This is a genomic window from Caulobacter sp. (genome assembly GCF_017744445.1).
Classification (GTDB): domain Bacteria; phylum Pseudomonadota; class Alphaproteobacteria; order Caulobacterales; family Caulobacteraceae; genus Caulobacter.
The window spans coordinates 599,391-657,061 of the sequence record NZ_JAGIBH010000001.1 but is presented as its reverse complement, the minus strand read 5'-3'; the positions used below and the strand labels follow the sequence as shown (position 1 = coordinate 657,061).

The window sequence follows — 57,671 nt, the reverse complement described above, 5'->3', positions numbered from 1 at the left end:
CGCCGAAGAAGCGCGTGCGCTCGGCGCTGGCGGCCTCGGCCATGCGGCGGCCTTCCTCGGCGTCCTCCTGCAACCGACGGCGCAGGTCGACCTGCTCGGCCATCGCCAGGCGCAGGCGGATGGTCTCGCCCGCCAGCTTGGACGCCCGCGAGCCATTGCTCATGACCAGCACGAACGTCAGCACCAGCATGTAGGCGGCGTAGAGCGCGGTGGGATCCTGGGTGCGAAGCAAGGCGAACACCGCCGCCGGCAGCAGCGCACAGGCCGAGAAGCTGGTCATGCTGGGCAGATGCACGCCGGTCGTCGGCAGGTTGCCGGCGGCCATGCTGGCGTTGGCGATGACGATGGCCAGCAGGGTCAGCGGCTTCGAGGGCTCATAGGTCATCAGCATCTGCGCCGACCAGCCCAGGCCGTGGATCGCGGCCTGGATCGTCTTCGCCCGTCCCCAGAACGGAAGGGCCTCGGCCGGGCGCGGCTGTCGGTGGAAGGTCCAGAGGAGCGTGACGATGCCGGCCTCGATCAGCAGCATCATGCCCAGCCAGGCCAACAGGTGCGGCCCGCCGTTCACCGGCCAGAGCACCAGGCCCTGCATCAGCACGACGATCGTCACATGCGCGGGGCCCGCATAGATGTTGGTTCCGGGCCGGCCGTAGATTTCGCGCACGCGCTCGTCGTCGACCAGGCGCTTGAGCCGCACCTCGTCGGCGTCGGGCGCGGCCTCGCTCGCCATCAGATGATCCGCAGCTGGTGAGCGCGGCTCACCGCCTCGGCGCGATTGACCACGCCCAGCCGCAGGAAGATCTGGGTCCAGTGATCCTTGACGGTGCGCTCGCTGATGCCGAGCCGGCGCGCGATCTCCTTGTTGGAGCCTCCCTGGGCGGCGAGGTCCAGCACCAGCCGGCGCTTGGGCGACAGCAGCTCGCGCGCGGAGTCGGCCACGGTGTCGAACACCGCCCCGCCATTGAAAAGCTCCCCCAGGGCCTCGACCAGGGCGTCCATGTCCCGCGCCTTGGACAGGCAGGCCAGGCAGCCCAGGTCCTTGACCTGCTGGGCCAGCTCCGGCGTCGGGTCCGAGCACAGCAGCCCTCGCGCCACGGTCGGGAAGCGCTCTCCCACGGCCTTGAGCAGCGCCACGCCGTCGGGGCCCACGAGACGGTAGTCGGTCAGGCAAAGGTCCACGTCGTCGTGACCCGCCAGATAGGCCACAGCCTCGTCATGGTCCGTGACGGCGACGACGGTGAGGTCGGGCATCGCCTCCCCAAGCGCGCGCTGCACACCCGTCCGGTAGAGGGGATGGTCGTCGACGAACAGCAGGCAAGTCATTGGAATGACCAGGACAGGAGATCGCGGGACTTCAAAATCCCACAAATGGAAATCGCCCGCACCCGTACTTCAGTACGGCTGTGGTCGATTGTCGCCGAGCGTAAAAGCACCTGCAAATTCTGTGGGAGCCCCGTCATGCCCAAAGTCCCCGACGCTCTGCTCTCTCCTTCTCATCGCACAGTGGCGGGACGTGTCAAACGCGCCTGGCTGATCGGTTCGACCGCCGTGGCCCTGGCCCTGCCGCTCCAGGCCGGCGCTCAGACGGTGGTTTCGGGACAGGTCGGGATCGGTACGGCCGGCGCGACGACGACCGTCACCCAGACCAGCCAGAACGCCATCATCAACTGGCCCAGCCTGTCGGTGCCCGGCGGCGCGACGCTGCGCTTCGACCAGCCGAACGCGGCGGCGGCGATCCTGAACCGCGTCACCGGCGGCGACATGACCCGCATCCAGGGCAGTCTGGAGGCCAATGGCCGAGTGTTCCTGATCAATCCGAACGGCGTGGTCGTAGGCCCCGGCGGCCGGATCGACACCGCCGGCTTCCTGGCCTCGACCCTGAACCTGACCGACGACGACTTCCTGGCCGGGCGTTTGGCCTTCAGGGGAGACTCGACGGCGGCCATCGAAAATCATGGCGCCATCGCCGCGCGGGCGGGCGACGTGTTCCTCATCGGCCGGCAGGTGTCCAACACCGGTCAGGTCGCCGCGTCCGGCAGGGCCGTGCTGGCGGGTGGGACCGAGGTCCTGCTGGGCGCGGAATCCGATGGCGGCGCGGTGCTGGTGCGTGGGGCCGGCGCCGTCGACGCGGCCGGCGCGATCAGGGCCTCGCAGGCCCAGCTGCGCGCGGCCGGCGGCAATCCCTACGCCCTGGCCGTCAACCTCTCGGGCTTGGTCCAGGCCGGCGACGTCACCGTTGAGGGCGAGACGATCCGGGTCAGCGGCCAGGTCGACGCGTCGGGCGACGCCCGCGGCGGTCGGGTGCGGATCGGCGGCGGCTGGCAGGGCGGCGACGCCGACATCACCAACGCTCACGTGGTCGAGGTCGTTGAGGGCGCCAGGATCACCGCCAGCGCTGAGACGCAAGGAAACGGCGGCCAGGTGGTCGTCTGGTCCGACGACAGCACCGACTATCGCGGCGCGATCCTGGCGCGTGGCGGCGCCCTATCGGGCGACGGCGGCAAGGTAGAGATCTCCGGCAAGGGCCAGCTGGCCTTCGCCGGCCACGTCGACACCACGGCCGCTCAAGGCGCCACGGGCAGCCTGCTGCTGGACCCGGCCACCGTCCGCATCGTCGCCGGCTCGGCGGCGGGGACGGTCTCGGGCGGGACCACGACCAACGGCGCGGCCTCCGAGAGCCTGATCGGCGTCGACTGGCTGACCAGCCAACTGGCCACCACCGCCATCACGGTCAGCACCGCCGGCTCGGGGTCCGGAACCGGCGATATCCGGGTCGAGAGCGGGATCTTCTGGTCGGGGACCAACGCCCTGACCCTGGACGCCACGCGCGACGTCATCCTGGGCAACCACATCGTCAACAGCTCGGCGGGCTCGAGCCTGGTCCTGAAAGCCGGCCGTAGCATCGACTGGTCCGATCTTGGCGGGCCGTCGACGCCAGCGATCGTGGTCAAGTCCCTGACGGCCGAGTTCAAGAACTTCCAGCCCGGCGACTTCGTCCGCTTCAAGGTCGACACCCTGAGGCTGCGCTATGGCGCTGGCAGCACCATCTTGCTCAACGCCGCCAACAACGCCATCGGCAGGGTCACCTTCGAGGCCCAGGCCGGTGGGACGATCGACACCGCCCAGATCACCGACGCCGAAGGCGGCCTGATCCTGGACGGAGCCTTCGTCGGCTCCGCGCGGTTCCCGAGCTTCAGCGCCGAGACGGTGAAGATTGTCGCCGCCGACAGTCTGACCTTCGCCTCCACCTTCACCTTCAACGGCGCCCGCGACGGGGTGGTGTTCGACGTCAAGCGCGGCGGGTTGAGCGTGCTCTCGCCCATGACCGGCTTCGGCAGCACCGGCAACATCCGCATCTACGTCGCCGGCAACAGCGACATCGGCAACCTGACCGGCTTCGTCCAGAAGAGCGGCGTCTATCCGACCGACCTCATCGATCCCAGCGTGTCGAAGGGGATCTACGCCACCAACGTCCCGCTGCCCGGCGCCGTGACGATCCCACCCGACCCGACGCCGCCGGTTTCGCCGCCCCCGGTGTCTCCGCCTCCGGTATCGCCGCCTCCTGTCTCACCGCCGCCGGTGTCCCCGCCTCCCGTGTCGCCACCCCCGGTCTCCCCCCCTCCTGTTTCACCGCCTCCTGTTTCACCGCCCCCGGTGTCGCCGCCTCCCGTTTCACCGCCGCCGGTGTCACCACCGCCACCCGTGTCGCCTCCGCCGGTGTCCCCACCTCCCGTGTCGCCGCCCCCGGTGTCGCCGCCTCCTGTTTCACCGCCGCCGGTGTCACCACCGCCACCCGTGTCACCTCCGCCGCCGGTTACGGGCGGGACCACGACCTATGAGTCCGGCCAGGACCCAGCCTCGCTGACCTCGGTGATCACGATCACCTCGGGCGTGCAGATCATCCCGGCGGTCACGATTTCGGCGACATACATCCCGCCTTTGCCTCCGCCGCCGCCTCCCCCTCCGGAACCGGTCGTGGTCCACGTCCTGACCCAGGACGAATTGAATCTCCTGCTCCAGGGGCAGGGCGGTGGCGGCGGCTCGACCGCCGTCATCACCGGCGACCCGGCGATCTTCGACCCGAACTACAACGCGACCACCGCCGCGCCCAACTATGCCGGCGTCCGCGGCGTGTTCGGCCTGAAGTACGGCATCTCCGGGCCGGAGTTCGACGCCGCCTACGGCATGGGCTGCGAAGTCTTGAAGAAGGCCTGCTCGGGGACCATGGACCCGGATGTCGTGGCCTGGATGGACAGCCGCTACACGCTCGCCTACGGGGAGATCCACGGCATCGCGGCCAAGCGCGTCGCGTTCGAGACCGCCCCGCTGACGCCCCAGGGCTATCCGGTCGCGCTGCAACCTTTGCTGGCGCCCTACCTCAAGGCCATTCCGGCCGGCGTGGCGGCCAACGGCCCGACGTCGCCGGAATACCGCGGCGCGGTGGCCGCCGCCCTGCTGGTCGCCGTCAACGACGTTCTGGCCAAGCCCAAGAGCGCCTGGAACGCCGGCGACTGGGGCTTGATGAACTATGTCGAGGAGTATGTCCGCAACGAGGAGCTGACCACCGCCCGCCAGGTCGCGGCCGACTACGAGGCCTGGCGCGACAAGCAGTTCGAGACGCGCGGCGCCGGCATGACGGTGCTCTACGACTACGGCCCCAATCCCAAGGACCAGGACTTCTACGCTCGCGCCACGATCGGCGTGCCTGTCGGTGGGATCCAGTCGCCGGCGGAACTGGCCAAGGTCTATTCCGGCGTCAACGCCAGCAGCGTGGCCATGCAGCAGGCCTTCAGCCTCGAGGCCGCCATCGGCGGCGGCCTGGTCGTCGGCACGGGGGTCAGCGTGGCGGTGCTGAGCGGCAGCATCGTGCCGTTCGCCACCGCGGCCACGGCGATCGGCAGCACCGCCGCCGCCATCGCGGGCGCCGGAGCGGGCGCCGTCACCGCCGCCGCCGGCATCGTCTTCTCCCTGGTCCTGACTGACATCATCAAGATCCAGGAGACCAATGACGCGGTCTACGGGACAATCGACAAGCGCACCTACGACGGCAAGCCGCTGGGCGACCTGATCAAGCAGGACAACGGCCAGCAACTGCTGCTGATGCACCTCATCAACATGACGAGCGGGGTTTCCTACCGATGAGAAGCCTAGTCCCCCTCGCGGCCGCCGCGATCGGCCTGTGGGCTGGCGCCGCGGCGGCCCAGACCGCCCCCACGCCCGCTCCCGCCCCCGTCCTCACCGGCGTGGTTCTGCTCTCCGAGCCCGGCCAAGTGGTCGCCGCCGGCTGGACGCAGCCTGTCGATCGGGTGGACGTCAGCCGCCTCTCGCCTCCCCTGCGCGCTTCGGTCCAGACGGCGGTCGCGCCGTTCCTCGGCCGTCCCCTGACCGGCGACACGCTCGGCGGCCTGCAGGCGGCGCTCGGCGCGGCCCTGAAGGCCAGCGACCACCCCTTCAGCGCCGCCGTGCTGCCCGGCCAGCAGGCCGCTGGCGGCGTGGTCCAGGTGCTGCTGACGGAAGGCCGGCTCGACAAGGTCAGCGTCAAGGGCGCCAAGGTGTTCGACGCGGCCCAGTACAGCGGCGCGGTCACGGCCAAGCCCGGCCAGCCGATCGACAAGGCCGTGCTGGATCGCGATCTCGCCTGGATCAATCGTAACCCGTTCCGACAGGCCACGGCCGTCGCCGCGCCGGGCGGCCCATTCGGCGCGGTGGACCTAACGATCGAGACGCGGGAGAAGCGGCCCTGGTCGGTCAGCGCCTCGCTGGACGACACCGGCACGGACCTCACCGATCCGCTGCGGGTCGGCCTCTCGGCGACCTGGGGCGACGCCTTCGGGCGCGGCGACATACTTAGCTACCAGCTCTCGGCCAGCCCCGACTTCGACAAGACCGTCGGTCACGCGCTCAGCCTGCAGAGCTTCCTGCCCTGGCGGCACGTGCTGACCGCCTCGGCGTCGTACGCCACCGTGAACGGCGACCTGCCCGCCCCCTTCACCATGGAGGGCTACAACAGCTCAGCCAGCCTGGGCTACCAGGTCCCGCTGCGGAACAACCAGACGATCGAGTTCGCCACCGTGTTCCGGCGCTCGAACAACAACTTCCGCTTCTCGGACTTCCCGATCAGCGACAACACCGCCGACGTGGTCACCTTCGGCGTCGGCTGGACCGGGCAATTCGAGGACGCGCGGGGCGGCACGTCGCTCTCGGCCAACCTGGCGGTCAGCCCCGGCGGCCTGACCGGCGACAGCGACAAGGCCGACTACCAGAAGATCCGCTCCGGCGCCGACGCGCGCTTCGCGGTGCTGCGCCTGAGCCTGGATCGCCAGACGCGCCTGCCGCGCCAGTGGTCGCTGCGCACCAGCCTGCGCGGCCAGCTCGCCAGCAGCGCCCTACTGGGTTCCGAGCAGATGGCCTTCGGCGGCGTCTCCAGCATCCGCGGCTATGACGAAGGCGCCCTCTACGGCGACCAGGGCGCGCTGATGCGCAACGAGCTGTCGCCGCCGCCGATCATGCTCGATGGGAATGGGCGGACCTTCTCGCCCTACCTGTTCTGGGACGCAGGCTGGCTGACCAACCGCTCGCGCCTGGCCGGCGATCCCAAGAGCTTGACCTTGCAAGCGGTTGGGGCCGGTTTCAACCTGACCCTCACCAGCCGGGTCAGCGCCCGCGGCGCCTGGGGCTTCCCGGTCGGCGAGCAGCCCGGCCACCCATCCGGACGCGGTCATTTCGGGCTGGTCGTCACCTTTTAGGCGAGGTTCGCATGAAGCTCATCTGCTACCCCGTGACCGACCGGCCGCCGGAGATCCGGCCAGCCGGCGTGGCGCGGGACTGGATGGACGCGACGCCGCGGAAGTTCGCCTATCGCTGCCTGCCGCTGAACATCGCCAACGCCCAGGGCTGGGAGATCATGTGCCCGGTCGACGTGTCGGCCTACTGGACCGGCGCGCCCGGGCCGGAGGGCGTGGTGGTGCTCTCGGGCGATCCGGCCCACCTGCTGCCGACCGGCCACTTCGGCCACGGCGTCCTGACCTTCCCGATTCCGGCCCTCTTCCGCACCGAGCCCGGCTACGACCTGCACGTCGGCGGCCCCGTCAACGCGCCGCGCGACGGCATCGCGCCGCTGAGCGCGATCGTCGAGACCGACTGGAGCCCCTACACCTTCACCATGAACTGGCGCTTCACCCGGCCCGCGCACGTGGTCAGCTTCCGCAAGGGCGAGCCGATCTGTCACATTTTCCCCGTCGCGCGCGCCACGGCCGAGGCGACGACGCCGGAGTTCCGCGACCTCGACAGCGATCCGACGCTCGCGGCGCTCTACCGGAGCTGGACCGAGAGCCGCCGCCAGTTCAACACCGACCTGCACGCCCAGCAGGAAGCCGCCGTCGCCCAGGGTTGGCAGCGCAGCTACTTCCACGGCCGCCTCCCCGACGGCCAGCCCGCCCCCGCCGACCACCGCACCCGCGTACGGCTGTGTCCGTTTGGAGAGTGATAGCCGTGTAGGCCATCGCGGTCCCAGCACCCGGTTTTGCAGGGAATTGGTCCGCCATTTCCGCGCCTTGGCGAGGCGGTCGATCGCGGAGCCTGTTGGGGGGACGGCGTGGCGGTGAGAGAGGGATTCGAACCCTCGATAGAGTTTCCCCTATACACGCGTTCCAGGCGTGCGCCTTCAACCACTCGGCCACCTCACCAGCGCACTCGGGTCGGGGGTGGTTGAAACCCCCGGCGCGGGAAGGCGCGCAATATACTCAGGCAGCGACTCGTAGCAAGCGCCGTTCCTGCGGCTTATAACCGCCCGCGTGAAATTCCCGGCTCGGAAGGCCCGACATGCTGCCGCAGAAGACTCTCGAAATGCCCACCGCCGATACGGCCCTGCCCGGTCGGGCCCAGCCGGTCCCGACGGCGGAGACGCATTTCATCAATGGTCACGCGCTGAAGGGCCCTTATCCGGACGGCCTGGAGACGACGATCCTGGCCATGGGCTGCTTCTGGGGCGTCGAGCGGGTGTTCTGGCAGATCCCGGGCGTCTACGTCACCGCCGCCGGCTACGCGGCCGGCATCACGCCCAACCCGACCTATGAAGAGGTCTGCACCGGCCGCACGGGCCATACCGAGGTGGTGCTGGTGGTGTTCGATCCGAAGGTCGTCACCTACGAGGCGCTACTGAAGACTTTCTGGGAGAACCACGACCCGACCCAGGGCATGCGCCAGGGCGGCGACATCGGCACCCAGTATCGCTCGGGCCTGTATGTGACGAACGACGCCCAGGCCGCCGCGGCCGTCGAGTCGAAGGAAGCCTACCAGCAGGCGCTGTCGGCCCAGGGCCTGGGCGAGATCACCACCGAGATCGCCGCCGCCGGGCCGTTCTACTTCGCCGAGGACTATCACCAGCAGTACCTGGCCAAGAACCCCGAAGGCTATTGCGGCATCGGCGGCACCGGCGTCGTCTGCCCGATCGGCCTGGGTGTAGGCGCCTGATGACCCCGGAAGCCTTCGACAAGGCGTGCCTGGCCCTGCCGGGCGCGACGCTGTCCATCCAGTGGGGCGACGACCACGTGTTCAAGGTCGGCGGCAAGATGTTCGCCGTCCGGGGCAACGCCGTGCCCAAGGGCGGGATCTCGTTCAAGGCTTCGGACGTGGCGTTCGAGGTGCTGACCGAGACCGGCCGCGCCATCCCCGCGCCGTATCTGGCCCGTGCGAAGTGGGTGCGGTTCGACGACCTGTCGGAACTGGACGAGAGCGAGGTCGCCGACTGGCTGAAAAGCGCCCACGGCCTAATCGCCGCCAAGCTGACCAAGAAGGTGCGGGCGGAGCTGGGGCTATAAAAACTGTCATCCCGGCCAAGCCCGAAGCGCGCCGAGCCGGGACCGCCGGAAGCTCCGAGCCTGTCGCGGTCCCGGGTCTTCGCCCGGGATGACAACTTAAGTTGTCGCCAACCCCTGCAACGCCGTCGTCTCGATCGCCTCCAGCAGGCGCTCGTTGGTCAGGCCGGGCGTGCCCGGCGTCCACTTGGTCAGCCAGATCAGCATGCCGACCAGGAGCTGCACGACCAGAGGCGGCTCACAGGCCACGATGGTGCCGTCGGCCATGCCCTCCTCCAGGAACCGTTCCAGCCGCTTGGCCAGGCGCGCCGTCCAGGCCTCGATGGCTTTGCGCTGGTCGTCGGCCAGGTACGAGCTGTCGCCGAAATAAAGCTGCGGTCCGTTGGTCACCGCGTCGTCCAGCAGCGCCCGCAGGAAGCGCCGCAGCTTGCACAAGCCCGTGCCGCCCTCGGCCTCGACCACGCCTAGAATCGCCTCGAAGCGCTCCAGGGATTGCTGGTGCCCGGCGAAGGCCAGGGCCTGCTTGTTGGGGAAGTAGTAGTAGAGCGCCGCGTCGCGCAGATCGATGGCCGCGCCGATCTCGGTCATGGTCGCGGCGGCGAAACCCTTGGCGTTGATGGTCTCGATGGCGGCGCGCAGGATCGCCTCGCGCTTCTTCACCGACTTCAGGCTCTGCGCCATCGGCCGGGCTTCCTCAGCCAGGGTCCCTGAAAACAGAACCGGGGGATACCCGCCCTTCGACAACCGCGCTCTCCCCTCCGCCGACTCGCCCGATTCTTCCGTCGGGGAACGTCGATATTTCACACTTGTCACGAACGACGCCGTGATCAAACACGTAAATTCTAACTTGCGTTAGAATATCGAGTTCATATTAAAATCAGCGTCAGTTACGTGCGGCATGCAAGGTCGCGCGGGCTGGGGCGGAAACATGACGCAAAGCGTCTTCATCCAAGGCCAAGGTCAACCGACCGCGTTTCGCGGACCGGTCGGTCGGCCAGGATCGCCCTTCCCCTACGTCACAATGGTCGTCCTTCCCCAAAAGAAACCCGCGATTGCTCGAGGCGGGATGGGAAGAAACGCGGCCGATAATAAAGAAAAACAGGGAGTTACTTATGAGAAACGTCCACCTGCTGGGGGTCTCAGCCCTGGCGCTCGCCATCGCCGCTCCGGCCTATGCCCAACAAACCTCGGCGGCCGATAACAACTCGATCTCGGAAATCGTCGTCACCGCCACCAAGCGCGAACAGACCCTGCAGGACGTGCCGATCTCGGTCGCCGTCACCGGTCAGCAGACGATCGAACGCGCCCAGGTCCGCGACCTGATCGACCTGCAGTCGGTCGTCCCGTCGCTGAAGGTCTCGCAGTTCAACGCCACCGGCCAGACGAACTTCGTCATCCGCGGCTTCGGCAACGGCAACGGCAACGACGGCATCGAAAGCTCGGTCGGCGTCTTCATCGACGGCGTCTATCGCAGCCGCTCGGCCGCCGCCCTGGACGACCTTCCGGAAGTCGAGCGCATCGAAGTCCTGCGCGGCCCGCAGTCGACCCTGTTCGGCAAGAACGTGTCGGCCGGCGCCATCAGCATCGTGACCAAGAAGCCGCAGTACGAGTTCGGCGGCAAGATCGAGGGCACCTACGGCAACTACAACACCCGCCAGATCAAGGGCACCATCACGGGTCCGCTCAGCGACACCCTGGCCGTGCGCCTGTCGGGCAGCGTGAACAAGCGCGACGGCTTCTTCACCAACACGACCACCGGCAACGACGTTAACGACCGCGACCGCTGGTCGGCGCGCGCCGACGTGCTGTGGGAGCCGACCGACAAGACCTCGTTCCGCGTCATCGCCGACTACAACAAGATCAACGAGACCTGCTGCGGCGTCACCTCGATCTATAACGGCCCCGCCACCCTGGCGATCGCGGCCGTGCTGAAGAAGCCGATCAGCGACACGACCAAGATCTTCGACCGCGACGTGATCTTCAACACCGACCCGGAAAACAAGCTGTCGGGCAAGGGGATCTCGGGTCAGCTGGACCACGACTTCGGCTTCGCCAAGCTGACGGCGATCACCGCCTATCGCAAGCAGACCAGCTCGTCGTTCCAGGACATCGACTTCACCGGCGCGGACATCTCCAACAACCGCACCGCGAACGCCATCAAGACCTTCACCCAGGAAGTGCGCCTGGCCTCCAGCGGTGACGGCCCGCTGAGCTGGCTGATCGGCGGCTTCTACCAGAACGAAAAGCTGGATACCGGCCGCACCATCACCTACGGCAGCGACGTGCGCGGCTTCGCCGACGCGCTGGGCGGCCCGGTCCCGGCCGCGCTGCTGGGCGCTCTGCCCGCCGCATTGCGCCCGGCCCTGACCGGCCGCTCGAACATCTACGCGCTGGAGTTCCTGCAGAGCCTGGTGACGCCCAGCATCCGTCCGGGCTCGACCTACTTCCAGGCCGGCCAAGGCCTGAACGACTACTACAAGATGAAGCAGGAGTCGTACTCGCTGTTCGGCCAGGTCGACTACGCCGTCACCGACAAGCTGACCCTGACGGGCGGCCTCGCCTACATGAACGACGAGAAGAAGGCCCGCTCGAACGTGGTCATGAACGACCCGTTCTCGGCCCTGAACCTGGGCGCCGTGCCGCAGTTCACGGCCCTGGGCCTGCCGGGCAGCCTGTATAGCGCCCTGGGCGCCCTGCAGTTCTTCTATGGAAACGACCCGACCCACGGTCCGGTCAACTATCCGAACGCCTCGGAGTCGGGCCAGCTGAAGGGCGACAAGGTCACCTATGCCGTGCGTGCGGCCTATGACTTCGGCGCGATCAACGCCTATGTCAGCTACTCCACGGGCTGGAAGGCCGGCGCCTACAACCTGTCGTCGGACAGCCGTCCGCCGAACGCCAACGGCGTGGGCCGCAGCGCTCAGCCGGAAAACGTCGACGTCATCGAACTGGGCGCCAAGGCCAGCTTCCCGGGCGGCTACGCCAACGTCGCGGTGTTCAAGCAGTCGATCAAAGGCTTCCAGTCCAACGCCTTCACGGGCCTGGGCTACAGCCTGGTCAATGCGGGCGAGGAGTCGGTGAAGGGCTTCGAACTCGACAGCGCCTGGCGTCCGGTGCAGTGGCTGAACCTGGCCGCTTCGGTGACCTATCTGGATCCGAAGTACGACAGCTTCACCGGCGCGGCCTGCGTGACCTTCGACACCGTCCGCTGCCCGGTCGACCCGACCACCGGCCGTCGTCCGAACTTCCGCGACCTGACGGGCGACACCCCGGCGGGCATCCCGAAGTGGAACTTCTCGACCTCGGCGACGATCAATCACGACATCGCCGAGAACTGGTCGGGCTATGCCCGCGTGGAATACGACTACAGCAGCAAGGTCCAGCTGACCGAGACGGTGTCGCCGCAACTGGCCAGCTATGACACCAACATCGTCAATGCCAGCCTGGGCGTCATCAACACCGCCCACCAGCTGGAAATCGGCCTGTGGGCGCGTAACCTGACGAACGACGAGAGCCTGATCTCGGCGTTCCCGACCGTGGCCCAGGACGGCAGCTACAGCGGCTATCCGAACGCCCCGCGCACCTACGGTGTGACGGTCCGCAAGAGCTTCTAAGGCTCTCGCGACAGAATAGAGTTGGGGCGGCTCGATCTCGGGCCGCCCTTTCTTTTGCGCCAAGTGGCCTGACCAATTTGGATTGCGTCCTGACCACTAGCCGTGCTTCAACAGCGCCAACAAAAGTGGAGGACGCCATGGGTGCGGTTTTGAAGGTCTTGGCGGGCGCGGCATGCGCGTTCGTGCTGCTGGCGCCATTGGGCGCGCTGGCCTCCTCGCCCACCCTGACCCGGGCCGATAACCGCGACGGCCAGGACCTGTCGGGGACCTGGCATTACTCGGTCGATCCCTATCGCGACGGCTTGGCCGGCTTCCACCGCGGCGCGCCGGGGGCGGGCCATCGGCGTTATGACGATGTCGATGTCGACGCCCTGACCAGGGCCAAGCCCACCGCGCTCTACGAGTACGACATGGACCGGGCGGCGACGGCGACCCTGCCGCAGGGCTGGGTCGGGCATGATCCAAGCCTGCGCTACTACCAGGGCCTGATGTGGTACACGCGCCGTTTCGACACGCCGGCGCTGAAGCCCGGCCAGCGCGCCTTCCTGCGCTTCGAGGCGGTCAACTACACCGCCAAGGTGTTCCTGAACGGCAAGGCGGTCGGCGAGCACGAAGGCGGCTTCACGCCGTTCTCGATCGAGGTCACGGATGCCATCCGGGCCAGCAACAACCAGCTGACGGTGGGTGTGGATTCCACGCCCCAGGCCGACGGCGTGCCGCCGCCCGTCACCGACTGGGAGAACTATGGCGGCATCACCCGCCCGATGCGCCTGGTGATCACGCCCGGCACGTTCATCGACGAGGCCTGGGTGCGCCTTGGCAAGGACGGCAAGATCGCCGCCACCGTGAAGCTGGACGGCGCTCAGGCCGCCAACCAGGAGGTCCATGTCCGCATCGCCGAGCTGGGCCTCGACGTCGCCGGCAAGACCGACGCCAACGGCGCGCTGACCGTCTCGGCCGCCGCGCCCAAGAGCCTGGTCCGCTGGTCGCCCGAGAAGCCCAAGCTGTATGACGTCGTCGTCCAGACCGGCGACGACAAGCTGACCGACCGCGTCGGCTTCCGCACCATCGAGACCCGGGGCCGCGACATCCTGCTGAACGGAAAACCGATCTTCCTGCGCGGCATCTCGGTGCACGAGGAGGAGTTCGGCGACAACCCGGCTCGCACCATCACCGAGGCCGGAGCCCGCGCCCTGCTCAGCGAGGTCAAGGACGGCTTGCACGGCAACTTCGTGCGCCTGGCCCACTATCCGCACAGCGAGGTCACCACCCGCCTGGCCGACGAGATGGGCCTGCTGGTCTGGAGCGAGATCCCCGTCTACTGGCTGGTCGACTTCGGCAACCCGCGCACCCTGAAACTGGCGCGCGACATGCTGGCCGACAACATCCGCCGCGATCGCAACCGCGCCTCGATCGTCATGTGGAGCGTGGCCAACGAGACCCCGGTCGAGGGCCCGCGCAACAGCTTCCTGTACCAGCTGGTCGACGACGTCCGCGCCCTGGACGACAGCCGCCTGGTCACCGCCGCCCTGCTGACCGAACGCAAGACCGTCGACGGCCACCCGCTGACCAGCCTGAACGATCCGCTGGCCGACAAGCTGGATGTGCTGGCGATCAACACCTACAACGGCTGGTACGGCAATGACGCCCTGGACGATGTGCCCAACATCGCCTGGAAACCCACCGACAAGCCGATGGTGTTCTCCGAATTTGGGGCCGACGCCCTGGCCGGCTTCAGCGACCCCGTCCTGATGCGCAAGTTCTCCGAGGACTTCCAGAAGAAGTACTACGAGAAGACCCTGGCCATGGCGGCCAAGATCCCGAGCCTGCGCGGCATGTCGCCCTGGATCCTCAAGGACTTCCGCAGCCCGCGCCGCCAGAACCCGATCTATCAGCAGGGCTGGAACCGCAAGGGCCTGGTCTCGCCGACCGGCCGCCGCAAGCCGGCCTTCTGGGTGCTGCAGCAGTTCTACAAGGACAAGGAAGCCGGGAAGTAACGCCTCCCTTGCCCCGCCCTCTACGACCAAAGTCGCAAGGGGGCGGGCATGCTTTCGGGTAGCGCTCCCATCCCGCGCCCTTTATCCCGACTGACAAGGTGCGCGTGAAGCGACCAGCATACGGGGATGGCATGACGACGCGGCGCGATCTGATGGCGGGCGGCCTGGCCCTGGCGACGACCTTGCTGGCGCCTCGCCCCGGCGCTGCGGCTCCCCTCACCAAAGCCCATGCCCAGCGGGTCAAGGACCTGCTGGCCCGCATGACCCTGGACGAGAAGATCGGCCAGATGCACCAGCCGGCCGGCGGCCGGCAGAAGGCTCTGAACTCCAAGATCGACGCGGCCGCCCTGGACCTGGTCCGCAAGGGCGGCGTCGGTTCGTACCTGCACGTGGCCGGCGCTCAGTTCCTGACCGACCTGCAGAAGGTGGCCGTCGAGGAGTCGCGGCTGAAGATCCCGCTGCTGTTCGCCATCGACGTCGTCCATGGCTACCGCACGCTCTACCCCGTGCCGCTGGCCATGGCCGCGACCTTCGATCCCGACAGCTATCGCGCCTGCGCCCGCATGGCGGCGATCGAGACCAGCGTGGCGGGCCTGCACTGGACCTTCGCCCCGATGGTCGACGTCGCCCGCGACCCGCGCTGGGGCCGGGTGGTCGAGGGCGCGGGCGAGGACGCCTATCTCGGCTCCGTCATGAGCGTGGCCCAGACCGAGGGCTTCCAGACCAAGGACCTGGCCGGCAAGGACACGGTGCTGGCCTGCGTCAAGCACTTCGGGGCCTATGGCGCGGTGGCCGGCGGCCGCGACTACGATAGCGCGGACCTCTCGGAGCGGACGCTGAACGAGGTGATCCTGCCGGCGTTCGAGGCCGGCAAGACCGCCGGCGCGGGCAGCTTCATGACCGCCTTCAACGACATCGGCGGCGTGCCCACCACCGCCAACGCCGCCCTGGTGCGCGGTCACCTGCGCGAGAAGTGGGGCTTTGACGGCATCGTGGTCAGCGACTGGAACGCCATCGCCGAGCTCGTCTCGCACGGCATCGCCGAGACGCCCGCCCAGGCCGCCGCCCTAGCCCTGAAGGCCGGCGTCGACATGGACATGGCCGGCGGCGTCTACGCCACGCACCTGAAGACCGCCGTGGCCGAGGATCCGTCCCTGCTGCCGCTGGTCGACCAGGCCGTGGGCCACATCCTGCTGACCAAGGCGCGCCTGGGTCTGTTCGACGATCCCTACCGCTTCGGCGACGTCGCGCGCGAGAAGACCGTGATGGTCAGCGCCCCGCACCGCGCCATCGCCCGCGACGCGGCCCGCAAGTCGGTGGTGCTGCTGAAGAACGACGGCGCCCTGCTGCCCCTGGCCAAGACCGCCAAGGTCGCCGTGGTCGGGGCCCTGGCCGACGACGCCCGCAGCGCCATCGGCTCGTGGAAGGCGCGCGGTGAGGAGACCGACGCCGTCACCCTGGTCGCGGCGCTGAAGGCCCGCCTACCGGGCGTGACCTTCACCGCTGGTGCGGCCCCGCGCAGCCACGACCTCGCCGGCGTGTCGGCGGCCGTCGCGGCAGCGCAAGCCGCCGACGTCACCCTGCTGGTGGTCGGCGAGGACTTCGACCACAGCGCCGAGTCCCGCAGTCGTTCCGACCTCTCCCTGCCCGGCGGCCAAAAGGCCCTGGCCGACGCGGTGCTGGCGACCGGCAAGCCCGTGGTGCTGATCGTGATGGGCGGCCGTCCACTGGCCATTCCCGACCTGCTGGCTAAGGCTCCGGCCTCGCTGATGACCTGGCTGCTGGGCGTCGAGAGCGGCCCGGCCCTGGCCGATATCCTGCTGGGTGACGCCTCGCCCGGCGGCCGCCTGCCGATGGGCCTGCCGCGCACCGCCGGGGCCCTGCCCGAGACCTACGCCCACTATCCCACCGGCCGCCCCGCCGATCCGGACCTGGCCAAGGACACCGCCCGCTATCACGACGTCGATGTCGGCCCGGTCTATCCGTTCGGCCACGGCCTCGCGTATTCGACCTTCGGCTATTCGGACCTGACGCTGGACAAGAGCCAGATCGGCCCGGATGGCGTGGTCGCCGTCACCGTGGCGGTCACCAACACCGGCAAGGTCTCCGCCGACGAGGTGGTGCAGCTCTACATGCGCGACCCGGTCGCCCTCGTCGCTCGTCCGGTCAAGGAACTGCGCGGCTTCCAGCGCCTGGCGCTGAAGCCGGGCGAGACCAGGCGCGTGACCTTCAAGCTGTCGGCCCGCCAGTGCGCCTTCTGGGAGGCCGGCAAGTGGCGGATCCAGAAGGGCAAGATCGAGCTGATGGTCGGCGCCTCTTCAGACGACATCCGCGCCAAGGCCGCCTTCGCCATCACCTCCGACGGCTGGAGCGACACGCCCGCCGCCGCCCTCCTGACCCCGGTGACCATCGCATGAGTCTCGAAGTCCCCACCGTCCGCCGGGTCACGGCGCGGCTGATGCCGCTGTTCTGCGTGATGTACCTGATCGCCTATATCGATCGGCAGAACGTCTCGTACGCCAAGCTGGAGATGGTTCAGGCCCTGGGCCTGTCCGAGGCCGCCTACGGCCTGGGCGCCAGCCTGTTCTTCATCGGCTACTTCCTGTTCGAGGCGCCGTCCAACCTGATCCTGGCCCGGGTGGGCGCGCGGGTCTGGTTCGCGCGGATCATGTTCACCTGGGGCCTGGTCACGCTGGGCCTGGGCTTCACCCAGAACGCCACGATGTTCTACATCCTGCGCTTCCTGCTGGGGGTGACCGAGGCCGGCTTCTTCCCCGGGGTGCTGTATGTGCTGACCCTGTGGTTCCCGCAGGCCCACCGTGCGCGAATGGTCGGGCTGTTCATGGTCGCCTCGGCGCTCGCCAACGCCGTCGGGGCCATGGTCGGCGGGGCGCTCTTGGACCTGCACGGCCTGGGCGGCCTGGCCGGCTGGCAGTGGGTGTTCCTGGCCACCGGCGCGCCGGCGGTGCTGATGACCCCCTACGTCCTGTGGAAGCTGCCCAACGGTCCCGAGCACGCCCCCTGGCTGGAGCCCGAGCAGAAGGCCTGGTTGGCGGAGACCCTGAAGGCCGAGAACGGCGGGGCCGAGATCAGCCACGCCGGCGCCTGGAAAGCCATCCTGGATCCTCGCGTGCTGCTGCTGGCGGTGCTGTATGTCGGCATGCCGCTGGGGGCCTATGGCCTGAGCTATTGGCTGCCCACGATCGTCAAGGCGTTCGGCGTGTCCAACACCATGAACGGCCTCATCAACATCATCCCCTGGATCCTGGTCGGCGCGGCCCTGTGGTTGGTCCCCCGCCATGCAGCCCGGCGAGGCTTCACCGTCTGGCACATCGCCGGCCCGCCCCTGCTGGCCGCCGTCGCCCTGGTGCTGAGCGTGATCGTGCCCGGGACCTGGGCCAAGTTCGCTTTGCTGTGCATCGCCGCCCCGGCCATCTTCGCCGGTCAGCCGGGCTTCTGGAGCCTGCCGCCGACCTTCCTGACCGGGGCTCGCGCCGCGGCCGGCATCGCGGCGATCAACGCGGTCGGCAACCTGGGCGGCTTCGTCGCTCAGAACGTGGTGCCGATCATCCGCGACCGGACGGGCAGCAACCTGGCGCCGATGCTGTTCCTGGCCGCCTGCCTGACCGTCACCGCCGCCATGGTCTTCGTCGCCTTCCGGGTGCTGAAACCCGTTGTCGGGACGCCGCAAACCCAGGCGGGCTAGGGCTCTGCGCGCGTTTGTCGCAGGAGTGCGACAGAACGGAACGTTGCCTTAAGTCGCAGACTCGACGATGGTCAGATCACTCGGCGCACCCCACCGCGTCCGACACCTTTTTGTGCTAAGCCGGCTGGCCGGGCCCGATGGGCAAGACCAGCCGGTTTATTTTCCCCGGCCATGTCCAAGCCTTCGCTGGCGTCGTCCAGAGCCAAGGCAAAGCTAACCCAATATGGTTTGCACGATTACCTCGTGCACAATTGTTTACTTGTGATGCCTGCGCGCTTCCGCGCCAATGCAAACGATTGTGTTTAAAGCGACCAGACCATGAAAACGATCGCCAACGCCCAGCCCCTGCCCGCCGCCGTCGCGCTGAACATCGACGTTCGCGCCACGCTGATGCGCCGGGTGCTGCCGCTGGGCCTGACCCTGGCCCTGTGGGCCGTGGTCATCCAAAGCCTTCGCCTGGTTTTCTAGGTCGCGAGGAAAGGCTTATCGCCCTTGATCGTCACGCGCTCGACGATCCGCTCCTGGGGCCAGTAGTCCAAGATCGCGTAGTGCTGCGTCGCGCGATTGTCCCAGAACACGATGGCGTTCGGCGTCCAGCGGAAGCGGACCTGATATTCCGGCGCCTTCACCCGATCCAGCAGATCCGCCAGCAGCGCCTTGGCCTCGTCCTCGGGCAAGCCCAGGATCCGGGTCGTGAAGACCTTGTTGACGAACAGGTGCTTGTCGCCGGTCTCCGGGTGCGTGCGCACCACCGGATGGACCATCGGCGGATAGGCCGCCCGCAGCTCCTGCCTCTTGGCCTCGTCGACCCGGTAGCCGTAGCTCTGGATGATGTCGTGCTCGGCCGTCAGGGTCTCCAGCTGGTCCTTCAGCTTCTGCGGCAGATCGGCATAGATGGCGGCCGTGTCGGCGAACAGGGTGTCGCCGCCCAGCGGCGGCATGTGCCGCATGCGCAGCACCCCGCCCATCGAGGGCGCCTCGCGGAAGGTGACGTCGGTGTGCCACTTGTTGGCGGCGCGGACGATCGGGACGATCTCCTCGCGCAGCTTCATGCCGTCGGCGGCCTCGATGTGCAGGATCTCCGGAAAGCCCGGCACGTGGGCGGTGACCGGATGCCCCTCCAGCTCGCCGAAATAGCGCCCGAAGCGGACGTGGTCCTCGTAGGCGATGTCCTGGTCGCGGAAGAACACCACCTTGTGGCGCAGCAGGGCCGCGCGGATGGCCGCGACGATCTCGGGCGTCAGCGGCTGGGTCAGGTCCAGGCCTGAGATCTCGGCCCCCAGGACCGTGCTGACGGGCGTGACGGTCAGGCCGGCATAGTCGACGGCGTCTTTCTCGGAAATCGAAACCGGGGCGTTCATCGGCGTCCTCCCAGGGCTTTTTGAAACCCTACGACTGAACACCGTTCACTCAATTCACAATTTCTACGGCCGGTATTCCCGTTCCTCGTAGTCGAACCAGTCGAAGTCGGCTGGCGCGGCCGTGCCCGCCCCGTCCTGGCAAGCCATGCCGACGAATGCGCCGGTGAAGGCCGGAGCGCCGGGGATGGTCGCTTCGTCCGACAGGATCGAGGCGTCGAACACCTCCGGCAGCCAGGTCCACTCCCGCGCGCCTTGCCGGTAGCCGAAGCGCAGGCGCTCCAGATCGACCTCGACCCGCAACTCGACGGGACCGGCAACCAGCGCGATCGGGGCGGTGAAGCTGTCGGCCGAAGGGCTGTCGGGCGTGCAGGTCATGACCCGCAGGTGCTTGCCGGCTTCATCGTCATGGCTGACGTGCAGATAGTGGAACTTGGCGCCGTTGTAGTAGCAGATCAGCCCAGCGGCCTGCTGGTAGTGTTCCGGCTCGAAGTCCAGCACCGTGGCGGCCGAGTAGCAGTGGGCCTGCTGGCGACGGGCGACCAGCGCCTGGCGGAAGACGCTGCCGACGCTCTCGCGGCCGTACAGGCGCAGGGAGCCCGGCTTGGCGGTCAGACTGAAGATCTCGTCCGGACAGGGCGTCCGCAGCCACTGGAAGTCGATCGGCAGCTCGGAGCTATCGAAATCCGCCCGCACCGGAGCGGCGGGCCAGGCCTGCTCAGGCAGGTCCGGCCCGGGAGTCTCCAGCGTCGGGTCGCCCGAGCCGTCCAGCGTGCGCGGCCAGCCGTCGGCGCCCCACACCAGCTTCTGGATCGCGGTCTCGCGTCCCAGGGTGCAGCGGCCGCGATTGGGTAGCGGACGGCCGCACAGATAGACCGCGTAGGTCTCGCCGTCGGCGGTCTCCACCAGGTCGGCGTGGCCGGCGCGCTGCAAGGCCACATGCGGGCGGTCGCGCGAGGTCAGGACGTAGGTGTCGGGGTGCAGCTCGTACGGTCCGCCAATGCTGCGCGAACGGGCCATGGTCATGGCGTGGCCCCAGCCGGTGCCGCCCTCGGCGGTGACCAGGTAGTACCAGCCATCGCGCTTGTAGAGGTGGGGCGCTTCGGTCAGGCCGATGGACGTGCCCTCGAAGATCACCTTGCGCTCGCCGACCAGCTTGCCCTCGGCGGCGTCGAACTCCTGCAGCACGATGCCGGCGAAGCGGTTCTTGCCCGGGCGGTGATCCCACAGCTGGTTGACGAGCCACTTGCGGCCATCGTCGTCATGGAACAGCGACGGGTCGAAGCCGGAGCTGTTCAGATAGACCGGCTCGGACCATTCCCCATCGATCGTGTCGCAGGTGATCAGGTAGTTGTGGAAGTCGCGCAGGGACGCGCCGGAAGCCCCGCCCACCGTGGTGCGGCCATAGCGCTTCACGTCGGTGAAGATCAGCCAGAACTTGCCGTCGGCATGGCTCAGGCACGGCGCCCAGACGCCGCAACCATCGGGATCGCCGCGCATGTCCAGCTGGCTGGCGCGCACCAGCGGCCGGCTCAGCAGGCGCCAGTTCTTGAGGTCCCGCGAGTGATGGATCTGGACGCCCGGGAACCACTCGAAGGTCGAGACGGCGATGTAGTAGTCGTCACCCACCCGCACGATCGAAGGATCGGGATTGAAGCCGCGCAGGATGGGGTTGCGGATCACGGGCGTACTCATGCGGCAGGAAGCTGACTGACGGGCTCGGCCTTGGGACCAAGGCGGTCCTTGACGAAGGTCCAGAGGATGATGGCGCCCAGGATGTCCAGGACGCCCAGGGCCACGAAGAACGGGTCGTAGCCGATCGTGCTGACCAGCCCGCCGATCAGCAGCGAGAACAGCAGGACGCCCAGATTGCCCATCATGCCGGCCAGGCCCGCCACCGTGGCGACCTCGTCGCGGCGGAACAGGTCCGAGGCCATGGTGATGACGGTGACCGACAAAGTCTGGTGCGCGAAACCGCCCAGGCACAGCAGGGCGATGGCGGCGTAAGGGCTCTCGACCCGGCCGACGAACGCCATGCCGGTCATCATCGCCGCGCCGACCGTCACCGCCCAACGACGGGCGTTGATCAGCGACACGCCGCGCTTCTGCAGGAAGTGGGCGATGATCGGGCCGAACATGCAGCCCAGATCCGCCGCCACGAACGGCAGCCAGGCGAACATGGCGATCTGCTTGAGGTCAAAGCCGCGCGTCTGCGACAGGTACAGTGGCACCCAGAACGACAGCGTCCCCCAGGTGGGATCCGCCAGGAAACGCGGCAGGGCGATGCCCCAGAACTTCTTCTGCTTCAGGATCGAGATCACCGAGGGCTTGGTCCCGGCGTCGGTCAGGTGCGCCTCCTGCCCCGCCGCGATGCGCGCGCGCTCTTCCGGCGTCATCGACGGATGCTGGTCGGGCGAACGGTAGAACGCCAGCCACAGCACCACCCAGACCACGCCGATCGCGCCGGTCAGCACGAAGGCGGCCCGCCAGTTCCAGGTCAGCACGGCCCACACCACCAGCGGCGGCGCCAGCATCGAGCCGATCGACGAGCCGATGTTGAACACCCCGCCGGCGAAGCCGCGCTCCTTGGCCGGGAACCAGGTGGCGACGGTCTTCATGCCCGCCGGCTGGGCCGAGCCCTCGGCCAGGCCCAGCAGGCCGCGCAGGAAAGCGAAGGCCTGCCAGTTGTTGGCCAGGCCGTGGGCCATGGCCACCAGCGACCAGGCGGCAGCGAAGACGGCGAAACCGGTGCGCAGACCCAGGGTGTCCAGCACATAGCCGCAGACCGGCTGCATCATGATGCCGATCTGGAAGGCGCTGGTGATCCAGGAATATTCCTTCACCGAGATATCGAGGTCCTTGAGGACCGTCGGCGCGGCGACGCCCATGGTGGAGCGGGTCAGGTAGTTGACGATCGCACCCAGCATGACCAGGCCGATGATCCACCAACGCAGCGCTTTCAGTTTCGGCAAGACGACGCTCCCCCGTCGGGCGTCCTTGGTCGGGGCCCGTTGGATGTTACCGCTATCGCCGATGAGATCTGACGTCCACCCTACGAAGGTCTGATATGAGCGTCCTAGTGAGGATGCCCCGCGCGCAAGGCCTTGGCCCGTCGCGCCGCCTGCGACCGCGCCGAAGGCTCCTTCTTGCCGCCCTTGGGAGGCTTCCCGGACTTGGCCAGCCTGGCCGCCCGTGCGTCCTTTTCCGCCGCCGCGCGCTGTAGCGCCTTCAGACTCAAGTCCGCCCGCGCCTTGCAGTGGGCGTGCATGGCTTCCAGTTCCTTGTCGGTCAGCTTTTCGATGCCCATGAACTGGTTTTCAGCGTCGGTCGTGGCGCGGATCAGCTCGTCCAGCTTGGTCTGCAGGGCGATGCCGTCGCGGTTCTGAGTGTTCTGGATCAGGAACACCATCAGGAAGGTGACGATGGTGGTGCCGGTGTTGATCACCAGTTGCCAGGTCTCGGAGAACTTGAAGATCGGCCCGCTCACCGCCCAGGTCAGCACCAGGGCGACGCAGATCAGGAAGGCCGGCGGACTGCCGGTGACCCTGGCCGTAACGTTGGCGAACTTGGCGAACAGCTTGTCCACGGGCGATCTCCCTTCAGATCGCCCGGGTAACGCCTAGGCCGTGACGCCGGCTCCCGGCAGTGGCGCAGGTTGGTGCAGCGTCTCGGCGCCGTGGCGGTCGACCTCGCCGACGAAGCGGTCCTTGCGCTCAGGGCCGGCCTCGGGCTCCCAGACGAAGACGCCCTTGCACTCGTGAGCTGCGGCGATCTCAGCGGCCAACTCCAGGGCGTCGAAGTCGTCTTCGGCCGTTTCGGCGATGAAGGTCAGGGACACGCCATCGGCGCGTCGCGGGTAGAAGAGATAGGTGGGCATAGGGGTGCTCCTGCCTCTAGCGAGCGGGAGCGAAAGCCGAAGCTTCATCTCTCAGCCATCGGCGCTCGAGAAACCGTGCCGATGATGACCAAACGCTACCACCCCAATTCGGGGATGGCGAGTAAATACGGCGGAGTTCCGGAATAAATGTTAGTCGTAAACTCGACATTCACGGCTGCGTGAGCACATAAACCATGGAAATACATCATGAACGCATAGCATTGATGGCAAACACGCGCCTAGAATAACTACTGCGTCACCTATACAACAGAACTGAACGAAACTGCTGATTTTTGCGGGACTGACAATCTTGGCAATAGTCGACTTGCCGCCACTTCAACTATCTGTAGGCGATCGTCCAGCTGACCGTGATCGGACCGGCGGCGGCTGCCCCGCTACAGCTGGTCAGGGCCGTCATCGCCCCCGTCGGCGCGCGGTAGGCCTTGTTGTCGTTCAGGGCCTTCGTCGTGCAGGTCAGACCTTCGACCTTGAAGCTGGTGACGTCGCCGGTCTTGAACGTCGTTGTCCCGCCCTTGGTCGTCGCCTTGCCCGAGAAGCTGGCGAAGGCCAGGTCCACGGCCTTCACGGCGACACCCGGCTTGGGCGTGAAGACGTCCGTGCGGCGGATGCGGCCGGGCTCCAGGACATAGGTCGTCTTGACGCTGAAGCGGTCGTCGCCGACCGGGGCCTTGCCGCCTAGGCGGTCCAGCTTGTCCTGGTCATAGGTGATGGTGGTGCGGGCGCCCTGCTCGCCGATCTTCACGTGGGCCGCATAGGCCAGCGGCGCCAGTTGCGCGCCGTCGGCCAGGGTGATGCGCGGCAACAGCTGCGGGAAGCTCCCGTCGGCCACGCCTTGCAGCATCCCCGGCGAGAACGGGATCGGATAGTAGGGCGTGTTCTGATGCTGGCCGTCGCCGCCGTTGATGATCGGCAGGCCGATGACGCGGCCCTTGTCACGCACAGTCACCACCAACCGGTCGTTAGCGCCCCGCGCGAACCAGGTCACCGTCCGCTTGGGCAGCTTGTCCAGCCAGGCCGCGTAGCCGGGGTCGGGCGCCTTGTCCTTGAAGCCCAGCTCGTTCCAGATCGCGCTGGTGTAGATGTACTGCCGGCCCAGGCTGAGGTTCTCGCCCAGGATCCGGTGCTTGCCGCGATAGGCATCCGTCCGCCGGCCGTGCTCCCACAGGTTCACCGAGCCCATCTTCGGGTCGAACCAGAAGTCCATGTAGCGGGCCGCGACGCGCGATGAGAACGCGTAGCCCATGGCTTTTTCTTCCGGCGTCAGCACGTCCAGCTTGGCCGCCGCGGTCAGCACCTCCAGAAAGGCCGTCTCGCCATAGGTCCCGATGCTGCGGCCATATTCGAAGCCTTCACCGCGCAGGTTCAGGCGGGGCAGCATCAGGTCGACCGAACGGCGCAGCCACTGGCGCACCTCCGGCGTGGCGGGCATGCCGGCCTCGATCAGGCGGTGGCTGATCTCGCCGATCAGCAGGACGGAGTAGCGGTCGAAGCGCCCTTCCCCGTCGGTCTCGTCGGCGAAGCCGTATTCGCCGGAGTACTTGCGATAGTGGTCCAGGGTCTTGCCCAGCAGGGCCTCGCTGGCGCTGGCGTCCTCCCAGCCCAGGCGATAGCGCAGCCGCGCCACGCTGAAGGCGACGCCGTAATAGTTGTTGGGCAGGCTGATCAGGGTCAGGTCGTCGGTGCGCACGAACCGCCGCCAGTCCAGCTTGGCCTTCAGCTTGGTCAGGGCTTCCGGCGAGACCGCCTGGTCAAGCAGCTCGGCCTGCTGCAACATGAGCAGCGCCTGGCAATAGTAGTAGATGCCCCAGGTGTCGTTGGGATCATCGACGGTCATGTCGGCGATCTGGCGATAGGCGGCCAGGTACTCGGCGAACTTGGGATCGGTGCGCGGCGTATCGACGATCAGGTAGGCCAGCCCGATGGCGATCTTGCCGGGCAGGAACTTGTCGTCGGCTTCGAACACCTTGACCCCGTCCAGGGTCATGTCGCGCTTTTCGGCCAGCAGCTTGTGCAGCAGGACGGCGGTCTGGGGCAGCAGGCGCTTTTCGACCGTCTGGTTCATCGGCGCGACGGCGCCGGCATAGATCGGACCGCGCTGAGCGAAGGCGGGCGTGGCGACAGCCAGGGCGGCGGTCAGGAACAGGAAGGCGCGCAGTCGCATGGGTCGCTCGTCGGCGGCAATAATTGGCATGACCAATCTTGCCGCCGACGGATAGTTGTCAAGCCAATTTAAGGCTTACCAGTTGAACATGGTCCCATCTTGCAGACGGTTCACCGGCAGATAGGCGCGCTTGTATTCGTACTTGCTGGCCAGCGCTTCATCGATGTCGACGCCCAGGCCCGGCTTGTCGCCAGGATGCAGCATGCCGTCGTTGAAGGTGTAGGCGTGCGGGAAGACCGCGTCCGTCTCCGGCGTGTGGCGCATATATTCTTGCAGGCCGAAGTTCGGGATCGCCATGCCCAGATGCAGCGCCGCGGCCATGGTCACCGGCGACAGGTCGGTGGCGCCGTGGCAGCCGGTCTTGACGTGGTGCAGGTCGGCGAAGGCGGCGATCTTCTTCAGGTTGGTGATGCCGCCGGCGTGCAGCACCGTGGCCCGCAGATAGTCGATTAGCTGCTCCTCGATCAGGGTCTTGCAGTCCCAGACATTGGAGAAGATCTCACCCACGGCCAGCGGCGTGGTCGTGTGCTGGCGGATCAGGCGGAAGCCGGCCTGGTTCTCGGCGGGGACCGAGTCCTCCAGCCAGAACAGGCGATAGGGCTCCAGGTCCTTGCCCAGGCGCGCGGCCTCGATCGGGGTCAGGCGGTGGTGGACGTCGTGCAGCAGATGCACGTCCCAGCCCAGCACCTCGCGCGCCTTGGCGAACAGCTTGGGCGCGTGTTGCAGGTAGGCGGACGTGGACCAGACGTTCTCGGTCGGCAGGTTCCCGTCGGCCGGCTCGTAGAACATCTTGTCGCCCGAGACGCCGTAGGTGCTGGCCAGGCCGGGCACGCCGGTCTGCAGGCGGATGGCCTTGTAGCCCATGGCCTTGTACTTCACGGCCTCGGCGATGGTGTCCTCGATGGTCTCGCCATTGGCGTGACCATAGACGGTGACGCCCACGCGGCTGGCGCCGCCCAGCAGCTGGTACAGCGGCAGGCCCGCGACCTTGGCCTTGATGTCCCACAGCGCCATGTCGACGGCGGCCAGGGCGCTCATGCCCACGGGGCCGCCACGCCAGTACGAGCCACGATAGAAGAACTGCCAGGTGTCCTCGATCTGGTGCGCGTCGCGGCCGATGAGGCACGGAATCATGTGATCTTGCAGATAGCTGACCACCGCCAGCTCGCGGCCATTCAGGGTCGCGTCGCCGACGCCGGTGGTCCCATCCTCGGTCGTGATCTTCAGAGTCACGAAATTGCGGCCGGGGCAGGTGACGATGACCTTGGCGTCGATGATCTTCAACATGGACCTAATGCGCTAAGCGGAACCGTAAAGTGGCCTGACCACTTCTATAGACTTATCTGGCAAGATGCTAGTGGTCTTGCCACTTAGGTCGAATGTGTGCGCTGTAGCGCCCTCGCGGCCCTTGCAATAGGCTGCGCAACGCCCGACGCAGCGTCGGCTGGATAGTAGACGATGACCACGACGACGGCCGAAACCCGCAAGCTCTACCAACAGGTGGCCAACTCGATCGCCGACGCGATTCGCGATGGTGTACACCGCCCTGGCCAGCGCCTGCCCTCGGAACGCGACCTGGCTGAAGACTACAAGGTCAGCCGCCCGACCGTCCGTGAAGCGATGATCGCCCTGGAAATCCGCGGCCTGGTCGAGGCCCGCCATGGCTCGGGCGTCTATGTCACCGAGGCCCCGCGTCCGGAGAGCCCGGAACCCGACCTCGACATCGGCGCCTTCGAGCTGACCGAGGCCCGCCGCCTGATCGAGGGTGAGGTGGCCGCCCTGGCCGCCGCCACCATCACCGAGGAAGAGCTGACCGAACTGGCCGACATCCTCGACGACATGGTCGTGGAGAACGACAACAACGTGAAGGGCGACCGCGCCGACCGCCGCTTCCACGTCACCATCGCTAGCGCCAGCCGCAACAGCGCCCTGGTCACCGTGGTCGAGAACCTGTGGGACCTGCGCTACAAGTCGCCGCTGTGCCGCGCCATGCTGGAACGCGCCCGCCAGGTCGGCGTGCGCCCCCGCATCGACGACCACCAGGAGATCCTGATGGCCCTGCGCGAACGCGACCCCACCGCCGCCCGCAACGCCATGCGCGAGCACCTGGGCCGCGTGATCGACAACCTGCTGACGGCGACGGAGATCGATGCGCTGGAGCGGGCGCGGAATGAGGTGGCGGCGCGGCGGACGGAGTTGGCGCGGCGATCGGCGATTTAGAGGGCGGCGCTAGCCCCTCCACCGGCTTCGCCGGTCCCCCTCCCCCAAAGGGGGAGGAGAGAGAAACCCAAAGCGCTGCGGGCGTGACTCCCTCTCCGCCCCGCTTGGGGGCGGACAGACCTGCGCAAGCAGGTCAGGTGGGGGCCAGTGCTGAGCCAGCACGTCTTACCCCTCCGCCGCCAGCTTCCTCTGTCGCTCCACTTCCAGCGCGCTCGGCTGCGCCAGCATGAACGACCCCGTCTCCACCGCACCCGCCCGCGCATAGCGACTGACCACCACGCCCGACGGCGAGGCCTTGCTCTCCGTCAGCCGATACGTCCTCGCCGCCGCCCCTGCCTGGAACAGCCGCTTGCCCTGGCCCAGCACTACCGGGAAAGTCAGGGTGTGCAGCTCGTCGACCAAGTCATTGGCGAACAGGGTCTGCAGGAAATCCGCCGAACCCTGGGTCAGCAGGTCGGGACCGTCCTCAGCCTTCACGCGCTTCAGTTCAGCGACCGGATCGACGCCCAGCCAGCGGCTGTTCTGCCAGGTCAGCTTGAAGCCGGGATCGCGGGTGGCGACGAACTTGGTCGCCTTGCCGAACACCTGGCCGATCGGATCGCCGGCGTCGACGAACGGCCAGTGGGCGGCGAAGATCTCGTAGGTCTTGCGGCCCAGCACCAGGTCGAAGGGCTTTTCGAACAGTCCGCCGATCGCCTGGCCGGCCTCCTCGTCGAACAGCGGCGGCAGCCAGCCGCCGAACTGGAAGCCGCCGGTCGGATCCTCGGTCGGCCCGCCCGGAGCCTGCATGACGCCGTCCAGGCTGACGAAGGCGGCGACGATCAGCTTTCTCATGTCGTTTCTCCCTGAGTGACGCCTCAAGGAACGGGCGAGGATCTCCTTACCCGACACCTACAGTTCAATTTTCTATCCGTTTTCCCGGCGAAAGCCGGGACCCAGATTCAGCCTGAGCGGTTTGGGGTGATCCGAGATACGCCGCGCCAGCCCACTAGATACTCAGGGTTCGATCTGGGCCCCGGCCTTCGCCGGGAGACGGGCTAATTAGGGCTTATACGGCGCGATCGTCAGGCGGCTCGCCGCGCCGGGCGTCTGCTGGGCGATCTGGTCGGCTTTCGCCGCGAAACCCGCGTCGCCATAGGCCCAGGCGGCTACGTCGTACAGCGGCAGGGCCTCCTTGGTGGCGTCCTCGGGCTTGAGGTCCTTGTAGGGGAAGGCTTTCTCGTCGCCCACGAACTGCGCGAGATAGTCGAAAGCCCCCCGGATCCCCTGCCCCTTCGGCCCCTTGTAGCCCCACAGGTCGACGCCGACGCAGGGACCAAGCTCGGCCATGCCGACCAGCGGCTCCAGGGCGAAGTAGCTGTAGTGCAGCCCTCTGGTGCGCGCGAGCTCCTCGGGCAGCTTGCCGTCGGCGTCGATCTGCGGGTCGATGCGGCCCTTGCCCACACTCGCCAGCACTTGCTTCGCCAGATCCGGCTTACGGGCGAACAGGGCGAAGGTCGCCAGCTGGTAGTCGTACCAGATGCCATGATTGTTCTTGGCCGCCCGCTCTTCCTTGCCGGTCGGGGCGGTCTGCATCCACATCGTATAGACCTCGAACCAGTGCTCCAGCGCCTTCTGCTCGGCCGGCTTGATGGCGCCCGAGGGCGCCAGCAGGCCGATCGACTCGACCACGCGCAGCAGGCGGAAGGTGTCCAGCACGCCCTCGGCGCGGCCCAGGGTGCGGCCGGGCACGCCCTGCGCATAGGTCATATGCGGGCGCATGCGCGTGTCGGGATCCAGGAACCAGACGTACAGCAGCTCGGACGCCTTGGTCGCGTACTTGGCCTCGCCGGTGAAGTAGTAGGCCAGCGACAGGGCCTCGACGGCGCTGGCCATGTTGTCCATGCGCACGGCGTCGAAGGCTTCGGTGTTGCGCTCGGGATTCACCTCGCCGTCCTTGCGGATATAGGGCTCGCCGTTCGGCTTGGAGGGGTCCGGCCACCAGTACGGGCCCATCGAGATGTAGTCGTGCTTGTCGCCGCTGGGCGGGGTGCGGGTCTTTTCGGTAACGGCGTAGTACGGGCCGGCCAGCGCCTTGTCGGCGCGGGCGATCAAGGCCTTGTAGGCCGGGGCCAGCGACGGGTCGGAGAGGTTGGCCTTGGCCGCTTGCAGCCACTGCAGCTTCCAGCGGAAGGTGCGGCGGCCCTCGAAGGCGCTGGCATAGCCGTCGTCGGCCTTGCAGACGGGCCCTTGCGCCAAGGCCGGCGCGGCGGTCAGCGCAGTGGCCAGGCCGGCGGCGAGCGCCACGGCGCGGATCGAAGCGGAAATCATGGGCCCCTCCCAGGGAACTGAAGGCGCGCACCTTAGCGTGGCCGGTTCCCGGCGCAAGGATTGGCCTGACCAAATTGGTCAGCCCTGTTTCCGCATTTTGCACTGGCCTTGCCAGGACCGGTAAGACAACCTCCGATGATCGACAGCGCCCGTCAGAGGCGCGGATAACGAACTTCGAGGGGAGAGAAAGATGCGCGCACTGGTCGCCGCCGCCTTGGCTTGTCTGGCTTTTGCCGCTTCAGGAGCCTCCGCCCAGCCCGCGCCAGCAACACCGCCGCAAGGGGTCGACCTGCCCTCCTCCGCCCTGACCCTGGGTCGCGCCGTCGCCGACTGGCAGCTGTGGCACATGGACGGCCAGTTCGACTATGTGAAGACGCATCGCGAAAACACGCAGAAGCCGCGCGGCTGGATCCAGGGGGCATTCTATGTCGGCCTCTCCGCCTTCGCCGAGCGGACCGGCGACCTGACCTATGCGGGCGCGATCTGGAACCATGGCGACGAGGAAGGCTGGGGTCTGGGCAAGCGGCCGCTGCACGCCGACGACCACGTCATCGCCCAGGCCTGGCTGTGGTTCTACGCCCGCGACCACAACCCGGCCCAGATCGCGCCGGTGAAGGCCCGCTTCGACGCCATCCTGGCCGATCCGCCCACCGCGGACCTGAAGTTCATCGACGGAACCGAGCAGCAGCCTTGCCAGGTCCGCTGGTGCTGGAGCGACGCGCTGTTCATGGCCCCGCCGACCTGGACGGCCCTGTCGGCCGCGACCAAGGACCCGCGCTACGCCGCCTACGGCGCCAAGGAGTTTTGGGCCGCCACCGACTACCTGCTGGACAAGGACCAGAGCCTCTATTTCCGCGACAGCCGCTTCTTCGAGCGCCGTGACGCCCAGGGCCGCAAGATCTTCTGGAGCCGCGGCAACGGCTGGGTCTATGCGGGCATCGTCAACATCCTGAAGACCCTGCCCGCCAACCATCCCGACCGCCCGCGCTACGTCGCCCTGTTCCGCAAGATGTCGGCGCGGATCGCGGCCCTGCAGAAGCCCGACGGCTACTGGTCGGTGTCGCTGCTGGCGCCCGAGCACAGCCCGCCCGAGAGCAGCGGCACGGCCTTCTTCGTCTACGGCCTGGCGTGGGGCGTGAACCAGGGGCTGCTGAAGGATCCGAAATACGCCCGGTCCGCCCGCTTGGGCTGGTCGGCCCTGGCTCGCGCGGTGCAGCCCGACGGCAGGCTGGGCTGGGTGCAGCAGGTCGGCTACGCGCCCGATCACGTCGAGGCCGGCGACACCCAGCTGTACGGCGCCGGCGCCTTCCTGCTGGCGGCTTCCGAAGTCTCGCGCGGGCGCTTCTAGGCCTGCGCGATCCCAGCATTTCGAAGCCCGCGAACCCAGGCGCGTGCGCGATTTTGGGTACGCGACCGCTTGCCGATATGAACGCCGTTATTCAATAGAACCAACTATTCGAATCTTGATGAACACAACATTTAAAGCTTCACCGTTCTTCGAACAGCGTAATTTCAATTCTGTTCCATGACCTGCGTTATAGGTTTCCGACTTGTTTCAGATATGAGATGCGAATGACTTATTCGCGCCTCAATTGATTTGTGACGTTGCCTTAAAGAGACAGCTTCAAGACAAAACCATTACACTTATGTGCGTGCGATTGACCGCTTTGATCCTGGGGTCCAAGCCGCCGCCAACCGCCGGATCGTGGCGGGAAACATCATCTTGCATCGGGCTGTAAGGACGCTGGCGTTCGCGCCGGCGAGGGCGGCCTGGAAGGATCGACAATGAAGTATCAGATTACCCGGGGTCGGTTGCTCGCCACCTCGATGATCGTGGGCGTGGCCACCCTGGCCGGTTTCGCCGCGAACGCTCAAACCGCCGCCGCTCCAGCTCCGGCCCAGGACGACAACTCGGTTGAAGCCGTCGTCGTCACCGGCTCGCTGCTGCGCCGCACCGACACCGCGACCCCGTCGCCGGTCACCGTCCAGACTCAAGAGTCGCTGAAGGCCCAGGGCATCACCACGGTGGCCGACGCCATCCGCAGCCTGTCGGCCGACAACTCGGGCTCGGTCCCGGCCGCCTTCGGCAACGGCTTCGCCGCCGGCTCGACCGGTGTCGCCCTGCGCGGCCTGACGGTCAACTCGACCCTGGTCCTGATCGACGGCCTGCGTAACGCGTCGTACCCGCTGGCCGACGACGGCCAACGCAGCTTCGTCGACCTCAACTCGATCCCGTTCAACGCGGTCGAGCGCATCGAGACCCTGAAGGACGGCGCCTCGTCGCTGTACGGCGCCGACGCCATCGGCGGCGTGGTCAACATCATCATGAAGTCGAACTACCAGGGCATGGGCGCTGACCTGTCGGTCGGCACCTCGCAGCACGGTGGCGGCGACCAGTATCGCTTCAACGGCGACATCGGCTACGGCGACCTGGATACCGACAAGTACAACGTCTATTTCGACGTCGAGTACCAGCTGGACAAGCGCATCCGCATCGACCAGCGCGGCTATCCGTTCAACACGTTCGACCTGTCGGGCATCCCGGGCGGCACCAACGACAATCCGGGCGCCGGCGGCAGCACCTTCTACGGCCAGGTCAAGCGCGCCACGATGGGCACGGCTGGCGACATCTCGACCGGCGTCGCCCTGCCGGGCGAGCTGTGGCAGACCCTGCGCACCTGCGCCAGCGACGCCCCGCTGACCACCTCGGCCGGCGGCACGTACTGCGCCCAGAACACCGGCCTGTTCGGTGACGTCCAGCCCAAGCAGGAGCGCATCGGCACGTACGGTCGCTTCACGTTCAAGCCGAACGACAACTTCCAGGCCTACCTGGCCGCCAGCTTCGTGCAGTCCAAGACCTCGACCACCGGCGCCCCGCGCACGATCTCGTCGTCGACCCCGCACAACCTGTCGAACATCGTCCTGCCGGCCCTGCTGTCGAACGGCCAGCTGAACCCGAACAACCCGTTCGCGGCGGAAGGCTATGACGCGCTGATCCGCTACCGCTTCAGCGACATCGCCAACACGGCCAACTACACCAACCGCATGATGCGCCTGACCGGCGGCGTGGAAGGCTCGGCGGCCGACTGGAACTACCGCGCCAACGTCGTGATCGCTCACGGCTGGCTGGAAAGCGTCAACTACGGCTTCATCAGCTACAACAACCTGCTGAGCGCGGTGAAGAACGGCACGTACAACTTCCTCGACCCGTCGAAGAACAGCCAAGCCGTTCGTGATGCCCTGGCCCCGGCCCTGGCCAAGACCTCGACCAGCGACCTGGACTCGATCAACTTCCAGGCCTCGCGCGACCTGTTCAACCTGCCGGGCGGCCCCGCCCAGCTGGGTATCGGCGGCGAGTTCCGCTACGAAGCCGTCAACGACCCGGCCCTGAACCCGGTCAACGACGCGCAAGGCCTGGGCAACGCCCGCACCATCGGCAACCGCACCGTCGCCTCGGCCTTCGCCGAGCTGGGCATGCCGGTCCTGGACAACCTCGAAGTCAACGTCTCGGGTCGCTACGACCACTATTCGGACTTCGGCGGCAACCTGTCCCCGAAGATCGGCGTGAAGTACACGCCCATCAAGACGGTCGCTCTGCGCGCCACCGTCTCGAAGGGCTTCCGCGCCCCGTCGTTCTCGGAATCGGGTGACTCGGCCAGCCAGGGCTTCACGAACTTCTCGTTCGCGAACTACCCCGACTTCGTCGCGGCCCACGGCGGCAGCGAGTACACCAAGACCTACTCGCTCTCGAACATCACCGCGGCCAACCCGGACCTGAAGCCGGAGAAGTCGACCAGCTACACCATGGGCGCGGTGTGGGCTCCGACCCGCTCGTTCAGCATCTCGCTGGACTACTATCACATCAAGAAGAACGACGTGATCGCGCAAGCCTCGTCGGGTGACGCCATCGCCGCGTACTACGCCGGCGAAGCCATCCCGGCCGGCTACACGGTCATCGCCGACCTGCCGGATCCGGACGCGCCGGGCGCCCTGGCCCGCATCCTGTCGGTGGCCTCGCCGTACATCAACGCCGACTCGCTCCGGACCAGCGGCATGGACCTGAACGTCCAGAACACGATGTACCTGCCGGCCGACATCAAGTGGACCAGCAACCTGGACGCCACCGTCCTGTTCGACTTCAAGTACACGCAAGGCGGCACGACGTATAACTACGTCGGCAAGCAGGCGCCGTACGTGCTGTCGTCGGGCGCCGGCACGCCGAAGTACCGCGCGTCGTGGAGCAACACCTTCACGCGCGGTCCGTTCACCACCACGGGCACCCTGAACTATGTCAGCGGCCTGCGCTCGATCGACGAAAGCTACGTCGGCGACCAGACCTGCCTGTACGGCGACGCCGACTTCAAGTGCCACACGAAGGACTTCATCAGCGTCGATCTGACCGGCGGCTACGACGTCAACGACCACACCACGGTCTATGCCGACGTGCTGAACCTGTTCGACGTGGGTCCGATGTTCAACCCGGCCAACTACGCCGCGGTGAACTGGAACCCGACCTACTCGCAATCGGGTGCGGTCGGCCGTTACTTCCGCGTGGGCGTTCGCCTGAAGTACTAGGCGTCACGCGAAAGCTATCTCGCGTACGGACCGCGTGAGTATGGTCCGATGAGATGGAAGGGGCCGCCCGCAAGGGCGGCCCCTTTTGCTTTGGGATTCGAAAAAATGGGCTGATCCGGCCGTTGCCGCAGGTGCGGAAACGCTCTCAGCTTACGTCAGTCTAGGGAGGGGCTGACGCGCCGATGCGTCCGCCAACGGCTTACGGGGTTGGAAATGACGCGTAGCGGAGCGATGGCCGGAGCGGCCTTGGGCGTGGTGCTGGCTTTCGGGGGGCTGGCCGGCGCGATCGCCGCCGACATCACGCCCCCGAAGAAGGCCTTCGCCCAGCCGGTGGGCAGCGACTACTTCCTGGCCGACTACACCGCGTATGAGGCCTATCTGAAGACCCTGGCGGGCCAGTCGGACCGCATGAAGCTGGTCGACATCGGCAAGACCGAGGAAGGCCGCACCCAGTGGATGGCGATCGTCTCGTCGCCCGCCAACCTGGCCAAGCTGGACGACTACAAGGCCATCGCCCGCAAGCTGGCCAAGGCCGAGGGCGTCTCCAAGGACGAGGCGCAAAAGCTGGCCGCCCAGGGCAAGGCCGTGGTCTGGATCGATGCCGGCCTGCACGCCAACGAGACCATCACCACCCAGGGCCAGATCCAGGTCCTGTACCGCATGCTGACCCAGACCGATCCCGAGACGATGCGGATGCTGGACGACTGTATCATCCTGTTCGCGCAGGACAATCCGGACGGTCTGGAGATGATCGCGGACTGGTACATGCGCAACCAGGATCCGAAGAAGCGCGAGTTCAACTCGCTGCCGCGCCTGTACCACAAGTACATCGGCCACGATAACAACCGCGACAGCTTCATGTCGGCCATGGCCGAGACGACCAACGTCAACAAGCAGCTGTTCCGCGAGTGGTATCCGCAGATCGTCTACAACCAGCACCAGACCGGCCCCAACGGCATGGTGGTGTTCGTCCCGCCGTTCCGCGACCCGTTCAACTTCAACTACGACCCGCTGGTCATGACCGAGCTGCAAGAGGTCGGCATGGCCATGCACAGCCGCCTGGTGGCCGAGGACAAGCAGGGCTCGGGCGCCCGCAGCGCCGCCCCCTATTCCACCTGGCACAACGGCATGGAGCGGTCGGTCGCCTACTTCCACAATTCGATCGGCCTGCTGACCGAGATCATCGGCGGCCCGACCCCGACGACCGTCAACCTGGTCCCCGAGCTGCAACTGCCCAGCAATGACCGCCCGGCCCCTATCACCCCGCGCGAATGGAAGCTGCAGGACTCGCTGGACTACCAGTGGACCATGAACCGCGCGGTGATCGACTACGCTTCGCGCAACAAGGAGCGCCTGCTCTTCAACATCTGGAAGATGGGCGACAACAGCATCAAGCGCGGCAGCCAGGACAGCTGGACAATCACCCCGACCAAGGTCGAGGAGCTGCAAGCGGCCGGCAAGGGCAAGCCCGGCCCGTTCGGCCAGGCGGTGGATCCGACCCTCTACAAGTCGGTGATCCAGACGCCCGAGAGCCGTGACGCCCGCGCCTATGTCATCCCGGCCGACCAGGCGGACATGCCGACCGTGGTCGCCTTCCTCAACGCCCTGATCAAGACCGGCGTCGACGTCGACAAGGCGTCCAAGGCCTTCACCATCGCCGGCAAGACCTATCCGGCCGGCTCCTACGTCGTACGCACCGCCCAGGCCTATCGCCCGCACGTGCTGGACATGTTCGAGCCGCAGGACCACCCGCACGATCTGGAATATCCCGGCGGCCCGCCCAAGGCCCCGTACGACGTCACCGGCTACACCCTGGCCTACCAGATGGGCATCAAGTTCGACCGCATCCTGGACGGCTTCGAAGCCCCCACGACCCGCGTGCCCGACCTGATCACGGTCGCGCCGGGTTCGGTGAAGGGCGCTGGGAGCGCGGGCTGGCTGGTCAGTCACGAGACCAATGGCAGCTTCACCCTGACCAACCGCCTGCTGAAGGCCGGCGCGCCGGTGTTCTGGGTCAAGGACGGCGCCAAGGCCGGCAAGACCGCCTTTGGTCCCGGCGCGATCTGGGTCCCCGCCTCGCCCGCCGCCAAGGCGGTGATCGCGGCCGGCGTCAAGGATCTGGGCATCGACGCCTATGCTGTCGGCTCAAAGCCCTCGGGCGCGACCATCGCCCTCAAGCCCGTGCGTATCGGCTTGGTCGACGTCTATGGCGGCTCGATGCCCTCGGGCTGGAATCGCTGGATGTTCGAGAAGTTCGAGGCCCCCTTCCAGGTCGTCTACCCGCAGCGCCTGGACGCCGGCGACATCGCCAAGGACTATGACGTCCTGGTGTTCCCCGACGGCGTGGTCCCCGCCCCGGCCGACGGCCCGTTCAAGGCCGGCCGTCCCTCGACCCAGCCCAAGCCGGACGAGATCCCCGAGCAGTACCGCGCCTGGCTGGGCCGCGTGAGCGACGAGAAGACCCTTCCCCAGATCGCCGACTTCGTGAAGGGCGGCGGCACGGTCGTGGCCATCGGCGCCTCGACCCGCCTGGCCACGGCCCTGGGCGCGCCGGTCGACGTCGCCACCGCCAAGCTGGAGGACGGCAAACTCAAGGCCCTGACCAACCGCGAGCTCTACATCCCCGGCTCGGTGCTGCGCGCCAAGGTCGATCCGAAACAGCCCCTGGCCTATGGCGCCGGCAGCGACGTCGACGTCTTCTTCGACCGCAGCCCGGCCTTCACCGTGAAGCCTGACGTCAAGGGCGTCTCGCGCGTGGCCTGGTTCGACACCGACAAGCCCCTGCGCAGCGGCTGGGCCGTCGGCCAGGACAAGCTGAAGGGCTCGACCGCCATGCTCGACATCGACATCGGCAAGGGCAAGGTCTTCGCCTTCGGGCCCGAGATCACCCAGCGGGCGCAGTCGTACGGGACGTTCAAGTTCCTGTTCAACGGCCTGCTGTACGGGCCGGCGGTGAGCGCCGGTAAGTAAGTCGTCCGATTTCCCCGGCGAAAGCCGGGGCCCAGATCGAACCCACAGCGCCCTTCGTCGAAACTCGGCGGAGGGCGCTTTCACATCTGACGCTCAGGATGAATCTGGGCCCCGGCCTTCGCCGGGGACACGGGTCTTGGCCAAATGAAAATCGGCGCCGAGGGGGCAGCCCCGGCGCCGATGGATCGCGTCCTTCGAAGTCACTCGGTGGGGGAGCTAAGACCCCTCAGGGCGCGATCGCCTCGGCTCCGGGTCGACGCGGATCCGCGCCGCCCAGATAGAGGCCATTGTCGATCATGATCGACTGGGCGGAGCCCATGGTCTCGTCCGAGGTTATGGGGTGGCCCATGCCCTTGAGCAGGGCCACCGTGTCGGGATTGAAGTTGGGCTCGACGCGCAGGGTATCGGTAGCGTCCTGGAAGATGCGCGGCTGGTGCGTGGCCTCAGCGACGTTCAGCTTGAAGTCCACCGTGTTGACGATGACCTGCAGCACCGTGTCGATGATCGTGCTGCCGCCCGGCGTGCCGGTGATCAGCCACGGCTTGCCGTCCTTGAAGAGCATGGTCGGCATCATCGTGGAGAGCACGCGTTTGCCCGGGGCCAGGGCGTTGGGCGGCGGGGCCTTGCCAGTCTTCTTCGCCCAGTAAGCGGCCGTGTGGGAGTAGTTGTTCATCTGGTTGTTCAGCACGAAGCCCGCGCCGGCCACCATCACGCCCGAGCCGAAGTCCGCGCCCAGGGTGAAGGTGTTGGACACCGCGTTGCCCTCGGCGTCGGCCACCGAGAAGTGGGTGGTGTTGTGGCTCTCGAACGCCCACGGATCGCCTGCGCCCAGGTCCTTGGCCGGCGTGGCCTTGTCGGGATTGATCAGCTTGGCCCGCTCGACGCCGTAAGCTTTCGACGTGAATCCCTGCAGCGGGACCTTCACGAAGTCGGTGTCGCCCAGGAACTTCGAGCGGTCGGCATAGGCCAGCTTCATGGCCTCGGCTTCCAGATGCAGGGTCTTGGCCGAGTTGGGCCCCGAGGCCTTCAGGTCGAAGGTCTCCAGGATGTTCAGCATCTCCAGCAGGGTGGCCCCGCCGGCGCTGGCGGGCGGCGAGGTCATCACCGTCAAGCCGCGATAGGTCCCGGTCAGGGGCTGGCGGATGGCGGGCTTATAGGCGGCCAGGTCCTCGGCGGTGATCAGGCCGCCATGGGCCTTCATGTCGGCGGCGAAGCGCTGAGCGATCTCGCCACGATAGAAGGCGTCCGCGCCCTTGTCGGCGATCTGGCGCAGGGACCAGGCCAGGTCCGGCTGCTTCAGGGTCTCGCCGGCGCGATAGAGTTCGCCGCCGGGCTTGTAGAAGGCGCTCTTGCCGGCCTCGCTTTCGGACAGGCGCTGCTTGCCCCAGCTGAACACGAAGGCCTCGTCGGGCGACAGCACGACGCCGTCGTTGGCCAGCTTGAAGGCCGGCTCGACCAGCGCCTTCCACGGCAGCTTGCCGTACTTCTGATGGGCCATATAGAGGCCCGCGACGGTGCCGGGCACGGTCGAGGCGCGGTAGCCCTTGGAAGCGACCTCGTCGACCTCCTTGCCCTTGTCGTCGACGAAGGTCTCCAGCTGGGCGGCCTTGGGCGCGACGCCGCGATAGTCGATGAAGATGGTCTCGTTGGTCTTGGCGATATGGACCATCATGAAGCCGTCGCCGCCGATATTGCCGGCGCGCGGCAGGGTCACGGCCAGGGCGAAGGCGGTCGCGACCGCCGCGTCCACGGCGTTGCCGCCCTGGCGCAGGATCTCGACCCCGACCTTGGTGGCGATGGCGTTCTGGCTGACCACCATGCCCTTCTCGCCGACCACCGGCGAGTGGATGCTGGGATATTCCAGCAGCTGCTTCTTCTGGGCGAAGGCCGGCGTCGCGGCGATCGGCGTGAAGGCTAGCGCCAGAGCTGCAAGGCTGGCGGAGACGAGACGGAAAGACTTCACGACACCCTCTTTCTTTCATCCGTCTTCCCGGCGAAGGCCGGGACCCAGATCATAAGGCTGTAGTTGAGCCGGACTTGGCGCTGCTCAGCCCTACGATCTGGGCCCCGGCCTTCGCCGGAGAAACGGAGTTTTTCGGATCAGAACCGCTTGCTCAGGTTCATGTACCAGTAGCGGCCCGTGGCGTTGTGCAGGGCGCCCAGGTAGCCGAAGTTCGACGAGGCGATCGGCGGATCCTTGTCGAACACGTTGCGCGCGCCGATGCGGATCGTGGAACCGTCGAAGATCCCGTCCTTGAAGGCGTACTGGCCGTACAGGCTGACCGTGGTCCAGTCCTTGATCGGGAAGTACTGGCCGTTCACCTGGGCCGGGCCGGTGTCATAGACCTCGCCGACATACTGCACGAAGGCGCCGGCGCCCCAGCCGTTGTAGCGCCAGGTCAGGTTGGCCGTGGCCCGGAACTCGGGGAAACCGTCCATCTTGATCTGGTTGCCGGCCGACGAGATCGACAGGCCCGGCAGTTCGCCGGCGGCGACGGCGGCCTGGAGCAGCGACTCCACCGGGCTGGGCGCCTGGTCGTACTTCAGCAGCTTGGCGACGTTGATCCCCAGGCCGAAGTCGCCCCAGGGGGTGTCGTCCAGGTCGTAGTCCAGGCTGAAGTCGACGCCCTGAACCATGCGCGGCTGCAGGTTCTGATAGGTGTCGTTGACGTAGGCGATGTTGCCGACGGCGACCCCGCCGACCGGCGCGTCGCGCACGACGTTCGGGTTCGACGAGCCGTGCAGGCGCAGATAGTAGTCCAGCGCGATGGCGTTATAGCCGCCGACCACGCCGATGACGCCCTTCTCGCGGATCGACCAGAAGTCGGTCGTCAGGGTCAGCTTGCCGAACGAACGCGGGATGAAGGTCGGCTGATAGACGAAGCCCACCGTGGCGTTGTCGGCCTCTTCCGGCTTCAGGTCCTTGTTGCCGCTGCGCGACTCGATCGTGCTGACGCTGGCGCAGGTCGTGCCGTTGATGCGGCACTGGCCGTAGTCGATGCGGCTGTTCGAGACCGTCGCGCCGTCGCTGTAGAACTGCGGCAGGTTCGGCGCGCGGAAGCTCTGCGAGACCGAGCCGCGGAACGCCAGGCCTTGGCCGACCTTCCAGTAGATCGCGCCCTTGGGCTTGTAGACGCTGCCGAAGTCCGAATAGTCCTCGCCGCGCGCGGCGATCTGCAGGCTGACTTCCTCGACCAGCGGGATGTTCATCTCGGGCGAGATGATCGGCACGGCCAGTTCGAAGAAGGCCGACTTGACCGAGCGCTTGCCATGTACGTCCGGCGAGCCCGAGGCGCCCAGCACGTCGGTGCCGTAGGTCACCCCGGTGACGCTGTTGGTATACTTGATCTTGCCGTCCAGGCGGTCGTCGCGGTCGTCGTCATAGGTCTCGCGGCGCCACTCGACGCCGGCGGCCACGCCGACATCGCCGCCGGGCAGGCGGAACAGGTCCTTCTTGGAGACCTTGAAGTCGGCCAGGGCCAGCGAGGTCTCGCTGATCCGGTAGACGTTGATCAGGAATGAGTTGATCGTGGCGCGGTCGTTCGGCGTGGCGTCTCCGATCGAATAGTTGTCCAGGCTGCCGCCGTTGAACGGGTTGTAGGCCGTGGCGTCGGTGCGGTTCAGCGCCTGCTGGAACAGGGTGTTGCTGATCGCATTGTGCGTCATGTCCTTGGTGCGGGCCTTGGAATACAGCGCCGCCGTATCCCATTTCCAGCCGTTCCAGTTGCCCTTCAGGCCGCCCAACAGGCGGTAGCTGTCGTCCGTCACCGTATAGGTGCGCGGGCCGGTGTCGACCACGCGATAGGTGGTGATGTTCATCGCCACGCCGCCGGTCGGCACGCCGGTCAGGTTGGCCAGGCGATTGGGGCTGCCCACCGGACCGAAGGGGTTCCAGTAGGCGTTGGCCGCGATGGTGATCGGGGCGGTCGTCAGCGGGGCCGACTGCTCGCGGCTGCCGGTGAACAGGGCGTGGTAGTAGCCCGCCTCGCCATAGGCCGTGACGTCGCCGAAATCGTGCTCGACGGTCGAGAAGAAGTTGGTCCGCTCGACACCGCCGCGCAGGGTGCGGTCGGGGTTTTCGTCATAGCGCAGCACGCGGTCGGCCGCGCCGGTGATGGTGCCCGACTTGATGCACAGATTGCCGGTCAGGACAGTGCTGGAGCAGCCGGCGGCGGTGTTGCTGGTGGGCTCGATGTGGAACACGCCCGAGGTCGTCAGGGCGGTCGTTCCTTGACGCACCGTCGTGGTCGAGGGGATCAGGGTGAACGAACCCCACGGGCTGGAGGTCGAGCGGCTGTCGAAGGTGGTGTTGTCCGCCCACGGGGTGTTCGCGATCTGCCAGCGGTGATCCTCGCTGGCGGCGTAGTCGCGCTCGGTCGCCATCAGGCGGCTGCGGCCGGTGTAGTTGCCGAAGAAGGTCAGGCGGGTGCCGTCCTCCAGGCGCGTGCCGGCCTTCACGTTGAACGAGCCTTCGCGATAGCCCGTGCCTTCCGAACCGCCGAACTGGGCCTCGACCTTCAGGCCGCGGAACTTGGTGTCGAGCACGGTATTGACCACGCCCGCCACCGCATCGGTGCCGTAGATGGCCGCGGCGCCGTCGCGCAGGACTTCGATCCGCTTGACCCCCGCGACCGGGAACGCGTTGGTGTTGACGGTCTGGACCGGCACCAGGTTCTCGGTCTGGCTGCCCGGCGCCAGCACGGCGCGGCGGCCGTTCAGCAGGGCCAGGGTGTTGCCGGTGCCCAGGCTGCGCAGGTTCAGCGAGGCCACGTCGCCGCGCGCATCGTTCAGGTTGCCGGTGGTGCGGGCTTCCTGGAACTGCACGTCGCCGGCCTGCGGGATGGCGCGGAACAGCTCGTCGCCCGACACCGCGCCGGTGGCGACGATCTCGTTCTCGCCGACCACCGTCACCGGCAGGGCCTCGGTCGTGCGCGCGCCTTCGATCTGCGAGCCGACCACGACCACGGCTTCAACGACCTGGGCCTCTTCCGTCGACGCGCTGGCCCTGGCGCTGAAGGACTGGGGGCCCTGAGACCCGGAGTTGGGAGCCGTCGCCTGGCGCAGCGTGATGGTCTTGCCGTCGTCCGAGGCGACGACCAGGCCGGCGGCCTGGGCCAGCTTGGCCAGGGCGTCGGCGTCGGCCACGTCACCGGTCACCGCCGGCGTACGCTTGCCGCTGGCGGCCTCGAACGGGAACAGCACCTGCTTGCCCGACTGCTTGGCGAAGGCCTGCAGCGCGGTCACCGCGTCGCCGGCCGGAATGTTGAAGCTGTGACGGGCCTCCTGGGCCAGCGCCGGACCGGTCAGGACCAGCACGGCGGCGGACGCCATCAGGAAGCCGCGAACGGTGCGGCGGCGGGTGTCGATCGACATTCTTCTTGGTAACCCCTCGGGGCGCCATCCATCCCCATGGGAAAGCGCCTTCACCATCACCGACGAGGGTACCCCGGCTTTCCGCTATAGATGGCGAGAACTTTTTACCCTCACTCCCACTCCGATCTTCCCGGCGAAAGCCGGGCCCCAGATCGAACCCACGAGCGCCTGAGCGTCGGCAATGCCGCTGGCGCATCATCCCCAATCGCTCAGGATGAATCTGGGCCCCGGCCTTCGCCGGGGAAACGGAGATTGGGACTACCCCCGCCGCGAAAGGCGGATGGCTCCATCGCTGTCTTCGAAAGCGCGCACCGGGAACGTGCTGGTCACGGCGGCGACGAAGCTCTTGGGCTCGGTGGTCTGGAAATAGCCAGCCAGGCGCAGGCCCGAGATCGAGGGATCGGCGATGCTGATCTGCTGGCGATTGTAGCGGTTGAACTCGGCCACGGCCTGTTCCAGCGACTGGCCGTTCAGGGCGATCGCGCCCTGCCGCCAGGCCAGGGCCCGGTCGATTTCGCTGTCGGACACCACGCGCGAGCGGTGGCCCGCCGAGCTGTAGATCGCCGCGACACCGGCGGTCAGGCGCACCTGGTCCTTGGGCTCGGCCGGCTCGGGATCCAGGGCCACGGCGCCGCGCTTGACGGTCACGGCCGCGCCGTCCGACCGCAGGCGCACCGCCATCTCGGCCCCGGCGTCGGCCTGCATGACCGCGTCGGCGGCCTTGATCACGAAGGGCCGCGCGTCCTTGGCAGCCTCGAACACCGCCTCGCCGCGCAGCAGCTTCACCTCGCGCACGCCCTTGCGGTAGCGGACCACGACCTTGCTGTCGGTATTGAGCTCGATGCGGCTGTTGTCGCTGAGCACGACCACCCGGCGCTCGCCAATGGCGGTGGCGTAGGCGGTCCCGGAGCCGAAGGTCATGACGCCCGCGCCGACCACGGCGGCCACCGCGACGGCGGCCATGCCCCGCGCCCATGGCGAGCGGCTGAAGCGCGGCAGGGTCAGGCGGCGCTCGGGCGCCAGCAGGTCGCGGTCGGGCCGATCCATGCCCGGACGCATGGCGCGCACGCGGTCCAGGCGCGCCCAGGCGGCGGCCTCGCGTTCAAAGGCGGCTTCGTTCTCGTGGCTTTCGTCGCGCCAAGCCTCGAAGGCGGCGCGGTCGGCGGCCGAGCACGAAGGATCGTCAAGCCGGACCACCCAGAGGGCGGCCGCCTGCCTCACCGTTTCGCGTCGTGATCCCGTCTCGCGCTCCATGAGCGTCCTTCGTCGACCTTACTCTTGCGCCCGATACGACGTCCCAGCTTCTCGGAACAGTACCGAAGGCCCTTTACCAAGTGCTTCTCTACAGTAGAGACGGACAACCCTAGCCTAACCGCTATCTCGTCCGGCGAGAGACTGTAAACTTTTCTCAACGTGAAGACGCGTCGGCATTGCGTCGGAAGTTCGGCAATGGCGTCGGCCAGGGCGCGCAGCTCTTCACGTGATTCGAGCATCATGTGGGCGCCGGGCGTCTCGTCGATCGGCTCGATCCGGTCGAAGTCGGCGACGGCGGTGATGGTCAGCACCTTGCGGCGGCGCAAGGCGTCCAGGGCGCAGTTGCGCAGGATGCGGGTGGCGAAGCCGGCCGGATTTCCGATCTCCCGCCAGGTCTTGCAGGCGATGGCGCGGGCGAAGGTCTCGTGGACCAGGTCTTCCGGATCGGTCTGCCCGTCACGGCAGAACTGCCGCGCATAGGCCAGCAGGTCCGGCTCCAAAGGCAGAATCTCCCGCCGGAACCAGGCGCGCCTGTGTTCGTCGTCTTGCGTCATCAACGCTCCCCTTGGGGAGCAGCCAAGCCCATCGAACGGCGGATGGCAACCCGGCGACAACGGCCGCCGGGTTGCGAACAACGGTTCTGCCTAATCGTCGATCACGTTGTTGCGGGTGTCCTTGAGGAACAGTCCGCCTATGATAGCGGTCACCCCGGCAATGATCACCGGATACCACAGGCCCGAGTAGATGTTTCCGGTCGCCGCCACGATCGCGAAGGCCGTGGTCGGCAGGAAGCCGCCGAACCAGCCGTTGCCGATATGATACGGCAGCGACATCGCCGTGTAGCGGATCCGGGTCGGGAACAGCTCGACCAGCATGGCCGCGATCGGGCCGTAGACCATGGTCACGTAGATGACGAGGATCGCCAGCAGGCCGATGACCTTAGGCTTGTCGACCTTGGCCGGGTCGGCCTTGGCCGGATAGCCGGCGGCCTTCAGCTGGTCGCCCAGATCGGCCTCCCAAGCCTTGCGGGCGCTGGCGAAGGCCTTACCGGTGGCGCCTTTCGCGTCGAAGCCTTCCAGGTTCACCGCGCCCACCTGCACCGAGGTCGGCGAGCCGGCTGAACCGGCATGGACGCTGTAGCTGACGCCAGCCTTGGCCAGATAGGCCTTGGCCACGTCGCAAGGCGTGTTGAACTGTGCCTTGCCGATCAGGTCGAACTGGAAGGCGCAGGTGGCCGGGTCGGCCGAGACCACCACCGGGGCCGAGGCCTCGGCATGGGCCAGGGCCGGGTTGGCGTAAGTCGTGATGCCCTTGAACACCGGGAAATAGGTCGCCGCCGCCAGCAGGCAGCCCAGGATGATGATCGGCTTGCGGCCGATCTTGTCCGACAGCCAGCCGAAGATGACGAAGAACGGCGTGCCGATCAGCAGGGCCACGGCCACCAGGGTGTTGGCCAAGGCGCCGTCCAGCTTCAGGGTCTTTTCCAGGAAGAACAGGGCGTAGAACTGGCCGGTGTACCAGACCACCGCCTGGCCCATGGTCAGGCCGACCAGCGACAGGATGACGATCTTCAGGTTCTTCCAGTTGCCGAAGGCTTCCGCGAGCGGCTTCTTGGTGCCCTTCCCCTCGGCGATCATCTTCTGGAAGGTCGGGCTCTCGTGCAGCTTCAGGCGGATCCACAGGGACACGCCCAAGAGCAGCATCGAGACCAGGAACGGGATGCGCCAGCCCCAGGCCTTGAACTGCTCCTCGCCCAGCTGGGTGCGGGTGACCAGGATCACGGCTAGCGACAGGAACAGGCCCACCGTCGCCGTGGTCTGGATCCAGCTGGTGTAGAAGCCGCGCTTGCCGTCCGGGGCATGCTCGGCGACGTAGGTCGCCGCGCCGCCATACTCGCCGCCCAGGGCCAGGCCCTGGACCAGGCGCATGACCACCAGGGCGATCGGCGCGGCCACGCCGATCTGGGCGTAGGACGGCAGCAGGCCGACCACGAAGGTCGACAGGCCCATCAGCAGCATGGTGATCAGGAAGGTGTTCTTGCGGCCCCAGATGTCGCCCAGGCGCCCGAAGATCACCGCGCCCAGCGGCCGGATCGCGAAACCGGCGGCAAACGCCAGCAGAGCCAAGATGAAGCCGGTCGTCTCGTTGACGCCCGAGAAGAAGTGGCCGGTGATAATCGCGGCCAGCGAGCCGTAGAGATAGAAGTCGTACCACTCGAACACGGTGCCCAGGGACGACGCCCCAATCACCAGCGCGTCGCGCCCTTTCGTAGGCGCGGCTTGGCTGTCAGCCCCCATTACGCTTGATCCCTTCCCTCGATGCGCCGTGCTTTTCCCGCCGGTCGCCTGAAGCCTAACTCACAGAACGGGATTCATAGACCGAGGATTTCCGGTAGCGCTACCACGTTTTAAAGAACGCTGGTTTCGTAGGCGGAACGGGTTCTTAAGCTCAGAACGGCAACATCCGGCAACCTTCCGCAACATAGCGCCGCCCGATGCCCGCGTCCCTGATCCACAGCCGGTTCGAAGACCAGGCCCGCGCCACGCCGGACTTCGTCGCCCTGTCCCACGCCAAGGGTGAGGTCACCTACGGCGCGTTGGAGAGCCTATCGCGCGCCCTGGCCGCGCAACTGACGCCGGGCGTGCTGACCGGCATCCTGGCCATGCGCGGCCCGCGCCTGGTCGTGGCCATGCTGGCCTGCGCCCGCGCCGGCGCGCCGTTCGTGGTGCTGGACCTGGCCTATCCCCTGCCCCGCCTGCGCAAGATGCTCGACATCTGCCGTCCGGGCCTGCTGCTGGAAGCCGGCCCCGCGCCCGAGGATCTGTCGGATCTGCCGCGCCTGCCGGTGTCGCTCGAGGCGCAAGCGTCGGACGCCGTCCTGCCGACGGTCGATCCCGACGCCCCGGCCTATCTGCTGTTCACCTCCGGCAGCACGGGCGAGCCCAAGTGCGTGGCGGTCTCGCACCGACCGCTGGTCAATTTCGTCGGCTGGCAGGCGCGGACCTTCGACCTGGGCGCGCCGGACCGCTTCACCCTGCTGTCGGGCCTGTCGCACGACCCGGTGCTGCGCGACGTCTTCACGCCGCTGAGCCTGGGCGCGTCCCTGCATATTCCGGATCAGGCGACGCTCACCGCCCCTGGCGGTTTGGCGAGCTGGTTCGCGGCCGTGCGCCCGACCGCCGCCCACATGACCCCGCCGCTGGGCCAGTTGCTGACCGCCGGCAAGGCGCCCGCCCTGCCCGACCTGCCCGACCTGCGCTACATCTTCTGGGGCGGCGACGTGCTGCGCCGCAGCCTGGTCGACGCCGTCAGCGCGGTCGCGCCGCAGGTCGAGAGCGTCAACTTCTACGGCGCCACCGAGACGCCCCAGGCCGCCGCCTTCCACCGGGTCACCGCCGCCGACACCGAAGAGCGCCTGCCGATCGGCAATGGCGTCGACGGCTTCGCGGTCGTGGTGGGCGAGGACGACGCCATCGTCATCCTGTCCGAATTCCTGACGCTAGGCTCCGTCACCGAAGGCCGCCTGCCGCCGACCGCGCCGCCCAGCTTGCAGACCTACGAAACCGGCGACCTGGGCCAGGTCCGCCCCGACGGCGCGGTGATGATCCGCGGCCGCCGCGACGACCAGGTCAAGATCCGCGGCTACCGCGTCGAGATGGCCGAGGTCACCGCCGCCGCCCTCCGCGCGCCTTACGTTGCTCAGGCCGTGACCCTGAACATCGGGACCGACACCGCGCGCCTAGCCCTGTTCGTCCAGCCGCTGGATGGGGCCATCAACCCCGAGGCCCTGCGCACGCGCCTGGTCGCTGGCCTGCCCGACTACATGGTCCCTGAGACCATCCTCGTCCTGCCCGCCCTGCCCCTGCTGCCCAACGGCAAGGTCGATCGCCAGGCGCTGATCGCTCAGGCTCAAGCCCGCCCTGCCGCCGCCCCCACCCGCGCCGCCGCCAGCCCGCTCGAGAAGACCCTCGTCGCCGACTGGAGCGACCTGTTCGCCCGTGAGGTCGGGGTCGACGACAGCTTCGCGTCCCTGGGCGGCGACAGCCTGTCCTACGTCACAGCCTACCTGTCGCTGGAGCAGGCCCTGGGCCAGGTCCCCGAGGGCTGGACCACCATGACCCTCGCCGAACTCGCCGCGACCAGCGGCGGCGAGGCGGCCAAGCGCGGCCTGTTCGGCTGGATCGAGAGCGCCATCCTGCTGCGCGCCGTCGCCATCTGCGGCGTGGTCGCCAGCCACTTCCAGCTGGTCTTCACCGGCGGCAGCGCCACCAGCGCCCTGTTGTTCGTGTCAGGCTACATCTTCGGGACGCTGCAGCTGAACGAGATGGACCACGGCAAGTCCCTCAAGCCGCTGGGCCGGCTGTTGAAGGGCCTGCTGCTGCCCCTCTTCGCCTACGAACTGGCTAACACCGCGCTGAAGCTCCTGACCCATGACCCAGTGCGGCTATCCAGCCTGCTGCTCTATACCGACTTCCTGGACTATCGCGGCCTGCCGGCCGACGGGCCCAACGCCTATGGCGGCCATGATCCGGTGATGTGGTACGTGCACTGCATCTTCCACCTGATCCTGCTGTACGGCGCGGTGTTCTGGCTGCTGGAACGCGGCTTCAAGGTGGCTCGCCCGGCCCTGTTCGCGGCCTGGACCGTGCTGGTCGTCGGCCTGCTGGGCCGCTTCGTCCTGCCGTTCTTCTTCGTGCCCGACTTCGGCCGCGCCCCGCTGGACATGATGTCGGTGTTCAAGCACGCCCCGACCACCCACATGGCGACCTTCGCCCTGGCGGCCCTGGCCGGCCTGCTGAAGGGCAAGGGACGTCTGGCCTTCACGATCGCTGCGGCCGTCTACGCCATCGCCAGCTCGCCGTTCTACACGATCGGCGACGCCGCCGTGCTGGCCCCGATCGCGGCGCTGGTGCTGTACGTGCCCAAGGTCCCGTGGCCGCGCCTGCTGTCCAAGCCGGTCTACATGATCGCGGGCGCATCGCTGTTCATCTACCTGCTGCACTTCAAGGTGCTGGGAGTCTGGACGCGGGTGACCGACGCCTCGCTGGTCTTCGCCTGGGCCCTTGCCATCGTCGCCGGCGTGATCGCCTGGAGCTGCTGGAACTTCGCCATGAAGCTGCTGCCCACGCTGCCGGGCCTTCTGCATCCCCGCCGGCTCTTCACGCGGGCGCCAGCCATCGGCTAGGGTCCGCGCCGAGCTTTCGGCCCGAACCTTTGGAAGACCCATGACCCAGATCGTCCGCCGCGCCATGATCGGCGCCGCCCTCGCCCTGCTGGCCTCGACCTCGGCCTTCGCGGCCGGCAAGCCGCGCGTCGCCATCGAGACCGACAAGGGGACGATCGTCGTCGAGCTGGAGGACAAGAAGGCCCCGATCACGGCCGCCAACTTCCTGGCCTATGTCGACCGCCACCGCTTCGACGGCGGGCAGTTCTTCCGCGCCAATCGGGCCAAGGGCGCGCCGGGCGCCGGCTCGATCCAGGGCCAGCCCAAGCCCTATTCGCGCCGCGCCCCGCCGATCGCCCACGAAAGCACGCTGAAGACGGGCCTCAAGCACAAGGCCGGCGCCATCTCGATGGGCCGCGACGCCCCGGGCTCGGCCACCGCCGACTTCTTCATCTGCGCCAGCCCGCAGCCCTATCTGGACGCCAAGCCGGGCAAGTCCGACGCGGCCCAGGGCTATGCGGTATTCGGCTATGTTGTCTCGGGCATGGATGTCGTGAAGAAGATCCTGTCCGGCCGCACCGACGGCCCGACCAACGTGCCGTCGATGAAAGGCCAGATCCTGAACCCGGCGGTGAAGATCATCAGCATGAAGCGGATGCCCTAACGCCGTTTCCCCGGCGAAAGCCGGGGCCCAGATTCAGCCCGAGCGGTTTGGGGGTGATCCGAGATACGCCCTGCCCACCGGTATGGCTCTCTAGGTTCGATCTGGGCCCCGGCTTTCGCCGGGGAGACGGGTTTGAACTAAGCCACCGTCTTGAACGGCGCCGTCACCGGTTCGGGCGGCGGCGCGGGGCAGTTCTGGGCCAGGAAGTCGCCGTGGCTGGGCAGGCCCGCGACCTGGGCGGCCAGCATCGGCTTGGACTGGTCCAGCGTCTGGCGGATCACCTCATAAGGCACGGTGTCGACCAGCTGCTGGTAGCGCTCGGGCCGCACGCCCATGCCCTCCATGACCGACTGCCAGGACGGGTTGCGGAACATCTCGTCGACGCCCTCGCGCAGCACGCCGTGGGCCTTGAAGAGCTCCATGCGGACCCGCAGGCTTTCCGGGACCGGGGCCTCGCGCACGGCCTTCCAGAACGGCGTGTCTTCGCGCTGGGTCGTGCAGTAGTGCAGCACGATGAAGTCGCGGATCTCCTCGTAGTCGGCGGCCACGCGGCGATTGTACTCGGCCGCCAGCGAGGGCGCGAAATCACGGTCCGGGAAGAACCGCAGCAGGTAGTCCATGCCGCGATAGATCAGGTGCAGGGCCGTCGACTCCAGCGGCTCGATGAAGCCCCCGGCCAGGCCCACGGCGACCACGTTCTTCTCCCACAGGCGCTGGCGCATGCCGGTCTTGAAGGCGATGAACATGGGGTTCATCAGCATCTGGCCCTCGACATTGCGGACCAGGGTCTCGCGGGCCTCGTCGTCGCTGAGATGCTTGGAGCTGAACACGTAACCGTTGCCCGCGCGGTGCTGCAGCGGGATGCGCCAGCGCCAGCCGGCGTCCTCGGCCTTGGACAGGGTGTAGGGGTGCGGCGGGCCGACGTTTTCGGTCTGCACCACCACCGCGCGATCGCACAGCAGCATGTCCGACCAGTCGTTGAACGGCACGTCCAGGGTCTTGCCGATCAAGAGGGCGCGGAAGCCCGAGCAGTCGATAAAAAGGTCGCCCTCGACCTCGTGACCGGTCTTCATGATCACCTTGGCCACCCCGCCGTCGGGACGCGTGACCACGTCGGTGACGATGCCCTCGGTGCGCTTGACGCCCCGCGCCTCGGCGAAGTCGCGCAGGAACTTGGCCACCAGCCGCGCGTCGATGTGCAGGGCGTAGCCGGCTCCGGCGATCAGGCTGCGCTGGGCCTTGAACGGCAGCATGAACTTCCACTGGTCGGCCATCACCGTGCCGGGCGCGAAGTCCTGCAAGCCCGACGGATGGCCGTTGGCCTTGGCCCGCAGCCAGCACTGGTAGAACTCGTGCGGACCGATCGGACCGCCGATGGCGCCGAACGGGTGGTAGTAGTGCTCGTCCTTGCGCTTCCAGTCCTCGAAGCGGATGCCCAGCTTGAAGCTGGCCTGGGTGGCCTGGATGAACTCGCGCTCGTCGATGCCCAGGCTGGAGATCAGTTGCAGGAACGGCGGGATGGTCGACTCGCCCACGCCGATGGTGCCGATCTCCTCACTCTCGATCAGCTCGACCTCGCAGCCGCCATCCTTGAAATAGTGGCTGAGCATCGCCGCCGAGATCCAGCCGGCCGAGCCGCCGCCGACGATGACGATCTTCTTGATGGCGTTGGGGTTCGTATTCATCGGTTGGTCCTACTGCGCGGCCATCGGGGCCGGGCGGCAATATTGGTCAAGGAAGGCGCCGTGCGGCGGAGCGGCGGCGACCACCTCTCGGATGGCCTTGCGCATCTCGGCCAGGGGGGCGCTGAGGGTCGCCGGATCGATGCCGTCCAGGGCCGGATCGACCATCTCGGGCAGCAGTTCGAAGCCGGCATAGATCGCCATCCAGCTGGCCGGCTGGAACATCTCCCAGCGATAGCGGATGAAGTGGCCGCGCTGGGTGAAGAGGTCGACCTTGTGCTGCAGCGTCTCTGGCAGGGTCACGGCGTTGCAGTCCTTCCAGAACTGCGTGTCGCCCCGCTTGTTGGCCCAATAGTGCAGGATGATGAAGTCGCGCACGCGCTCCATCTCGCGCTTGGACCAGTCGTTGAACTCGTCGACCAGCGCGGGCGCGAAGTCCTTGTCCGGGAACAGCATCTTGATCTTCTCGATGCCGGTCTCGATCAGCGCGATCGAGGTGCTTTCCAGCGGCTCCAGGAAGCCCGACGCCAGGCCCAGGGCGATGACGTTCTTGTTCCAGACCTGCTTGCGGCGGCCGGGATTGAAGCGGATCTGGCGCGGCTCGTGCAGCAGCGGATCGGGGATCGCCGCCTTCAGCTCGGCCAGGGCGTCCTCGTCGCTGATGTGGCGCGAGGAATAGACATAGCCGTTGCCGTAGCGGTGCTGCAGCGGGATGCGCCAGCGCCAGCCGGCCGAGTGCGCGGTGACGTCCGTATAGGGCATCGGATCGCCGACACCTTCGCTCTGCACCGCATAGGCGCGGTCGCACAGCAGCACGTCGTTCCAGTGCTCGTAGCCGGTCTGGAGGGCTTCCTCGATCAACAGGCCCCGGAAGCCCGAGCAGTCGATGAAGAGGTCGCCCTCCACGGTGTCGCCGGTGTGCAGGTCCAGCGAGGCGACGTGGCCGTCCTCGGGTCGCAGATTGACCTTGGTGATCTTGGCGTCGATGCGGCGCACGCCGTTGTCCTCGGCCACCCGGCGCATCAGCTGGGCGAACAGGCTGGCATCGAAATGCAGGGCCCAGTCGAAGATCGACAGGGTCGAGGGCGGGTTGCGCGACGGGGCCATGAACTTGCCCGCCGCCGCCAGCGAGGCGCCCAGCGAGTAGTCGGCGATGTCAGTCGGCTCGCCGGCCTGGGCCAGCTTGCGCCAATAGTGGTGGAACGAGATCCCGCGCAGGTCCTGGCCGAACAGGCCGAACGGATGGATGAACGACTGGCCCTCGCGGACCCAGTCGTTGAAGCGGATGCCCAGCTTGCAGGTCGCCTGCGTGGCCCGCATCACCTCGATGTCGGTCAGGCCCAGCTGCTGGTAGAAACCGCGGATGGTGGGGATGGTCGCCTCGCCCACGCCGATCGTGCCGATCTCGGAGCTTTCGACCAGGGTGATCTCGATCGGGCCGCCGTGGAAGTGACGCCGCAGCGCCGCGGCCGCCATCCAGCCGGCGGTGCCCCCGCCGACGATCACCAGCTTGCGGATACGCTTGTCCTGCATCGCCCTACTCCCGACTCCCGGCTCTTCGTCCGGCTGGGCCCAAGGCTATCGGCTCGCGCATGAGCCGGACAGCCGGGCTCTCAAAAAAAGAAAGCCGCCGTGGGGGTCCACGGCGGCCGCAGGAGGTGAGAGGGGTTGGCTACCAGCGAGCGCGGACGCCCACCGTGTAGCGGGGCTCGAACTCGTTCTGGTTGGCGTACTGGGTCTGGCCCTTGGCGAAGCGGAGGTAGTAGTCCTCGATCTCGCCGGTGACGTTCGACCCGTTGAAGTAGACCGTGACGCGGTCGTTGACGTTGTAGCTGACGTTCACGTCCACGTAGCCGGTGGCCTTCTGCATGATCGGGATCACGTAGGACGTGGTCGAGCCAGGGGTCGGATCCGAGCCGGCGCCCATCGTCCCGGACAGACGCGCGGTCCGGTAGTTGTAGGCGACGCGGGCTTGCAGCTTGTCGTCCTGGTACCAGCCGACCAGGTTGAACTGGTGCTTGGAGTTGTCGAAGAACGGGATCTCGTTCTTCTCCATGTCCAGACGGCTCTCGTGGCTGGGCGAGTAGGTGTAGTTGCTGTCCACGCCGAAGTTCGACAGCAGGCCCATGTCCGGGATGATGTCGCTGAAGGCCAGCTTGGCGCCGACTTCCAGGCCCTTCACCGAGCCGCCGTCGCCCTGGATGGGCAGCGAGACGTTGACCGTGCGGCGGATGACGCCGTCCTGGTCGGGGAAGCGGCCGGTCGTCTGACCGCCGGTCACGAAGCTGTCGATCTTCAGCTTGAAGGCCGAGATGTTCAGCATCGAGGCGCGACCGAAGTAGTACTCGACGGCGCCGTCGAAGTTCGACGCCCGCCACGGGTTCAGCATCGGGTTGCCGTCGGCGTTGGCGCTGGTGACGCAACGCACGTTCGGCAGGGCCGCGCCGCAGTCGGCGGTGTTGATCTTCAGACCGCCGCCGTAGCTGCCCAGATCCAGCGGTTGCATGGTCTTGGCGTAGGCCGCGCGCAGCTTGATGTTGTCGGTCAGGTCGTAGACCGCGTTCACCGACGGCAGCCAGTCGGTGTACTTGCGCTTGGTGACGTTGTCACCCGCGTCGGCGTTAGTGTCGCCGTAGTTGCGGGTGTCGCCCGTCAGGTTCTGCTTCACCGTCAGTTCGGTCTGGATCACGTGCAGGCCGACGTTGCCGTGTAGCTTGCCGACCTCGAAGTCGGCGGCGCCGTACGCGCTCTCTTCCTTCAGCGTGACGTCATAGGTCTGGCCCGGGACCTGGACCCGGATCGAGCCGCCGAACACCTTGTCGTGGAAGGCTTTGACGTTGTCGAAGTCATGCGGGTCGATGGTCCAGAAGCCCGGGATGCCCGACGTGATGCCACCCAGGTCATCGACCCAGACGACGTTGTTATAGGTCGACAGCTTGGTCGGACGGTTGACCGTATAGCCCTGGAACACCGGCGCGCCGGTGATCGGATCGGGCACGAACTCGCCCGCCTGGCACTGGTTCTGGTTCATGACGACGTCGATGGCCTTCCACTGGGCCTCGCAGCCGCCGGCCGGGACCGGTTGGCCGTTGGCCTGCACGGCGCCGGGGACGCCGCCGTAGAAGCCCGAGAACAGGTGGAACTGCTCGACCTCGACCGAGCGGTCGCTGAAGCGGACGCCGGCGTCGACCTTGGTGATGAAGCCCAGCAGCTTGTCGTCGAACTTGTAGTGACCGTCAGCGCGGAACACGTTCATGTCCGAGTTGACTTCGTTGTTGCCTTCCGACGAGAAGGCGCCGATCGCGTAGCTGTCCTTGTTGGCCATGTAGTCCTTGAGGGACTTACCGGCGCCAAGGCCGCCCGTGATCGGACGGTCGAAGCCGCTCCACACCGGGTGATCGCCGGCGATGTTGTAGACCAGCTGCGGGTTCTGACCGTAGCCCTGCGGGTTCGGGTTCAGATAGCAGCCGCCAGCGCTGCCGACGACGGCGTTGCTGCGCTGGTTGGCCGGATACTGATCGCAGATCGCCTTCGGATAGAACGTGCCGCGGGTGCGGTCGTTGGCGTCGCGGAACAGGTTGAAGCGGCCGGGGCCGTACTGCCAGTTGCTCAGGTCGCCCTGGGCCTGGCCGTTCATGCTGAGACGGTCGCCGTCGGCGCGGATGGCGCGGGCCTCGAAGGTGAACGGACCGCCGTTGTCGTAGTTCAACTCTAGGTTGAAGTTCTTGGTCTCGGACTTGGTGGTCCGGTTGACGGTGAACGAGTTCACCCACCAGGCGTCGATGTTGTACTCGTCGACAGCCAGCCACGGGCGGCCGTTGGACGGGCTGGTGATGCCGGTCTGGAACACGGTCGGCTGGTTCCAGACGCCGAAGGCGCCGCCGTCCCAGCGGTTGGAGATATTGATGCCGGCGCCGCGGTTGTACTCGTCCAGCTTGGCGTAGAAGCCTTCGGCGATCAGGGTGAAGCCTTCGCCGATGTGGGCTTCGAACGAGGCGTTGACGCCCAGGCGCTTACGCTCGACGACGCGGTTGAAGCTTTCGTAGCCGTGCGGCGAGACCCAGTTGTTCGGCGCCGAACCACCCCAGTCGTTGTTGCCCGACAGGCCCACGACGCCCGAGGAGTTGTTGCCCAGGTTCGACTTCGAACCGGCGGCCGAGATCATCAGGCCGACATTTTCGTTGCGCCAGTTGAGGACGCCGTTGAGCAGGTAGTCGTCCTTCTTGGTGCGCTCGCCGCGCTGGGCTTCGGCCGCGCCGGTGGCGCTGAAGCCTTCGCTGAACTGGAACGGACGGCGGGTGCGCAGGTCGATGGTGCCCGAGATGCCCGACAGGGCGTTCTTCGGGTTGGTCGACTTGTAGACCAGCACCTGGTTCATCAGCTGCGAGGGCACGTCCAGAAGGTTCGGCTGGGCCGAGCCCATGTTGCCGGCGCTGAGATACTGTTCGCCGTTCAGCAGCGTAATGACCTGGGCCAGGCCACGGATGTTGACCGTGGCGCCTTCACCGGCGTTGCGCTGGATCTGCACGCCCGAGATGCGCTGCAGCGAGTCGGCGATGGTGACGTCCGGCAGCTTGCCGATGTCTTCCGCCGAGATGGCGTCGACGATCGAGGCCTCGCGGCGCTTGACGTCGACCGATTTGATCTGAGACCCGCGAACGCCGGTGACGACGATCTCTTCGACCGTCGAGTCATTGGCGCTGGCGTCTTGTGCGAAGGCTCCGGTGGCCAGAGCCAGTTGCGATGCGCCGGCGACCAGCGCCAGCGTCAGGCCGCGCTTGAGCACGGCTTTCCTTGCTTCCTGTGACAATTCTCGCTCCCCAAAATAAGTCGTTCTTATTGGCCGCCCGCCCGTCCCCCGCGCCGCCGCTCTGACGGCGGCTGTCGAAGGACGTTTGAGGCTTTGCGGACCTGTCCGATCACCTGTCTAGTGATTGTCCAAATCCCTCGGCGGCCCCGGCGCCCGGACATTCGATTCCGGCCCCGCGCCTTCATCGAACGATGTCACATTCGTCAGATGTCCCGGCCAAGTCAACAAAAATGTCAACGTTGTCATTCTTGCGGGACAAGGGTTTCGACCCATCCAAAACACAACCCTGGGCGCCGCCCCGGAAAGCAGCTCCCGCGAACAGCCTCAAAATTCAGCCGAACTATATATTGTTTTCTATAATCTTTTTCAGATTGACACCGGTTACTACACAACATTGCCGCCATGTCACGTAAACGGGCCCGACAGATATGTCACAACCCCCGAAATAGGCGCTTCCATCCTTGAAAATGTCCTGAAATTGTCCTGCTGATCGACTCTTTTTGACCCATTTTTGTCCTGACGACATGACATGCAGGACAAGATGGACTATGCCTTGGGTTGCTTGTCGCCTTGCGGGCGCCGCCATTGGCTGATGGGGTGCGCCGGGGAAGCTTGGCGGTAGAGCGGGTACGGGGACCAATGACGACGATCAACGACGTGGCCGAGCGGGCGGGCGTTTCGCCCAAGACCGTCTCCCGCGTTCTCAACGATCACGACAGTGTCAGCGCCAAGACGCGCGATCGCGTCCGCATGGCCATGTCCGACCTGGGCTACCAGCCCAGCGCCGTGGCGCGCAGCCTTCGCTCGCAGGGCTCGGGCTCGGTCGGCGTGCTGATGGGCGATCCGTCGGGCGGTTACCACACCCGCGTCCACCACGCCCTCTTGCTGGCTTGCGTCGAGACCGGCCGCCACCTGTCGGTCGACCTCAGCGAAGGCCCCGTGCCCGGCTGGGCCGACCGCGTGCGCGCCTTCGTCACCGACAGCGGCATCCGCGAGATGATCCTGCTGCCGCCCGAGTGCGACTTCGGCCCGATGAAGGAGCTGATGCGCGAGCTGGACGTGCGCTGCGTGATGATCACGCCCACCGCGCCGGACCCGC

36 protein-coding genes, 1 tRNA gene and 1 pseudogene (2 of these 38 cut by a window edge) are annotated in these 57,671 nt (G+C 67.2%); 17 read left to right on the top strand and 21 right to left on the bottom strand.

The annotated features are described in order from the left end of the window. Both J7528_RS03160 and J7528_RS03155 read right to left on the bottom strand, forming a co-directional pair. A protein-coding gene (locus J7528_RS03160; protein WP_291871211.1) for a hybrid sensor histidine kinase/response regulator crosses the window boundary here: on the bottom strand, positions 1-730 show its 5' portion. 1,064 nt of this gene lie to the left of the window's left edge; only the first 730 of its 1,794 coding nucleotides appear in the window; it begins with the start codon at positions 728-730; its stop codon lies off the left edge, out of view. Beyond that, positions 730-1,323: a response regulator transcription factor gene (locus J7528_RS03155; protein ID WP_291871209.1), complete on the bottom strand. Its 594-nt coding sequence runs from the start codon at positions 1,321-1,323 to the stop codon at positions 730-732. The genes J7528_RS03160 and J7528_RS03155 overlap by 1 nt, the downstream gene beginning before the upstream one ends. A 135-nt stretch (positions 1,324-1,458) precedes the next feature. On the opposite strand from J7528_RS03155, the gene J7528_RS03150 reads away from it, so the two are divergent. From J7528_RS03150 to J7528_RS03140, 3 genes are read left to right on the top strand one after another with little or no spacing between them, the layout of a single operon-like run. Then, entirely contained in the window at positions 1,459-5,142 is a 3,684-nt protein-coding gene (locus tag J7528_RS03150; RefSeq protein WP_291871207.1) for a filamentous hemagglutinin N-terminal domain-containing protein, read from the top strand. Beyond that, the gene (locus J7528_RS03145) at positions 5,139-6,746 is read left to right on the top strand and encodes a ShlB/FhaC/HecB family hemolysin secretion/activation protein (RefSeq protein ID WP_291871205.1); all 1,608 of its coding nucleotides are present in this window, start codon (positions 5,139-5,141) and stop codon (positions 6,744-6,746) included. Before J7528_RS03150 ends, J7528_RS03145 begins: the two co-directional genes overlap by 4 nt. Positions 6,747-6,757: 11 nt before the next feature. Then, entirely contained in the window at positions 6,758-7,486 is a 729-nt protein-coding gene (locus J7528_RS03140; protein ID WP_291871203.1) for a DUF6065 family protein, read from the top strand. Positions 7,487-7,595: 109 nt separating this feature from the next. Here J7528_RS03140 and J7528_RS03135 read toward each other — a convergent pair. Beyond that, positions 7,596-7,685 (bottom strand) — tRNA-Ser (locus J7528_RS03135). Positions 7,686-7,821: 136 nt separating this feature from the next. Here J7528_RS03135 and msrA point away from each other — a divergent pair. Next, positions 7,822-8,472 (top strand): peptide-methionine (S)-S-oxide reductase MsrA, encoded by a 651-nt coding sequence (msrA, locus tag J7528_RS03130; RefSeq protein WP_291871201.1) that lies wholly within the window; start codon positions 7,822-7,824, stop codon positions 8,470-8,472. Beyond that, on the top strand, positions 8,472-8,819 hold the full coding sequence (locus tag J7528_RS03125; RefSeq protein ID WP_291871199.1) for an MmcQ/YjbR family DNA-binding protein: 348 nt from the start codon (positions 8,472-8,474) through the stop codon (positions 8,817-8,819). Before msrA ends, J7528_RS03125 begins: the two co-directional genes overlap by 1 nt. A 96-nt stretch (positions 8,820-8,915) precedes the next feature. Here J7528_RS03125 and J7528_RS03120 read toward each other — a convergent pair whose 3' ends face one another. After that, positions 8,916-9,560 (bottom strand): TetR/AcrR family transcriptional regulator, encoded by a 645-nt coding sequence (locus J7528_RS03120; protein ID WP_291871197.1) that lies wholly within the window; start codon positions 9,558-9,560, stop codon positions 8,916-8,918. Between the two features lie 368 nt (positions 9,561-9,928). On the opposite strand from J7528_RS03120, the gene J7528_RS03115 reads away from it, so the two are divergent. From J7528_RS03115 to J7528_RS03095, 5 genes are all read left to right on the top strand, one after another. Further along, on the top strand, positions 9,929-12,430 hold the full coding sequence (locus tag J7528_RS03115; protein WP_291871195.1) for a TonB-dependent receptor: 2,502 nt from the start codon (positions 9,929-9,931) through the stop codon (positions 12,428-12,430). Between the two features lie 137 nt (positions 12,431-12,567). Then, positions 12,568-14,427 (top strand): glycoside hydrolase family 2 TIM barrel-domain containing protein, encoded by a 1,860-nt coding sequence (locus tag J7528_RS03110; protein ID WP_291871193.1) that lies wholly within the window; start codon positions 12,568-12,570, stop codon positions 14,425-14,427. Positions 14,428-14,558: 131 nt separating this feature from the next. Further along, entirely contained in the window at positions 14,559-16,844 is a 2,286-nt protein-coding gene (locus J7528_RS03105) for a glycoside hydrolase family 3 N-terminal domain-containing protein (RefSeq protein ID WP_291871191.1), read from the top strand. Beyond that, the gene (locus J7528_RS03100; RefSeq protein WP_291871189.1) at positions 16,841-18,133 is read left to right on the top strand and encodes an MFS transporter; all 1,293 of its coding nucleotides are present in this window, start codon (positions 16,841-16,843) and stop codon (positions 18,131-18,133) included. The genes J7528_RS03105 and J7528_RS03100 overlap by 4 nt, the downstream gene beginning before the upstream one ends. A gap of 318 nt (positions 18,134-18,451) precedes the next feature. Further along, positions 18,452-18,601 (top strand): hypothetical protein, encoded by a 150-nt coding sequence (locus J7528_RS03095; protein WP_291871188.1) that lies wholly within the window; start codon positions 18,452-18,454, stop codon positions 18,599-18,601. Here J7528_RS03095 and J7528_RS03090 read toward each other — a convergent pair. The 7 genes from J7528_RS03090 to manD all read right to left on the bottom strand — a co-directional run bounded on the left by J7528_RS03090 (position 18,598) and on the right by manD (position 26,837). Further along, entirely contained in the window at positions 18,598-19,494 is an 897-nt protein-coding gene (locus tag J7528_RS03090; RefSeq protein WP_291871186.1) for a TauD/TfdA family dioxygenase, read from the bottom strand. The genes J7528_RS03095 and J7528_RS03090 overlap by 4 nt on opposite strands. Positions 19,495-19,557: 63 nt before the next feature. Beyond that, complete coding sequence (locus tag J7528_RS03085; protein ID WP_291871184.1) at positions 19,558-21,186, bottom strand: glycoside hydrolase family 43 protein; 1,629 nt, start codon at positions 21,184-21,186, stop codon at positions 19,558-19,560. Continuing rightward, positions 21,183-22,418: an MFS transporter gene (locus J7528_RS03080; RefSeq protein ID WP_291871321.1), complete on the bottom strand. Its 1,236-nt coding sequence runs from the start codon at positions 22,416-22,418 to the stop codon at positions 21,183-21,185. Before J7528_RS03080 ends, J7528_RS03085 begins: the two co-directional genes overlap by 4 nt. A 149-nt stretch (positions 22,419-22,567) precedes the next feature. After that, complete coding sequence (locus tag J7528_RS03075) at positions 22,568-23,077, bottom strand: low affinity iron permease family protein (protein ID WP_291871182.1); 510 nt, start codon at positions 23,075-23,077, stop codon at positions 22,568-22,570. Positions 23,078-23,110: 33 nt separating this feature from the next. Further along, a complete protein-coding gene (locus tag J7528_RS03070; protein WP_291871180.1) occupies positions 23,111-23,368 on the bottom strand; it encodes a hypothetical protein in 258 nt (85 codons plus the stop codon). 340 nt (positions 23,369-23,708) lie between these two features. Beyond that, a complete protein-coding gene (locus J7528_RS03065) occupies positions 23,709-25,550 on the bottom strand; it encodes a hypothetical protein (protein WP_291871178.1) in 1,842 nt (613 codons plus the stop codon). A gap of 75 nt (positions 25,551-25,625) precedes the next feature. After that, positions 25,626-26,837: a D-mannonate dehydratase ManD gene (gene manD / locus J7528_RS03060; RefSeq protein WP_291871176.1), complete on the bottom strand. Its 1,212-nt coding sequence runs from the start codon at positions 26,835-26,837 to the stop codon at positions 25,626-25,628. 171 nt (positions 26,838-27,008) lie between these two features. Between manD and J7528_RS03055 the strand changes: the two genes are divergently transcribed. Beyond that, positions 27,009-27,770 carry a FadR/GntR family transcriptional regulator gene (locus J7528_RS03055; RefSeq protein ID WP_291871174.1) on the top strand — a complete coding sequence of 254 codons (762 nt, stop codon included), beginning with the start codon at positions 27,009-27,011 and terminating at the stop codon, positions 27,768-27,770. Positions 27,771-27,935: 165 nt separating this feature from the next. On the opposite strand, the gene J7528_RS03050 is transcribed toward J7528_RS03055, so the two are convergent. Both J7528_RS03050 and J7528_RS03045 read right to left on the bottom strand, forming a co-directional pair. Beyond that, positions 27,936-28,604 carry a dihydrofolate reductase family protein gene (locus tag J7528_RS03050; RefSeq protein ID WP_291871172.1) on the bottom strand — a complete coding sequence of 223 codons (669 nt, stop codon included), beginning with the start codon at positions 28,602-28,604 and terminating at the stop codon, positions 27,936-27,938. A 207-nt stretch (positions 28,605-28,811) separates the two neighbouring features. Then, entirely contained in the window at positions 28,812-30,080 is a 1,269-nt protein-coding gene (locus J7528_RS03045; protein ID WP_291871170.1) for an alginate lyase family protein, read from the bottom strand. A 190-nt stretch (positions 30,081-30,270) separates the two neighbouring features. Between J7528_RS03045 and J7528_RS03040 the strand changes: the two genes are divergently transcribed. The 3 genes from J7528_RS03040 to J7528_RS03030 all read left to right on the top strand — a co-directional run bounded on the left by J7528_RS03040 (position 30,271) and on the right by J7528_RS03030 (position 37,625). Beyond that, positions 30,271-31,428, top strand: coding sequence for a glycoside hydrolase family 88 protein (locus J7528_RS03040; protein WP_291871168.1), 1,158 nt, complete (start codon positions 30,271-30,273; stop codon positions 31,426-31,428). 437 nt (positions 31,429-31,865) lie between these two features. Continuing rightward, complete coding sequence (locus tag J7528_RS03035; protein WP_291871166.1) at positions 31,866-34,655, top strand: TonB-dependent receptor; 2,790 nt, start codon at positions 31,866-31,868, stop codon at positions 34,653-34,655. A 213-nt stretch (positions 34,656-34,868) separates the two neighbouring features. After that, positions 34,869-37,625, top strand: a complete 2,757-nt coding sequence (locus J7528_RS03030; protein WP_291871164.1) for a M14 metallopeptidase family protein — start codon at positions 34,869-34,871, stop codon at positions 37,623-37,625. A gap of 226 nt (positions 37,626-37,851) precedes the next feature. Here the strand turns inward: J7528_RS03030 and ggt are convergent. The 5 genes and pseudogenes from ggt to J7528_RS03005 all read right to left on the bottom strand — a co-directional run bounded on the left by ggt (position 37,852) and on the right by J7528_RS03005 (position 46,549). Next, a pseudogene (ggt, locus tag J7528_RS03025) lies at positions 37,852-39,729 on the bottom strand (gamma-glutamyltransferase). Continuing rightward, positions 39,726-42,998 (bottom strand): TonB-dependent receptor, encoded by a 3,273-nt coding sequence (locus J7528_RS03020; protein ID WP_291871162.1) that lies wholly within the window; start codon positions 42,996-42,998, stop codon positions 39,726-39,728. The pseudogene ggt and the gene J7528_RS03020 overlap by 4 nt, the downstream one beginning before the upstream one ends. 258 nt (positions 42,999-43,256) lie before the next feature. Beyond that, positions 43,257-44,252 carry a FecR domain-containing protein gene (locus J7528_RS03015; RefSeq protein WP_291871160.1) on the bottom strand — a complete coding sequence of 332 codons (996 nt, stop codon included), beginning with the start codon at positions 44,250-44,252 and terminating at the stop codon, positions 43,257-43,259. Continuing rightward, complete coding sequence (locus J7528_RS03010; protein WP_291871158.1) at positions 44,216-44,809, bottom strand: RNA polymerase sigma factor; 594 nt, start codon at positions 44,807-44,809, stop codon at positions 44,216-44,218. The genes J7528_RS03015 and J7528_RS03010 overlap by 37 nt, the downstream gene beginning before the upstream one ends. Positions 44,810-44,896: 87 nt before the next feature. Further along, positions 44,897-46,549: an MFS transporter gene (locus tag J7528_RS03005; protein ID WP_291871157.1), complete on the bottom strand. Its 1,653-nt coding sequence runs from the start codon at positions 46,547-46,549 to the stop codon at positions 44,897-44,899. 197 nt (positions 46,550-46,746) lie between these two features. Between J7528_RS03005 and J7528_RS03000 the strand changes: the two genes are divergently transcribed. Further along, entirely contained in the window at positions 46,747-49,437 is a 2,691-nt protein-coding gene (locus tag J7528_RS03000) for an AMP-binding protein (RefSeq protein ID WP_291871155.1), read from the top strand. Positions 49,438-49,477: 40 nt separating this feature from the next. Continuing rightward, complete coding sequence (locus J7528_RS02995; RefSeq protein WP_291871153.1) at positions 49,478-50,080, top strand: peptidylprolyl isomerase; 603 nt, start codon at positions 49,478-49,480, stop codon at positions 50,078-50,080. Between the two features lie 137 nt (positions 50,081-50,217). Here J7528_RS02995 and J7528_RS02990 read toward each other — a convergent pair whose 3' ends face one another. The 3 genes from J7528_RS02990 to J7528_RS02980 form a co-directional block, all read right to left on the bottom strand. After that, positions 50,218-51,765: a tryptophan halogenase family protein gene (locus J7528_RS02990; protein WP_291871151.1), complete on the bottom strand. Its 1,548-nt coding sequence runs from the start codon at positions 51,763-51,765 to the stop codon at positions 50,218-50,220. A gap of 9 nt (positions 51,766-51,774) precedes the next feature. Further along, positions 51,775-53,295: a tryptophan halogenase family protein gene (locus J7528_RS02985; protein WP_291871149.1), complete on the bottom strand. Its 1,521-nt coding sequence runs from the start codon at positions 53,293-53,295 to the stop codon at positions 51,775-51,777. A 139-nt stretch (positions 53,296-53,434) separates the two neighbouring features. Then, the gene (locus J7528_RS02980; protein ID WP_291871147.1) at positions 53,435-56,572 is read right to left on the bottom strand and encodes a TonB-dependent receptor; all 3,138 of its coding nucleotides are present in this window, start codon (positions 56,570-56,572) and stop codon (positions 53,435-53,437) included. Positions 56,573-57,211: 639 nt separating this feature from the next. Here J7528_RS02980 and J7528_RS02975 point away from each other — a divergent pair. Further along, on the top strand, positions 57,212-57,671 hold the start of the coding sequence (locus J7528_RS02975; RefSeq protein WP_291871146.1) for a LacI family DNA-binding transcriptional regulator. 584 nt of this gene lie beyond the right edge of the window; the window shows 460 of its 1,044 coding nt (coding positions 1-460); it begins with the start codon at positions 57,212-57,214; its stop codon lies beyond the right edge, outside the window.

Bases quoted from the DNA above. Each gene is read 5' to 3' on its own strand.
- J7528_RS03015 (WP_291871160.1), bottom strand. From the start codon at position 44,252: ATGGAGCGCGAGACGGGATCACGACGCGAAACGGTGAGGCAGGCGGCC.
- J7528_RS03110 (WP_291871193.1), top strand. From the start codon at position 12,568: ATGGGTGCGGTTTTGAAGGTCTTGGCGGGCGCGGCATGCGCGTTCGTG.
- J7528_RS03105 (WP_291871191.1), top strand. From the start codon at position 14,559: ATGACGACGCGGCGCGATCTGATGGCGGGCGGCCTGGCCCTGGCGACG.
- J7528_RS02990 (WP_291871151.1), bottom strand. From the start codon at position 51,765: ATGAATACGAACCCCAACGCCATCAAGAAGATCGTCATCGTCGGCGGC.
- msrA (WP_291871201.1), top strand. From the start codon at position 7,822: ATGCTGCCGCAGAAGACTCTCGAAATGCCCACCGCCGATACGGCCCTG.
- J7528_RS02985 (WP_291871149.1), bottom strand. From the start codon at position 53,295: ATGCAGGACAAGCGTATCCGCAAGCTGGTGATCGTCGGCGGGGGCACC.
- J7528_RS03085 (WP_291871184.1), bottom strand. From the start codon at position 21,186: ATGAGTACGCCCGTGATCCGCAACCCCATCCTGCGCGGCTTCAATCCC.
- J7528_RS03035 (WP_291871166.1), top strand. From the start codon at position 31,866: ATGAAGTATCAGATTACCCGGGGTCGGTTGCTCGCCACCTCGATGATC.
- J7528_RS02995 (WP_291871153.1), top strand. From the start codon at position 49,478: ATGACCCAGATCGTCCGCCGCGCCATGATCGGCGCCGCCCTCGCCCTG.
- J7528_RS03095 (WP_291871188.1), top strand. From the start codon at position 18,452: ATGAAAACGATCGCCAACGCCCAGCCCCTGCCCGCCGCCGTCGCGCTG.
- J7528_RS03055 (WP_291871174.1), top strand. From the start codon at position 27,009: ATGACCACGACGACGGCCGAAACCCGCAAGCTCTACCAACAGGTGGCC.
- manD (WP_291871176.1), bottom strand. From the start codon at position 26,837: ATGTTGAAGATCATCGACGCCAAGGTCATCGTCACCTGCCCCGGCCGC.
- J7528_RS03045 (WP_291871170.1), bottom strand. From the start codon at position 30,080: ATGATTTCCGCTTCGATCCGCGCCGTGGCGCTCGCCGCCGGCCTGGCC.
- J7528_RS03145 (WP_291871205.1), top strand. From the start codon at position 5,139: ATGAGAAGCCTAGTCCCCCTCGCGGCCGCCGCGATCGGCCTGTGGGCT.
- J7528_RS03005 (WP_291871157.1), bottom strand. From the start codon at position 46,549: ATGGGGGCTGACAGCCAAGCCGCGCCTACGAAAGGGCGCGACGCGCTG.
- J7528_RS03050 (WP_291871172.1), bottom strand. From the start codon at position 28,604: ATGAGAAAGCTGATCGTCGCCGCCTTCGTCAGCCTGGACGGCGTCATG.
- J7528_RS03100 (WP_291871189.1), top strand. From the start codon at position 16,841: ATGAGTCTCGAAGTCCCCACCGTCCGCCGGGTCACGGCGCGGCTGATG.
- J7528_RS03140 (WP_291871203.1), top strand. From the start codon at position 6,758: ATGAAGCTCATCTGCTACCCCGTGACCGACCGGCCGCCGGAGATCCGG.
- J7528_RS03040 (WP_291871168.1), top strand. From the start codon at position 30,271: ATGCGCGCACTGGTCGCCGCCGCCTTGGCTTGTCTGGCTTTTGCCGCT.
- J7528_RS03030 (WP_291871164.1), top strand. From the start codon at position 34,869: ATGACGCGTAGCGGAGCGATGGCCGGAGCGGCCTTGGGCGTGGTGCTG.
- J7528_RS03070 (WP_291871180.1), bottom strand. From the start codon at position 23,368: ATGCCCACCTATCTCTTCTACCCGCGACGCGCCGATGGCGTGTCCCTG.
- J7528_RS03000 (WP_291871155.1), top strand. From the start codon at position 46,747: ATGCCCGCGTCCCTGATCCACAGCCGGTTCGAAGACCAGGCCCGCGCC.
- J7528_RS03115 (WP_291871195.1), top strand. From the start codon at position 9,929: ATGAGAAACGTCCACCTGCTGGGGGTCTCAGCCCTGGCGCTCGCCATC.
- J7528_RS03065 (WP_291871178.1), bottom strand. From the start codon at position 25,550: ATGCGACTGCGCGCCTTCCTGTTCCTGACCGCCGCCCTGGCTGTCGCC.
- J7528_RS03020 (WP_291871162.1), bottom strand. From the start codon at position 42,998: ATGTCGATCGACACCCGCCGCCGCACCGTTCGCGGCTTCCTGATGGCG.
- J7528_RS03125 (WP_291871199.1), top strand. From the start codon at position 8,472: ATGACCCCGGAAGCCTTCGACAAGGCGTGCCTGGCCCTGCCGGGCGCG.
- J7528_RS03090 (WP_291871186.1), bottom strand. From the start codon at position 19,494: ATGAACGCCCCGGTTTCGATTTCCGAGAAAGACGCCGTCGACTATGCC.
- J7528_RS03080 (WP_291871321.1), bottom strand. From the start codon at position 22,418: ATGCTGGGTGCGATCGTCAACTACCTGACCCGCTCCACCATGGGCGTC.
- J7528_RS03150 (WP_291871207.1), top strand. From the start codon at position 1,459: ATGCCCAAAGTCCCCGACGCTCTGCTCTCTCCTTCTCATCGCACAGTG.
- J7528_RS03155 (WP_291871209.1), bottom strand. From the start codon at position 1,323: ATGACTTGCCTGCTGTTCGTCGACGACCATCCCCTCTACCGGACGGGT.